Source organism: Paraburkholderia sp. 35.1, from assembly GCF_050436525.1.
GTDB lineage: Bacteria > Pseudomonadota > Gammaproteobacteria > Burkholderiales > Burkholderiaceae > Paraburkholderia > Paraburkholderia tuberum.
In genome coordinates, this window is the sequence record NZ_JBNDMJ010000003.1 from 3,313,603 (window position 1) to 3,371,273 (window position 57,671).

Below are 57,671 nucleotides of genomic sequence, written 5' to 3' on the forward strand. Positions count from 1 at the left end.
CACGATGCCGGAAACTCGTAAACGCCCGGTAGTCGTGCCGTGCGCTGTCCTCCGGGTCGGCGGCGATCACCGCGAGTACATCGTACGGCTCGACATGAGAGGCGATGCCAGGCTGTACGCGGATGCAGTGCTCCCTGTCGTGCCAGCCGACAGGTTCCAACGGCAACGCATCGACCTCAAACAGGTTGATGACAGGCGTGCAGAACAGGCGGAAATTCTCGCGGCTGACGGGATAGTCGCCAGGCATCCGGGCATCGAGTTCAATCTCGAAGGTCATTTGCGCTTCACCCGCCGGCAGCGCCGCAGCATCGAACCCGCACAGGTCGACGAAGTGGAACTTTTGCGGGAACACAAAATACTCCAGCATCGTCTGCTCGCGGTCCAGTTGCCCGTCGCGCTTCGCGTCGGTGACTGGCCATAGCCGCGTCGACGGGCCGAAGCCTGCCGCCTCGAAATGCACCCCGTCCAGCGGCTGCAAGGCGCCGTCCCGTACGGACGGCAGACGCAGCCCGATTGACGCGACCTGCCGCGTCAGCGCCGCGTATAGCGTAGCCGCAGCGGACCGGTCGCCATGCAGGTACAGGCGGATACGCGACAGGTCCATGCGCTCGCGCTGCTCCCCGAGCCAGAGACCAAACGTCAGGCGGATCACCGTACGCCCGTCGGCGCGTTCGGCGACGACCGCATCCTCGACCGAGAGCGGTAACAGCTCGACGGGCTGCGTCGTCCGGTACACGCACTGAACCTTATCGGGACCGACGGGCGTTGAGCGTACGACGGCTCCGGCGGGGATCGGCACCGCAGTTGCGCCCGTTCGGTTCAGCGGCGTGCATTCGATGATCGAAAGCGACGGAATAGCGCGCGCCGCGTGCTCATAGAGGTTATCGAGCAGCGCGTCGGTCACCTCGGGCATCCCGTCGTCGAGCTTCATGCGTAGCCGCGCCGAGAGAAATGCAAAGGCTTCGTTCACCGCGCGCACAGCCCCCTCAGGTTCGCCGTAGAGCATCCCCATGCGACGCGCGGCGTCAGGCTGCGCCTGCGCCAACTCGCGGCCTGCCTCGCGCAGGTAGCGCATCTCTTCGTCGTAGTACCTGAGGAACGGATTCTCGTGCTCAGTCGGGTTTTTCTTCCAGGGTGCGGTCATGGTTGCAATTCCGGTGGCAGGGGAGGAAGCATCGGTGCGGCACCAGCCTTGCCGACAACAAAAATCCTTTCGGGCATCTGGAAGCCGCGCAGCTTCAGCAGTTCGAGCGGACCGGCTCCGACCTGGGTGCGCAGCACGTAGCTCAACGGGTCGCCATTTGCGTCGTTCCACGTGAGCTGGTAGCGGGTACTGTCCAGCTGCTTCACATCGGCTTTTGCGAGCAGGCGCAGGAATGCCCAGTCGCCCGTCGAATCGAACGCCTGCCTCAGGCCCGCGTTGAGTGTCTGCCACGTCAGACCCGCATGCCCGTTCAGCCCGTCGCCGGGCCAGGCCAGCGGCGTCCAGCTTTCCTGCTGGTTAAAGTAGACGATCTGCTTGCCGTCGACCGACAGTTCCGAGCGCGTGACGTTCGGCGTCGGCAAGGCCATCATCTCGAAGCGCTCGTTGGCATCGCCCTTTATGTAGAGTTGCGCGCCGACCGTCGAGAGCTGGCGCAGGCCTGCAAGGAACTTCGGATCGAACTGGAGTGCCTGTGGTGCCAGTTCGTTCGGTGTCCAGTGATCGCCTTCGAGCTTGAGTACGCCCGCGAGTTGCGTCGAGATGAAACGGGCGATCAGGCCGGTGTCGGGACGCACGAAGCGGCCGAGTTCGGCGAAAGACGCATCAGCCTGTGTGTCGAAAAACGGATAGCGTCCGCTCATCGTCGCGTTGAATGGTGCGGCCACGCTCGCGCGCCACGCCTCGTTCAGGCTGGCCGCCGCCGGTTGCAGGATCGTCTGCCACGCGGCTTCGAGCGGCTGTGCGAACACCGCATTGCCAAAGCCCGCCCATGCGGAGCCGAGACTTGCGGCTGTCAGCGCCGCATCGTCACGCGCCTGAGACAGCTCCGAGAGCTTGCCCTGGAAGACCGCCTGCGCGAGCGAGCGCGCCATCGCCTGTGTGTCGGGACTGCCTGCGATCTGCTGCAGCTTCAGTCGCATCGTGGTGACCGCCGTCAGATAGCGCGACAGGCTGACGCCACTGAGCGCGACGTTCGTCGATGCACCGGCCTTGCCGTTTCCGCTGTTCGTCGCTGCAACGCCGCTCTCTCCCATCAATGCAAGCAGCGGGCCGAATGACTTGTCCAGCGGATTGACGGTCGGGGCATTCGCGTCGTCGTTGTTGCCGATCAGGCTTTGTGCCTTGCGGACCAGCGTATCGGTCAGCGCCTGCGAGGGTCGTCCCGCCTGCGCCTGATACTGCACCGACTTCATCAGCGCGATCAGCGGCGAGGTCTGCGCGTCGGCGAGACGGGTGAGTTGATCGATCGCGCCGTTCAGGTTCGATGCCGGTTGCCACTGGAGACTGTTGAGCATGGTCTGCCAGGCCGCTGTGTATTCCGCGAAATAGCGCGCGGTGAGGCGCTGCTTCAGTTGCTCCGCCGCGCGCTTTTCGTCGATCGCGGCATCGGTGTGGACCGCACCCTGTGCGAGCGTATTGCCGATGGTCTGCGATGGCTGCGCGCCGGTCAGCACCCAGTCGCCGCTGACGCGTCGCTCGCGTGCCGCCCTGTCGATCGCGTCCGCAATCATGCCGTCCCATGCGGCCCGCGTGTAGATGCCTGGCACCGTCTGGGACGTATTGAAAAGGCCCTGCGCGTCCGCACCGTTGAGCAACGTCTGGAGTGATGCGTCCGCGTACTTGCCTCTGACCTCGTCGAGGATGCTCCGGTACACCGTGTCGTCGGCCGATGCGAGGCCCATCTGCGTCACCAGCACGTTGCGCGTCGCGCTCACGAGGCTCGGGTCGGGTGCGATGCGCCATTCGGGGTGGGCCTTCAGGTGATCGGCGTAAAACGCAGCGAGTCGGCGGCCCGTGTCGTCGCGCTCGCCCTCGGCCATGTCCACCGGGCGTCGCCACAACGCGACAAGCGAGCGGCGCAGAAATGCGGCGTCGGCGCGGGCAGGGTCCCCAAGCATCAGGTAGGTTTTGAGCGCGTTGTAGGTGCTGCCGCGCGTGTCCTGCGATTGCAGTGCATCGGCCGGCGCTTCGCCCGCAGCCTTCAGCAGATCGGTGATGGTTTGCACGACCGGCGCCTGCAGATTGCGGGTCGCGGCGATACGGTATGGCGGCCACACCGCAGCGAGAAGGGCGTCGTTCGAAGAAACGCCCGCGCGTAGATACCAGGGCGCGCCATGCTGCTGACGGTACTCAAGCTTTTCCATCAGCTGCTGGAGCGCGAGCTGGGCTCGCCAGGCCTCGGCGGTTTGCGGTTTTGCATCGACAGCGGCCTGCGCTGTCTGACTGGCCTCACGCATCAACTGCCGGTTGCCGATGAAGGACACCGTCATCCATACGCACCACAGGATCGCCGCAGCCGTGACGAGCGTGGCGAGCGCGTTGGGCCAGTAGAAGCCGACGCGCCGGCCCCGGTAGTTGGGCGCCCCCGCCGCGATCTCGCGCCATACCGGCAGCAACGCGGCGGGCTGCACGCGCCTGACGGTTACTGCCGATGGCGCGTCGGCGGGCTCGCCGGGCGTCCCGTCGCCGTTGGTAACCGGTACCGGTACGACGGTCGCCCCCGGAAAAACCGGCGCGAACATGACGCCCGCGAGCGACGCGCGCAGCCAGTGCGACGCAGCCAGCCCCCGCAGGCCATCGACGATGCGCTCACCATGGTCGCCGACGTACTTCGAGATCTCCATCAGCCAGGTCATCCGGAGGTTATTCCGGCTGCAAAGGTGTACGCCCGCGTCCGCAGACCGCTGCTCGACCTCGTTCAGCAGTTCCGGCGCAAGGGCGGCGGCCTCCTGCGCCTGCCTGCGCCACTCGTTCGGCATGAAGGTGCCGACGGCATCGAAGCGCTCCGACGGGCTACCGTGCGCCTCGACCGGATGCAGGAACGTAACGGGCGCGGCCCAGCCGAGCGCGGTAGCGATGCCCGAGAGTTGGCGGGGCAGTTCGGTATCCGTATCGTCCGCGCATGCGACATGAACGACGCCATCAACCGGGTAGCGGCGGCGCAGTTGCCGGATCTGTGTGAGCCACTTCGCCGCCTCGATCCCGTCCGGCGACACATGCACGAGGATGGTTTCGTCCACATGCATGACGCCCGCCTGCTTGAGACCGGGCACCACCTGATCGATGCGTTCGTCCGGGCCGTTCACCAGCAGCCAGCGCAGGCGGCGTTGCCAGCGCCAGCCGTGCGAGATGCGTAGCTCCTCATACACGCGCTGCAGCCGCACATCGCGCTTGAGCGGTTTTGCTGCCTTTGCGTGATCGCCGGTTTCAGAGCGGAACAGTCTGGCGGCCCCGCCGTATGCGCCTGTCGATACCGCGAACAGATGGGCGATCACGATGATGACCAGCACGATCGGGATGCCAATCAATAGCCGCGTGCGAGGCGCGCCATCCGCGATGCCAAGGCGGTCACTCCCGAACCAGACCAGCAGGAGTGCGGCGATGGCGAGGACGAGCGCTGCGAGGGGCATGCCCCAGATCGCCGCACGGCTCGGCGCCGGTTTGCTGGCGGCGGCTTCAGGCTCCGTGTACTGCAGGTTATTTTTGTGAGTCGTCATGCGTGGAAGCGTTGGTTTGTTCTGCGGGTATGACGTGGAGGATGGCCGACTGCAGACCGTCGACAACCAGTTGCGGGCCGTCTGCTGCGCCAGCCTCGATGGCCGCAGCAATCGCCAGCAGGCCGTTGGCTGCGCCGGCGTCGCCAACAATACGATCCAGGCGGCACTGCGCGGCATCCTTCGAAGCGGCCTGAAAACCGGCAGCAGCCAGAGCCCGGTCGCAGTGCTCAACCGGGCGCGTAATCCACGCGCGCGTCACTGCTGCTGCCCTGGCCTTGCCCCATATGGCGGCATTCGCGAAGCCGTATTCAACCTCACCGTCGATCCCCTGGACGGGCCGGTGCAGCGCCGCTTTCGGGCTGACCTCCGGGGGGAGCCTGAAGTAGCCGGGGCCGAAGAGCACTGCAGCGCATCCTTCGGCACAGCCTTCGTCGATGGCATCGTCGTACCACGCTGCCGCGACGGCGAGAAGCGGACGGCACTCGCGCGCATCGAGCCAGGCATCGGCCACCAGCAGCCCGTCAGATGCCGGGACAATCTGTACCTCAAGCGGCGGCAGCGCCGCCAGCCGCAACGCGTCGCGGACCTGAGCCACGCGCAGGCCCGCAATCTTCGGCCCGGCCAGCACGCGCACCTGCGGCCAGTACGCCTTTTCGTATCGGGTTAGTGCCTGGATACTTCCGGCCAGCGGCTCAAGCACAGCACGGATCATCTGGACAGCGGGAGCGGTCTTCGTCAGTACGCCTGCGCCGCCCTCGCTTTCCTCTTCACCCGCTATGGGCAGCCCGGCCAGCAGCGGATCATGATCCTCGAAGCGGTTGCACAAGACCTTGCCCGATCCATGGCGGGCGCTCTGCATCTTCAGGAGCGATTGCTTGCCAGCGAGAACTTCGGCCAGGGATTTGCGCGCGAGCGGCAGGCAGTAGCCTGCCTCGAGTACGTGCAGCGGGCGCTGCGCGAATCGGATTTTCTCCGCCAGCCAGCGATCACGATGATGGTTGCGCCAGTACGCGCGATATCACAACGCCTCGTAGCCCGCGCGAGCAAACCCAAGCAGGACCAGGAACAACCCGTTCGGCGCCCCCACCACCCAGCTCCAGAACTTGAGGCCGTTTGCAGACTCGCCCTTCGGCCACACAAGCAGCACGATCACGGGGCCGAACACGTTACAGACGAACCACGTCGCCGCCCATGGCCAGAAACGCATCCTGGGCGGATACGCGCTGGGGCGTCCGGCGGGAGAAAGATCGACCGGCATTACGCGATGTTGACGTTCTGCAGCGACGAGATCAGGCGGCAACCGCACGCGCAGCGGTAATGATGGAAGGCAACCTTCTTGCCGTCGCGGTCGGGAAACTTCGCGTAACCTTCGTCGATGAGAGTCGGGCCGTGCTGCGCGCCGATCGCCTCGTCGCCCTTGCGGGCAAGCGGCCTGCCCATGAAGTTCATCCATGGCGAGCCGCCCGTCACTTCGCCGCCGTGTTCGAGTTCGTCGCCTTTGCGGACGGGAGATTGCATATATTAATCGAGACCCTTCATGAATTTCAGTTACGCAACGGCACATTACGAGAAAAATAGGCGCCGCACCATTTCATAAATTCAGCAAACTCAGATAAGGGAATTCACCACATCACCAAATGCATTCCGAGCCATTTTTCCCCAGCGCCTCGGGATTAAAGAGAAACGCAATTTGCTTACGAGTTCCGTAATTCTTATAAGTCATAGAATATATATTTGCACCTTGACTCATCATTTCGTACTCTCCCGCAATTTTCCCTCCGTACACTTCATACCATGTCGTTGTCACTTGATCCGGACGCCCTGGACTTATCTCTTCCGTCTCTTCATTTTTCGATACCAACGTTATTGCCGACTTAGCATCGCGATACTTTACAAATGCACCGGACCACTTTGCAGCGTCATCGTACAAAACATGAAGGCCAAAATTCTTTGATCCCGGGCCGCTGGAATTGAAGCAATATACCTCTTCCGAAATTTCGCAGTGTGCGACTGCTGGCAGCAACACGATAGCGACAGCACATAGTTGCCTAAGACTTTTTTTCATTAGGGAATCTGCCGTTCAATAGATGCAGTGATGGTATGAATCGTTTTATAAAATTTCTTTTTCGGGTGCTGATGCGGCGGATGGCCTTCCATGACTGGAGCACTTTGCGCGTCCAAGACAGGTTCTCTTTGGGAGTTTCGCCGCCATTCAAAAGTTATGATCACCTGCTCACTTTTGAAAATCTCATCCGTAAGAATATTTCGCAAATATACGACCGATTGAAGGCGAACATCTAATCCATTAAGGTTTTCAATGGCGACATAGCCGTTCACATCCTTACTCGCCCTGATCACATCGTCTTGCGTAACACCTGCATCCACATGCGATAGCATTCCGTTGCGCTTCGCAACATAAAAGCAGGCGCTATCAACGCAATTATCAGTATTTTGCCCCCCATTATTGTCTTTAGCGATCAAGGCATCAGGATCCCATCCAAGCGCATGAAATTTATCGGGAACGGCTCCGGACTGGAACTTCCGAAAATTCCCATAAGGCTTATAGTTTTCGAGGTGTGTTAGCTGTATAAGCCCACGCCCATAATATGGATTATAATGTTGGCGCTCGCCACCAATTTCCTTGACCAAGCTCAGCCTGCCAGTCTCAGGAATAACGTGAGACAAAAAATGCAATAGCCGAATCGAGTTAATCCCATATTTTCTCGTTCCGACATTAAACGATTTATTCCATTTTTCCGCGTGAGAAAGCGCACTATTCCAAGGCAGCTTTGACGGTCGAAATTGAGTCAACTCTAACTGGAGCAAGCTACGCGGGAAGCACTCTGCCATTTCCCGAGCATCAAGCCAAGAGCACTTCCTAAAATGTCGGATAAACGCCAGAGGATGGAAAAACCACAGCTCCTTCCCAGCGAGCGGCGTCTTGTCCAGAAACTGGAACTTGCTCAGGAAATCGGTGAACTTGGCGTACCCATCGGGGTTGGTATCCTTCTGCTTGCCAAAAAAGCCATACGGGTCGTTCAGGTCCTTGTACCGTTCGTCGTTGTTGGACGGATCCCACTCGCTGCGCGCCTTGAACACCATCCCCCGGAGCTTTTCATCCACGCCGTCCGTGTTCTGCACATAGCTGGCAAGCTGCAGGTTGACCTCATTGTTGTTGTTTGGATCGGCTTCAAGCGGCTGTGCCGATGGCAGCGAATCCTGAATGCCGGTCAACCCGCAAAGCGTGGCGTAATCACATCGCCCGGCGTCGTTAAACGGCGTGTTGTCGCCATCCACCTTTTGCCAACCCGTAAAGAACGGGAAATCCGCATCGGACAGCTTCTTGATGGCGTCCGGCGCGATGTTGACATAGCCCAGCGTGCCATTCCCGTCTAACGGCACCGCGATCCAGGTAGCAGGAGGTGTTACGGTCGAGCCCGGCCGCGAAAGAATGCGCCCAAACCGCAGCATTTCGTAGCCATCGCTCGGGCACGTCGGATAGAGCGCCATCGCGCGCTCATAGAGATCGTATTCGTACCGCTTTGGGTTGTGGTGGCTGTCGGTACCGCTGTCATAGGGGTCCGCAACGGGGGCGGGCGTAAGCTGCATCACGTTGCCGCCGCTGCCGTTATCGATCCACGCCCGCGTAAAGCGCTGCCCCTTGTTGAACCACGCCTCGACATAGAGCGTGTCGCCTGCGCCAAGCGAGCCGCCCTGCACCTTGGGAAACCACTTCTCATCCATGCCCGCCGGCTGGGGATAGAACTCCTGCGGGCCGGAAATGACGAAATAGCTGTGCCCCCAATAGTCGCCCGTGGTCGGCTGGGTTGGCTTTTTCACGCCGATCTGTACCTTGTCGAACCAGGTCGTGAAATCGCCGTCCGCCATGAAGACTTCGAAGTGCAGATGTGCCACGCCCTGATGCTGGCCGACATAGCCAAGCATGTCCTTGCGATACACCTTCTTCGTGCCGCCCGCCTGGACCACCCCATCCTTGCCCCGTGCCGTATCGAGCAGCCATCGGGGCAGCGCATTCGCCGAGCCGGTCTCTGGCGGATCGTTAGGCTGGGGGACGATGTGCTCCTGGTTGATCATGTCCAGCAGGTGCATGTAGAGCGAGTAATACGTGATCGTGCGTCCGTCGCCCGTGTCGGTCTTGTGCCGGAGCAGGACGAAACCGGCATTCGAATTCAGCTCCGGTTGCCCGGTCGTCGAATTGGTGGTGCCGTCCGAAATGCCGTTCTTGCAGACCCGGTACGCGACCACTTCCCCATCGGCGATCGCGCGGACAGGTTCCGTCTGCTCACCCGGGTTCAGATGGATGCCGCAATGAGAACGCCGGTCGAAGGTGACCGGCCAGACCCCGTGATGGCCGATCTCGAACGGGTCGACGAGGTCCATCATGGGGTCCGGTTTCGACGCGTCGCTGGCCGTCGGGCCCGACGCGGGAAGGAAGGGAGGGCTGATGATCATGGCTTCAGTGGGATGACGAATACGGGTCGGAAATCTTCAGGCTGCTTTTCGGCAGGGACGGTAACTGGGTCGGCACGTTGTCGGGGCCGACAAACGTAAACGAGGCGGCCTTGATGGTGTATGCGCCGGGGCAGTGGAACGTGATGTTGCCGCCCTCCATGACAACCGAGGCCCCGCCGCAGTTGAGCGTGATCTTCGACTTCGCCGACACCTGCACATCCGCACTTTCGCTGGCGACGCGCAACTGCTTCTGCGCGAACAGGTCCATCCCGTCGGTAAGCGCCGAGGCCGTGAACTTGCCCTTTGCTGCAGTCAGGTTGATGCCGAGCCTGTGCGCGCACAGCGAGATCATGCCGCCCACCGCCATGCGCAGGCGCTGGACGACGCTCACGTCCATGTCCTGCCCCGCCGTCACGATCGCGTTCTGCCCCGCCGAGTGCTGCATCGATTTGGGCGTCACGAACGCCATGCCACCGGGGGCGCTCGCGAGCAGCCCCGCGTCGCGCAACTGGTTCAGCCCGTCGAGCAGCGCCGCCTGCGTGGCCCTGTCGGCAGGGTCGGCCCCAGCCTGCGCCGTCGCCGCCGCAAGGTCCGTCACGCGCTGCAATGCCGCCTTGAGCTGCGCGACGGCGGTGGGCATGTCGAGGTGCGGCGTATCGGCTGCGGCCGCCGCATCCGCCGAGAGGAACAGTCCCTTCGCCGCACGCATCGTGCCCCAGCCCTGGGTCGTCACTTCGGACCCTTCACCCCGCAGGAGCTTCTTGCTGTTGAGCAGATAGCCCTGATTGAACGCCGTCTGGCTGTAGACCGTCGCTATGCGGGCGCTTTCCTTTCCTTGCAGATCGTTGAACACCACCTCCGCACCGAGCAGCGGGGAACGCCAGATGGCATAGCTAAACAGCGACTGGTCTCCACGCACCACGTCCGGGTGGGCGTAGTCGTGCATGGCCCCCGCTATGTAGATGCGGTCCACGTCGCGATTTTCGGCGTCGAGCAGGACCTCGGTCCCCGGCAGCAGGGGCGAGTGGAAGCCGCCCTGGTAGGACGATGACGGACGCAGCAGGCGCAGCTTCAGCAGCTTGTTGTCGGTGTTGCCCGAGCCCTGCAGGAACTTCGGCAGAACGGCGTAACGCCCGTGGTCGTCCATGTCGCCGTATGGCGCGGAGTCCGATGTTGTGACCACGCCCACAGCGGGACCAGGCAGAAAACGCCAGTCCCGCTCAAAGTCAAACCTCGGCCGGTAGGTCAGGTTCGCCGGCATCGCCTTGAAGCGCGTATAGGCCGGCTGGGTGCGGCTGCCCTTCATCTTGAACGAAGTGATCACGAAGCCGTATTCGGCGCTCGGCATCTTCGCATTGGTGAGCTTCATTACCACGCCCGCCGCGATGCCCTTGGCGTCGGTCCTGCCCGCCAGCGTCGCCTGACGCGCGATCTGCTCATCGCGCCGCGTCTGCGCGAATGCTTCGCCCTGCGCTGGCGTCAGATGGCCTTCGACGCTGCGACTGATCTGCCCGAACGACGAGCGGTCATCCGTCTCGCTGGAGACATTCGCCGTGGCGCGAAGGGGATCGTCCGGCGTGCAGTAGTTGCGCTCCCACAGTTCGATGGTGGCCGGCACCAGCGCGCGCTGCTCATGCACGGCCTGGGCCGCTTCGTGCCAGCTCGCGTGCAGGCCCGAGGCATCCAGCAGCGGCACGTCGACCGAGCGGATATAGGCGCGCGGATTGTTGGCGAACACGATGGTGTCGAGCTTGCCATCCTTGCCGCGTCCCTGCTTGTAGAACCAGAATACGCCGAGGCGACGGCAATGGCGGGCGATGAAATTCCAGAGCGACTCCTCCAGCATCACCACCTGCTCCATCTTCTCCTGCAGCCCTTCGATCTGGAATTCGACATCGAAGGCATCGAAATTCTTGCGGTCCACCAGCGCCTGGGTGATCAGCTCCTGCAACGTCACATCTTTAAATGTGTCGCTTTTGATGATGCGTTTGCAGAGGGCCACAAAGCGCGGCTCGATGCGTATCTGGTAAGCCGACTCGTCGCGGCTCGTGCGGATGCGCTTCCAGCTCGTCACCACGCCGTTGAAGGTGGCGGCGTCGTGACTGACGGGCTGCACGTAGCTCACCGAGGGCACCGCCGCCTGCTCGTCGATCTGCAGGCCCGCGCGACGGCCCACATACTGCTTGCCGTCGATCTCCAGCCGTGGCGACGTAACCGTGACGTCGACGCGGTAGTCCTTGCAGAAGCCACCGCTGGCCTTGAAATCGAGCACGTCGAGGTCATGGGGCTGGGAGCCGATCCAGATCCTGAGGTGCTGGGTCAGGCGCGCGCTCGGATGGCTGAGCGCGGCGGTAAAATTCTTCGTGACAGCATTCATCCACACATCCCTGTATGGTTAAAGAAACGAGGCACAACTGTTGCATCAGCAACCTTCAACCGAAAAAATCTAGGGCGGTACCCGCTGCCCGTCAATCACTCCACTCACCCTGTGCGAAATTGCCAACGATTTTGTGAATGATCGTTAAATCGGAATCCTTTGCTTTTTCGAGATGGAAATGCGTGATAAACGGGTGCAGCAACACCTAATGGCGAACGACGCATGCGAGTCGATCGCGCGCGGGAAACGGTCAGCCCTGCTGCTCGTGATAGCGCAGTGTGGTAGAGAGAAGCGTGGCGTCGCCGCGAGCGCGCGCCTCCAGAAGATCGGCGATGCGCTCAATCATGGCCAGCATCTCCTCGCGCGTTTCGTTCGGGTCGGGTCGGGTCGGGAGGCACATGATTTATCTGATGGACGCGCGTGACAACATATGCAGACACAATATGCAAAACGAATAAACGTCTGCTTCTCGCCGTGCAATTGAAAAAGGCGGCATCAAGCCGCCTTCATTGGATTGCGGTCCGGAATACCCTTGGCGTCGAGCGCCAGAACCGTGAACAGTTCATGATCGCAATTGTTCATGCGCCTGTAGTCCTCGCCGATATGGATCATGACCTCAAGCAGATTCCGCTGGTCGTGTCTTTCCTCAGGCGTTAAAGGATTCCGGAACAATGAAGTCGCAAGCGTAATCAGGTGTTGAAGTTGCTGTCCCTGCCTTTCGCAAAGATGGAAGGCAGCCAGCGCGAGACGTTCATACTGAAGCGCATCTACGGGGGGGCGGGCGGGAAGAAGGCTGTTGCCTGGTAGCTTTGGTCATACGCGGTCCGGGTTATGGTTAAGGATGGCCCGGTCACACCTATGAGCGTGGGTGAGCGGGCACATGACAGGGCTGGAAAACCGGTGCAACACCAAACCGGCAGGCCCGAGTCTGCATGTGCTCTTCAGCGGGGCTGCAACGCGATGTCGCGTGGGTACTCGAGCCGATTGCCTCGTCGGCGTAGGGCGGCACGATGCGCCAATCGCCGTCGGTTAGCTCGCGCGATCGGCTGAATGTCCCAGCACCGGTTCACGGTCGTCACTGCGCTCTGCAGCCGAGAGATCCCTCAGAAAACTCGAACTCCACCAGTGCACATCGAACTGGCGGATCCGCCCCATCAATGCTGCGTGACGACTGATCCGTTCTTCGATTGACATCGTCAGCGCACGCTGAATGACCTGCGCTGTCCCGTGCGTATCGTACGGATTCACAAGAAGAGCTTCTTTCAATTGTTCCGCTGCGCCGGCAAATCGGGAGAGAACCAGCACGCCGGGATCGCCTGGGTCCTGCGCGGCGATAAACTCCTTGGCGACCAGGTTCATCCCGTCGCGCAGTGGCGTGACAAGCGCGACGCGGCTTGCGCGATATAGTCCCGGTAGCCGCTTACGGGCGACGTTGCGATGAATATAACGAACCGGCATCCAGTCAAGTTCGCCGAAGTCACCGTTTATCGCGCCGCAGAGGCTGTCCATCTCGCGGCGCAGATCGTCATAGGCACCCACGTCTTCCCGGCTCGGGGACGCGATCTGGATGAGTGTTGCACTGTTGCGGTTCTCGGGGTAGTTCGCGAGAAGCTCACGAAACGCGTGCACGCGCTGCGGTAGACCCTTTGAGTAATCCAGCCTGTCGACGCCGAGAAGCAGGCGGCGTCGGGAGTACTCCTGTCGCATACGATCGAACATTTCGACACCCTCCCGGTCCTGCGCGAGAGCGGCGAACTCATCGACGTCGATTCCTATCGGATACGCCCCGACCCGCAACGTGCGATTGAAGGCCCGAAGCTGTGCGCCGGGTAGCGCGTCAGCACCGGCTTCGGACTCTACGTAGTGCGTAAAATGCGTTACATCCGCTTCGCTCTGGAAGCCGGCCAGATCGTAGGCGAATAGTGAACGCATGAGCCATTCGTGCTCTGGAATGGCCGCCATGATGAGAGGCGGTGGCATCGGGACATGCAGAAAGAATCCGATCCGGTTGCCGCACCCCATCGCTCTGAGTTCGGCAGCAAGGGGGATCAGGTGATAGTCATGGACCCAGATGATGTCGTCGGGCCTGAGCAACGGTAGCAGCTCTCGCGCGAACAGCTGGTTGACCCGCCGGTACCCTGCTGCGAATCGTACATCAAAATTCGCAAGGTCCAGCCGGTAGTGGAATACCGGCCATAAGACATCGTTCGCGTATCCCAGATAGTAGCTATCGTAATCCTGCTGGTTCAGGTCAAGCGTCGCCAGTTGTATGTTCCCGATTGTTTGCAGTTTGACGCTGGTCTCGCTGTCAGATTCGGGTGCCGCGTCGCGAATCTTGCCGCTCCAGCCAAACCACATCCCACCTGTCTGTTGCAGACTCTCTTTTACCGCTACAGCGAGACCTCCCGCTGCGGCCTTCCGGAGGTCAGCAGTGCGATTCGAAACAACAACAAGACGGCTCACTCAATCCCCCGGTTGGATACCGCAGCGCAAGGCAAGGGCGTGAGCGTGTTATCAGCAGGTCCGATTTGCCCAGCGCTACCGCTTGTCGCGAGGACAAAACCGCCTTTACCAAGCGTCCGTTCATTACTACAGTGTGTAAGCAATCGTAACACAGTAGTGTCAGCGCTATTCAAAGCCGCAAAGTTCACTTCACGCTTGGCAAACGGCGAATTACTCGAATCAACCTTCGCAATATCGCCCTGATTGCAGAGCGGGACATCGAGAGAAATTTTGCACTGTATCAATTGTCGTTGCAAACGCTTATCGAGCGGCTGCGGCAACCTCGCATCATGACTTTGCCGCTGGCGGTACGGTGGCAGGTTCTTTTCGATCGCATGGCAACCCGGGGGATCGCTTGGAACCGTTCTGGTCGTCGATCGCTCGGGTCGCGTTTTGCTCGACTCGGATGATGCGACGCCTGAACAGGTAAGTGTGGCGAGTCAAAAATATTTCATCGTTCAACGAGACGATCCGCACGCGGGCTTTTATATCAGTGATCCCTATTCTTCCCCATTGCGTTTGGGCACGCCCAGCATAGCCCTGAGCAAGCGGATATCCGAGTCAGACAAATCGTTCGGTGGAATCGTCGTCCTGGTCGTCAGTCTCGACTACTTTCGCGCCTTGCTGCTTCGCTAATCGGGAAGGATGGCGTCACGATCATGCGTCAACCTCTCGGTAATGGGATCCTTGGGAAGGACATCAGCCAGTCCCATACATTTCGGCGATTCATCTCGGCAGAGCGTCGTTCGCCAAGTCACGTAGCCCGCGCGAGTGATCGCTGGATATTTCGGTCTTCATGGAGAGTTACTCCCTTCGCGTTCAGTTTTGCGCTCGCCGACGAAGCCAGCATGACAGCCACTCCGGCGATCTCATCGACGTCGCCGAAGGCCCAGAAGCGCGCCTGGCGCGCCCCGGACTGCGGAGTACTCCATGCGCCCTCAGCTTTTCAGCATCCGTATTACCCAGCTTCTCGACATATGTTTTGGGGCTAGCCGATAGTCACTGCCGAAAAGACCCGTTAATTCCAGGCTCATGCGTGAAAGACACAACCGAATCTCCCTCATCGCGCGCTGACCATGTTTATTTCAGCGTGCGCGAACAGCGCGTTCGCGGTGGCCGCGAGATGGTGGCACTCGACGAAGCCTTTCACGAGGCGTTGGTCGTCGCCGCCGGCAACGCCGAGTTGAGCGCCGAATGCGTGGCTTCCGAGCCCCAGAGAAATTGATTAGGCATCGGATCGAAGCAACGCATTCAGATCCCGTCGACGTCGACCGAGCTTTCGTCGTGCGCGAGCAACTGGCTGTCCGGCAGGCGCAAGGGCACGAGGCTGTCAGCGAGTTCAGGCTGATCTGCGTGTTGACCGCCAGCTCGAGTTCGCCATCATGCCTCACACGCGCGCGAATGGACGAACGGGACGAACGGCCCAGCTGAGCCGCTTACGAGTCAATTGCCCGATCTTCGCGTGCAACACCTTCACATCGACCGGGGGCTTGGCCGATGTCTGGCCCGTCTCGAACACTTCGGCAACACGCTCTTGCAGTTGCTTCTTCCAGTCCGTGATCCGGTTCGGATGCACATCAAACTGCTGGGCCAGCTCGGCCAGCGTCTTGTCGCCCTTGAGCGCCGCGAGTGCCACCTTTGCCTTGAACGCCGGTGAGTGTGTCCGTCGGTTGCGTTTCGTCATCTTCTGGTTCCTTGTTGCCGGCCATGATGACCGACTCACGTCCCGGCTTTTCCACTTACCGACCTGTCCGAATTCTCTCGGCGCCACTTCTGGCGCCGCCATGCGATCAGCAGCAGTAGCTGTGAAGTTCGAAAAGAACTCCATATCCTCGTCCCAACAGGGGTGGATAGGTGTCGTAGTGCTACATGAGCAATCAATCATCGTCATGCACCCGCCAGTGCCAAAGTGACATCTTTTGACACACCTTTCCAACAGATTTGAGGTCGCGATCTCTGTACATTCTCTTCTCTCGGCGCGCGATCCACTTCGTGCGCCCTCTATGTAAAGGAGGATGCTCATGAAAATTCGAACGTTTGCCATGCTGGTGGGTGGGGCTTTGCTCACATCCATGACTGCTTCCGCATTCGCCGGCGTGGTCGTCGGTGTCGCCGTGCCGGCCCCCGTCGCTGTCGTTCCGGCGACACCTGTCTATGCGCCGCCGACCGTGGTCGTGCAAAACGGTTACGCAGCCGCCGCCGTGCCGGCGGCAGTCGCACCGGTTGTGACGGTTGCGCCAGCGCCCCCACCTCCCATGGCGGTCGTCGTCATGCCGCGTCGCGTCTGGATGCCTGGTCACTGGGTAGGTGGGGTTTGGGTGGCCGGTCACTGGTCGTGAAATCCCTGCGCCGAACCCGTCTCGTGCAATACATCACCCCGGTCCATCAAAGCAGCAAAGCCATGTTGCACATCGCTTCGGCGCCAACGCTGCTCGCCGCGGTCTAATGGTTGCCGACTTTGTGCTGCTGGGCGTCCTCGGTGCACTTACGGTTGGAGGGTGCATGAGGCTGAATGGACGTGCACCCAAACGATTGTCCCCCGCAGCGATAATTCACCATCGTTTAACAGCTTGGCATAGCAGTGCACAGTGCCGTATGCGGCGCTAATGAACCTGGCGGAGCTCGCGCGACGCTATGGCAATTCGTCCGCCATCCTTTGGGACGCGCTGTACGGCATGACCGCGCAAGTGGATGAGTGCCTTTCCCGGGCAAGGATGCAGAGGACCCACACTGCGATCCCGGGACCGGTCAATCGAATGCAAAAGGCATCTGACTGTTTTACGTATACCTGCGTAGCAGGTCATCGAGAGAGCGAGATGAAAGGAAGCGGTATGTCGGTATGGCCGGGTTCCCTTTTCGCGCGCAACGTATTGCTGTTGATTGTACTGATGCTGACAAGTCAGATCCTGGTCTTTGCCGTCTATCTGAACTTTATCCAGAAGCCAAGAGTTGACGATGGCGCAGCGCTCGTGGCATCGCAGATCCGGATCCTGGACCGGCTGTTGTCAGTCCTGCCGGACGACGAGCGAAACCGGCAACTGCTCGAAATGAACGGAGCGCCCCAAGGTGAACTGCCGCCGCCACAGGCTCGCGACGGGTTGCCTCCCGACTACATGGCGCACCGCTTTTTCGGTCGACTGGCATCGGAACTCGCCCCGGACGAACAGCTTCGCTGGGAGCGCGACGGGCACCGGATCTGGGTGCGTCTCCATGTGCAGGACGTGCGGTACTGGGTGGCGCTGCGTGGAACGTCGGCCATGAGCAGTACGCTGCCTTGGGCGCTGATCGGCCTGTTGTTAAGTGCGGCCACCCTTCCTGCTCTTGGGGCCTATCTGATCCACCGGCCGGTCGAACAGGCGCTGCGCCGGCTGGCGCGCGCTGCCGGCACCATCGAGCGTGGCGTTTGGCCCGAAGCGGTTCCCGTGAGCGGCCCGCGCGAGCTGGCAACAGTAGCGGAGGCGTTCAACCGGATGGCGTCGACGCTCGAAGATCTCGAAGCGACGCGCACCGAAATGCTTGCGGGCATATCGCATGACATCCGCACGCCGCTGACCAAGCTGCGCATGGCCATCTTCGCGCCGGAGTCATTCGAGGCCCCGGCCGCCAGTGCGGAACGCTTTGTCGAGGAGATCGACACGATCGTCCAGCAGTTTATCGATTTCGCCCGTGGGTGGGATAGCGAACCGGCGACGCACGGCGATCTGAACGCGCTGATCGAACAGCTCGCCGCCGACTATGCAGGTCTCGGTCGCACGTTCGAACTGTCGCTCGCGGAATTGCCACCTATTGTGTTCCGACCGGTCGGCATGCAGCGCCTATTGATGAACCTGATGCAGAACGCGGTCGTGTACGGTCAGGTCGGGCTCGCAGTCCGGACTACCGTGGACGCGCGAAGTGTCACGATTGCGGTTGAGGATCGGGGGCCGGGCCTGCCTCAAGAGCTTCTGTCGTTGATCAAGCAACCATTCCGGCGCGGCTCAGAGGCGGATCGAAAGGGCGGGAGCGGCCTCGGCCTCGCGATAGCGGAGCACGTCGCACAGCAGCATGGCGGCACGCTCGATCTCTTCCAGAATGCGCCGTCCGGACTCAAGGCCGTGGTGCAAATTCCCATTCCTTAACGGGCGCTTGTCGGCGCGATGACTGCGCCGTCGTCGCGGTGTCGCACGGCCTTCGACTTAATGTGATGCTCGAGCACCGCCCAAAGGGTCTGGCAGGGCAGCGTGAGCATTTGATGAGATGGCCATTTTTCATGGTTGTGTGATGAAAAACCTCACAAGATACTTTGCGATACTTAGTATATTCATGGCCGGCGTCGTGGCCGTTGGGTGGTTCCACCAGGCTCACGGTCACCGTCAGACGGCTGTCGCACCAGATCCGATCCCCGTGAGCGCGGTTGCGGCTTCGGTTACCGATGTTCCTGTCTATATCGACTCGCTCGGCACCGTGACACCGACACGGACCGTCACGGTCATCACGCAGGTCAACGGGATACTGCGTTCCGTCGATTTCAGCGAGGGGCAGACGATCAGGAAAGGACAGGTGATTGCACGCATCGATTCGCGGGCGCTCGAAGCGCAGTTGCTGCAGGCACAGGGTACGCTGCGTCATGACCAGGCTGTACTCGCAAACGCGAAACTGGACCTGCAACGTTATCAGCAGCTGATCAAAGCGGGCTCGATTACGCAGCAGACGCTCGATACGCAAGTTGCTACCGTCCAGGAGGACGAAGGCACCGTGCTGGCGGACACGGGCAACGTGAACAATCTGCAGGTTCAGGTCGGCTATTGCACCATCGCATCTCCCGTGGATGGCGTGGTGGGCCTGCGCCTCGTCGACCCCGGCAACTACGTGAGCAGCACCAGCACGACCGGTATCGCGGTCGTTACGCAACTGCAGCCGGCGACCGTGACCTACTCGGTGCCGGAAGACGACCTGGGACGGATCCGGCGGGCGATGTCGCACGGGGAGGTTCAGGTGCTGGCCTATGACCGCGACGGCAAATCGTTGCTCGCGAAGGGCTCGCTGCTTGCGGTCGACAACCTCGTCAATACGAGCGCCGGCACGATCAACGTCAAGGCAGTCTTCCCCGATTCCGGCAGCGCGCTGTTTCCGAACGAATTCGTGAATGTCAGGATGCAGGTCGACACGCTGCAGCGGATTCCGGTCGTGCCGACTACGGCAATCCAGCATGGCGCGAACGGCGATTTCGTTTTCGTGATCGGCGGCGCAGGCGCAGTGGTATTGCGCAACGTGAAGACCGGACCGGTAAAAGGCGACGACACGGCGATTCTCGATGGCGGGGTGAAGGAAGGAGAGCGGGTCGCGACCGACGGTGCAGACAGGCTTGATACAGGCTCGCTCGTGAAAGTCGTGGCGCACTGAGCGGAGCCGACGATGAACGCTTCACGAATCTTTATCGAGCGACCCATTGCGACCGCGCTGTTGATGATCGCGTTGTTTCTGGCCGGGGTGCTGGGATACATCCTGCTGCCTGTTTCGGCGCTACCGGAAATCGACTATCCGACGATCCAGGTCTACACGCAGTATCCCGGCGCAAGCCCGGATGTGGTCAGTTCGTCCATCACCTCGCCGCTCGAAAGACAGCTCGGCCAGATGTCGGGGCTGAAGGCGATGAACTCGACGAGTTCGAACGGCACATCGGTGATCACGTTGCAGTTCGATCTGTCGTTCTCGCTCGACGTCGCCGAGCAGGAAGTGCAGGCCGCGATCAATGCGTCGTCGAGCTTTCTGCCGGCTAATCTGCCGTATCCGCCTGTCTACAGCAAGGTCAACCCTGCCGACCCCCCGGTGCTCACGCTGTCGCTGACATCCGACGTGCTGCCGCTGACGAAGATCGAGGACCTGGCCGATACCCGGCTTGCGCAGAAGATCTCGCAGATTTCAGGCGTGGGCCTCGTCACGATCAGCGGCGGTCAGCGGCCGGCCGTGCGGGTGCAGACCGATACCGGCGCGCTCAACGCACTCGGCATGTCGATCGACGACGTGCGCTCCGCGCTCGGCAGTGCCAACGTTGACCAGGCGAAGGGCAGTCTCGACGGAAAATACCAGTCGTATTCGATCGGTGCGAACGACCAGCTGCAATCGGCGGCGGACTATCGCGACCTGATCATCGCGTACCGGCAAGGCGCACCGGTTCGGCTGGCGCAGATCGCCAGGTCGATCGACAGCGCCGAGAATTTGCAACAGGCGGCGTGGACCAACAGCACGCCGTCTATCGTGCTGAACATCCAGCGGCAGCCGGGCGCCAACGTGATCGATGTGGTCGATAGCGTGCAGAAGCTGTTGCCGCAACTGCGGGCGAGCTTGCCCGCATCGGTGAAGGTCGCCGTGCTGACGGATCGCACGAAGACGATCCGCGCGTCGGTTGCCGACGTCGAAACGGAGCTGGCAATCGCCGTGGCGCTCGTCGTGATGGTGATCTTCGTATTCCTGCGCAATGTGCCGGCTACCGTGATTCCCGCAGTCACCGTGCCGCTTTCGCTCGTTGGCACGCTCGCGGTCGCGTACGGGCTCGGCTTTTCGCTGAATAACCTCACGTTGGTGTCGCTGACTGTCGCGACAGGCTTTGTAGTCGACGACGCGATCGTAATGATCGAGAACATTACGCGCTACATCGAGGCTGGGGAAACGCCCCTGAGGGCCGCGATCAAGGGTGCGAAGGAGATCGGCTTTACGATCGTCTCGTTGTCCGTGTCGCTGATTGCGGTGATGATCCCGTTGCTGTTCATGGGCGACGTGGTCGGGCGCCTGTTCCGCGAGTTCGCGCTGACGCTGTCGGTCGCGATCGTCCTGTCGGCGTTGGTGTCGCTGACGCTTACGCCGATGATGTGCTCGCGCATGTTAAAAGCGCAGCCACACCCGCATCGGGTCGATTTTTTCGACCGGCTCAACAGCAGGTACATACGCGGTCTCGACTGGGTGTTGTCGCATCGGCGCCTGACGATCGCATCGGTGGTGTTGACGGCCACGCTGACGTTCGTCGTGCTGATGCTGATGCCGAAGGGCTTCTTTCCCGAGCAGGACACAGGTCTGATCGAAGGTGTCGTGCAGGCCGCGCCGACCATTTCGTTCCAGCGCATGATCGGCCAACAGCAGCAGGTCGTCGACCGGATCGCACGCGATCCGGCAGTCGCAAGTCTCTCGTCGTTCGTCGGCATCGACCAGACGAGACCGACGATCAATCAGGGCACCCTGTTGATCAATCTGAAGGACAAGGGCGAGCGAGCGCGCATCGACGAGGTGATCCGCCGCCTGACCGATGACACCGCAGGCCTCGCGGGCGTGCGCCTGTTTCTGCATCCGGTGCAGGATCTGACGCTCGACGACACCGTCTCGACGACGAGCTACCGGCTCGGCGTGCAGTCGACCGATCCGGCGCTGCTCACTCGCTGGACTGGCGAGCTGGTTGGCGCGTTGCGCGGCGATCCGGCGTTTGCCGACGTGCAGAGCGAGGCGATGCAGTCAGGCAATCAGGTGCAACTCACGTTCGACCGCGATACCGCGTCGCGCCTTGGCATCACCCCGCAGGCGATCGACGATGTGCTGTACGACGCGTTTGGTCAGCGCCAGGTGTCGACGATCTACACGCAGCTGAACCAGTACCACGTGGTGCTGGTCGCGAGAAACAACGCCGACGACCTTGCGCATCTGCTTTCAGGACTCTATGTCGATACGTCGTCGGGCAGCCTCGCGCCGCTCGCGTCGATGGCGACGATGAAGGTGATGCCCGCGCCGTTGCGGATTGATCGCAAGGGCCAGTTCCCGTATGCGGACGTGTCGTTCAATCTCGCTCCCGGATACAGCCTCGGCACGGCGATCGCCCGTCTTGAGCGGGTCAAGGAACAGATAGGGTTGCCGCAGTCCGTCCAGGTGTCGCTGGAAGGATCGGCCGCGACCTTTCAGTCGTCGCTGGCGAGCGAAGGGTACCTGGTCGCCGCTGCCGTGATCGTGGTCTATCTGATGCTCGGCATCCTGTATGAGAGCTTCATTCATCCGGTCACGATCCTGTCCACGCTCCCTTCGGCGGCGCTTGGCGCACTGCTGGCGCTGCTGATGACCGGAACCCAGTTCGACATCATGGGCCTGATCGGCATCGTGCTGCTGATCGGCATCGTGATGAAAAACGCGATCATGATGATCGACTTCGCGCTGGACGGGCAGCGCAACCACGGCCTGTCCGCACACGCTGCGATCCGGCGTGCGGCTGAACAGCGCTTCCGTCCCATCCTGATGACGACGATGGCGTCGCTGTTCGGCGCACTGCCGCTCGCGTTCGGCTCCGGCATGGGCTCCGAGTTGAGGCATCCACTTGGCATCGCGATTATCGGCGGCCTGTGCGTCAGCCAGTTGCTGACCTTGTTCTCGACGCCGGTGATCTATCTGGCGATGCATCGTCTGGAAAGACGCTTTGCCGCGGACGAGCCGATCGTAACGGAGTATGTGCAATGAACCTGTCTGGCCCATTCGTCAGGCGGCCCATCGCGACGACGTTGCTGGCGGTCGCCCTTGCGTTGTTCGGTATCCTGGCATTCAGGCTGCTGCCGGTTGCGCCGCTGCCCGAAATCGACTTTCCTACGATCCTGGTGCAGGGGCAACTGCCCGGCGCCGATCCGACGACGGTGGCCACCTCGGTCACGACGCCGCTCGAGCGGCAGTTCGGCCATATTGCGGGCCTGGCCCAGATGACGTCGGTCAGCTCGCGCGGGCAAACGCAGATCACGTTGCAGTTCGACCTGAGCCGGAATATCGACGGCGCGGCACGCGACGTGCAGGCCGCGATCAACGCGGCGAAAACCAACCTGTCGCCCAACATGGACGGCAGCCCGACGTATCGCAAGGTCAATCCCGCGGATTCGCCCATCCTCGTCATCAGTCTGACCTCCGACACGGCCACGCCAGCCCAGCTTTACGACGCCGCGTCGACGGTGCTGCAACAGAAGCTGATGCAGACAACCGGCGTGGGCAACGTGGTGGTGGGCGGCGCCGCGCTGCCGGCGGTGCGGGTTGAACTGAATCCAGATCGGGTGAGCCACTACGGCATCAGTCTGGAGCAAATCCGCAGCACGATCGGGAATGCGAATGTCGATTTGCCCAAGGGATCGATGTCGGCGAGCGGGCAGAACTATTCGATCGGCGCGAACGACATGCTGTATTCGCCCGCCGACTACGGACGGCTAATCGTCAGGCAGAACAACGGCAACATCGTGCGTGTGTCGGACCTCGGCTATGTACGTCAGGATGTCGAGCAGCTTGAGAACTACGGCCTGTCGAACGGCAAGCCGGCCGTGTTGCTGGTCCTCTATAAGGAACCGGGCGCGAACGTGATCGACGCCGTCGACAACGTGAAGGCCGAACTCCCGGCGCTCGAAGCGGCGATCCCGTCGTCCATCAAGCTGGCGATTTCGGTGGACCGCACGAAGACGATCCGTGGCTCGCTGCTCGACGTCGAAATGACGCTGCTTGTATCCATCGTGCTCGTGACGGCCGTCACGTTCGCGTTCTTCCGCAGCTGGCGCGCGACGCTCATTCCGGCGATCGTCGTACCGCTGTCGCTGCTGGGTACGTTCGGGGTCATGTACGTCCTTGGCTACAGCTTGAACAACCTCTCGCTGATGGCCTTGACCATTTCGACCGGTTTCGTGGTCGACGATGCAATCGTCGTCGTCGAAAACATCATGCGGCATCTGGCGCGCGGCAAGAGGCCCATCGAGGCGGCACTCGCAGGGGCGCAGGAAGTGGGCTTCACGGTGTTTTCGATCAGCGTTTCGCTGATCGCGGTATTCGTCCCGCTGCTGTTCATGGGTGGCCTGATGGGCCGGCTGCTGCGTGAATTCTCGGTGTCGCTTTCCGTTGCGATCGTGATGTCGATGCTGATTTCGCTCACGGTCACGCCGATGCTGACGAGCATTTTCCTGCGCGCAGGACAGCAAGCCGGGAACGGCGACGAGCATCACGAGAGCGGATTTTCTCGCCTGTACGGCACGTCGTTGCGCTGGGTCATCCGGCATCCGCTATTGATGGGGGGCGTGACGGTGCTGGTGTTCGTGCTGAACCTCTGGCTGTTCACCGTGGTTCCGAAAGGCTTCTTCCCGGAGGAAGACACGGGGCTGCTGCTTGGCACGCTGCAGGCGTCGCAAAGCATCTCCTGGCACGAGATGCAGCATCAGTTCCAGATGGTCAACAAGGCGGTGCAGGAGAATCCGAACGTCGCGTTCGTGGGTGGCTTCGTGGGGGGAGCGAACGCGCTCAACAACGCACTGCTGTTCGTCACGCTCAAGCCCCTGGGTGAGCGTCGCGCGACGGCCGATCAGGTGATCGCTCAGGTGCGCCGACGGCTTGCCGATATGCCGGGGACACAGCTCTATCTGCAGTCGTTGCAGGACCTCGCGGCCGGTGGCCGACAGAGCGCCGCGCAGTACCAGTACACCCTTACTGCGGACGACCAGGCGACACTCGATCAATGGGTGCCGAAGTTAGTCGCGCAGATGCATAAGATGCCGGCGCTGGCCGACATCAACACCGACCAGCAGGACAAGAGCATGCAGGTCGGCATCGACGTCGACCGCGACTGCGCCGCGCGAATGGGCGTGAGCTTCAAAGATATCGACGAGGCGCTTTATGACGCGTTCGGCGAACGGCAGGTCTCGGCCATCTACGGGAGCGCGAATCAATATCACGTCGTGATGGAGGTGGCACCCGAGTACTGGACAAGTCCTTCGGTACTGAAGGACATCCATGTTCCGGCGAGCCCGACGCTCGCCACGAGCGGCGCGTCGACGACCGCCGCCGGGGGGCAACCGGCGCAAGCGCCGCTACGCCGTCGGCCGCGGCCCAGGCGAACGGTTCAGCGCTGGTGTCGCTCGCCGCGATGGCCCGGTTCTCGACCGACCCCAGCGCCATTTCGATCAATCACCAGGCTACGTTCCCCGCCATTACCGTATCGTTCAATCTGCGCCCCGGTGCATCGATCGGACCCGTGACGCAGCAGATCAGTCAGGCCGTCGCTGCGCTCAGAATGCCGGCGAGTATCTCCGGCGCGTTCGCGGGCACGGCAGCAGCGTTTCGTGAGTCGATGGCGAGCGAGCCGCTGCTGATCCTCGCCGCGCTGTTGTCGGTGTACGTCGTGCTCGGCATGCTGTACGAGAATCTGGTTCATCCTTTGACGATTCTCTCGACGCTGCCTTCTGCGGGCGTCGGCGCTTTGATCGCGCTGCTGCTCACTCACACGGAGCTGTCGATCATCGCGTTGATCGGCGTGCTGATGCTGATCGGCATCGTGAAGAAGAACGCGATCATGATGATCGACTTCGCGATTGCCGAAGGGCGTCAGCATGCACTGCCGCCGGAGGAGGCGATCGTGCGCGCGGGCCTGATCCGTTTCCGTCCGATCATGATGACGACGGTCGCCGCAATTTTCGGCGCGCTGCCGCTCGTGCTGGGGTCAGGCTACGGATCCGAATTCCGCAAGCCGCTCGGTATCTCGATCATCGGCGGTCTGGTGTTCAGCCAGGCCATCACGCTCTATACCACCCCTGTCATCTATCTCTGGCTCGATCGGGCGTCGCAGCGGTTGCGGCGCCGAAGGAAACACGCATGACATCGCCCATCGGATACCTGTCGGCCGTGTCGGTCGGCATGCGCTGCTGCGTCTGTGCACTCGGCGCCACGCTTTGGCTTTCGGGCTGCGCGGTCGGCCCGGACTATCACCAGCCGGCCGTAGCGATTCCAACGCAGTTCAAGGAAGCGGGCACACAGTGGCGACTTGCGGCGCCCAACCCGCAGGCATCGCTCTCAACCCGGTGGTGGGACGCGTACGACGATCCCGAGCTGTCCCGGCTCGTCGACGCAGCGCTGCAGTCGAATCAGTCGATTGCAGGCGCGGCGGCCGCCTATCGGCTCGCGCAGGCCACCGTCGCTGCAGACCGGGCGAGCTTGTTTCCGACGCTCGGTGTCGACGCGTCGGCCTCGCACAGCTCGAGCACGACGGCGGAATACGCGAAGGCCTACGCGAGTTGGGAAGTCGATCTGTGGGGCGGCGTGCGCCGGCAGATCGAGTCGGGCAAGGCGAACGCGCAGAGCGCGGATGCGACGCTTGCCGGCGAGCGCTTGTCGATTGCCGCGACGCTGGCGACCGACTATTTCGACATCCGCCAGCTCGATATCGACATCGACCTGTTGCGGCAGCAGGAGGCGGTCAACGGGCGGATTCTCGCGATCACGCGCGCAGCGCTGGCACAGGGGACCGCGTCGCAAGTCGATCTGCTGTATGCGCAGGACACGCAGGAGGCGGTTGTCGCGAACCTGCAAATTTCACAGACCTCGCGCGAGCAGGACGAGCACGCAATCGCGGCGCTCACGGGTGTGCCGCCGGCTTCGTTGTCGATTGCACCGCGGCTCGATTATGTGTTTCGCGAGCCCGAGGTGCCATCCGTGCTGCCGTCTGCGTTGCTGGAAAGACGGCCTGACGTGGTCAGCGCGGAACGCACCGCTGCTGCTGCGAACGCGCTCATCGGGGTAGAGAAGGCCGCATTCTTTCCGGACCTCGATCTACGGGCACAGGGTCTCGTGCAACACAACACCTTCGCGACGCTGTTCTCATTGCCGACCCGGATGTGGTCGCTCGGTCCCTCACTTGCCGCCACGCTGTTTGACGGTGGTGCCCGCGTGGCCGCCGTGCACAAGGCGCAGGCGACCTATGACGAAGACGTCGCATCTTACCGCGAAGCCGTGCTCACGGCGTTCCAGAACGTGGAAGACAGCCTTTCTTCGCTGAACCATCTGCGCCAGCAGGAGCACGCGTTTGCCGACATTTACCAGCGCAACCGGCAGTTGCTGGAGAGCGTCGCCGCGCAACTGACGGCCGGAACCGCGAGCGAGCAGTCCGATTTGACTCAGCAAGTGACGCTACTGACGGCCAGACAGAACCTGAACGACACGCAGGGGGCACTGGTGAAAAGCGGCGTTGGGCTGGTGAAGAAACTCGGCGGCGGCTGGATGTCGTCGAAGAGTTAGGCTCGATCCCATGATGGCGGGCGCGCCGTTGTGACGTCGTCCGCCGATCTGCGCGGTCCAGAGTCCGGTAGCGCCCACGACCGTTTTTCAAAGTCCGTGTCTCGAACTGCGTGCAAGGCCCTGTTATGTCCACTCGTGCGGTATCGCTTCCCCGCGACGTGGCTTGACATGACATGCAACACATTTCCAACAACATGTAGCGCAGAGGTTCTCTACATTGGCGGCTGTGTCATGCGGGGTTCGCCAGTGGGGCGAATCCATCACATGGAGAGTGTGCAGTGAAATTTAAAATCGTTCTCGTGTCTGCTGCCAGTGCGGCAATTTCTATGGCTGTTGGCAAGGCGCCTGCGGGGTCCCTGGCGATTGATATCAGCGTGGGCGTTGCGGTTCTCCGGGCAACCATCGATAGATGGGCTTGAACATGCATGACTATCGCTTTGTCGCCGCGGTTCTCAAGCGAGGCCGCGCACGACGGTGGCTGGGCGCGCTCGCCGTCATCGCCACTGAGTGCCTGCCTTACTCACCAGCGTTGGCGCAGTCGTCGCCGGGCAATAGCGTGGGCATCAACCTGACCACGTTGCCCAACTATGAAGGCAGCAAGTCCCATCGTGTGCTGCCGTTGCCCATGCTGTCGCTGTTGAACGGGGCAATCTTCGTGCAGGGGCTCACGGGCGGCGTCGCCTACCCGTTGGGGCCGAGTGTTGCGGTGGGCCCGCTGATCGGCGTTCAGCTGGGCCGCAACCAGGACTATGCGGCGGTGCTCAACGGCATCGGAGATATCGCAACGTCCTTCGACTTCGGTGCGTTCGCGCGCTGGCACTATTTGGATCGGTGGGCGCTGCTTACCACTTCTGAGCGCTTACTTCGCGCCGCATCATCTTGAGAGCACTATCAATGAACCAGAATCTGACATCGACTCGTATCGCGCCACTGCTTGTCAGCCTCGCTGTTGGGTTGGGCATGGCGGGGTGTGCGGTTACGCCGCCGAGTGCGCCTACCGTCATGGCGGTCCCAGCGAACGGCAAGACCCTCAACCAGTTCCAGCAGGACGACTATAGCTGCCGCACCTACGCGACGCAGGTCGTGAATCCGGCGGCGGTCTCGCATCAGGCGGCAACCTCCGGACTTGCTGCTACCGCCGTCGGCACAGCTGGAGGCGCTGCGGCCGGGGCTCTGATCGGCGCCGGGGCAGGCAACGCCGGTGCCGGCGCCGCAATCGGTGCGGGTGCCGGACTGCTGCTCGGCAGCATGACGGGCTCGGCGCAGCACAATCAGACCGAAGCGTCGTTGCAGCAGCAATACGACAACGCGTACGCGCAATGCATCACGGCAAAGGGAGATACGATCGAAACACCTCGTCCGGCAGCGATCGTCGTGCCTGTACGCCCCGTGCCGCCCCGCGCCGTAATCTATGGCGCCCCCCCACCTTACTACTACGCACCGTACTGATTTCGCTCATATGGTCGTGGCATGGCTTGACCTGGAATTCTGCCGGCTGGAAATCTTCGGTGGAGCTTTGTCCCCTGGCTATTCCGTGCACGCCATTCATTTCTTAACGGAGTCTTTGATGAAACGTTTATTCATTATTCTGGCTGCAACGTTCGCCGTGTCGTCTGCGTTCGCGCAGAGCAGCATGCAGCAGATGTTGGAAGCGCGCTTTACTGCCGCGAATGCAACTCATGACGGCAAGCTCACGAAAGAACAGGCGGAGGCAGGTATGCCGCGCGTCGCAGCCCATTTCGATGAGATCGATACTACGCATCAAGGGTACGTGACGCTTGAGCAGATCGAGCAGTTCGCTGCGCAGCATCGGCAGTAAGCGCTTGTAAGGCAAGCTTCAATACCCCCGGCTGGTTTAACCGTGTATTGAATATGTCCCATCGGGTCGCCTCATCACGTCGAATGATGGGGCTGCTGCGCGCTCCGGAGCGGCTGTGTAGTCGTTCCGGTGGGTCGTCCAATAATGGCCCGGCCACTGGTTGTAGTCCCTCGACCGCCACTGATCGTCGCTCCCGCGTACTATTGACCTGAGTCTATTCGAGTCCGCCCCGTGGGCGGGCGGGATGCATAGCGGCCGCTTTGTATCCTGTCCGAAGCTCGCCGCAGGGACGATGCGCAACTGCGTCCAGTTCACGGATAGCGACCAGGATATAACGGCCGCTCAAAAATCGTGTATATCTGAGTGAGTCAGTGAGCCGGCGCTCGACTTATCTTCGATTACCCTTGCCATGGCGTTCGCGGTGGTCACCACTTGGCCGCTGCTACCGTATAGTAGTTTGGCGACTGGTCGCGCTCGAAGCAATAAGCGCATATTCCGCGAAAGGCGCAACAGCAGCATGAGGGCAACCAGAGACCTCAGTTATGCGAATGGTGAGTCGATGTGCCGGCAGCATGCTCTTCGAGGTCCGGCACGAAGATGTATCCGCACCCGCGAACGGTCTGGATGAATCGTGGTGTCGACGGGTCAGTTTCCACGATGCGGCGCAGACGATAGACCTGAACGTCGATGCCGCGATCGGCGGACTCGGATTCCGCGCCATGAAGTGACTTGAGCAGACGCCGGCGGGTGAGTGTGCACATGGGAGAATTAACGAAAATCTGCAGCAGCGCAAACTCACTGGCAGATAAGGTAAGAGACGTCTCTCCGCTATTCAGAGTGCGCGACTGAAAGTCCAGCGTGAACGCGCCGAATGTGTAAGGTTGCCGTCGTTGGGGAATGCCCGCATCGGGGACGGCGCGCTGGCGCCGCAGCACTGACTGAATCCGTGCTACCAGCTCACGCGGGTTAAACGGTTTGCGGAGATAGTCATCGGCACCCAATTCAAGGCCAGCGATGCGGTCCTCTTCGTTGGCGCGGGCGGTGAGCATCAAGACTGGAATGTCGTCGCCTGATGCGCGCAACCTACGTAGTGCCGTCAAGCCGTCGACGCCCGGCATCATAAGATCGAGCACTATCAGGTCCGGGCGTTCGTGTTTGAGCCGGTGTTCGAGCGAACGCGCGTCATGTAGCACTGACACGTCGAAACCCCACCTTACCAGGTAGCGGCGAGTCGCATCACACAATTCGGCGTCGTCGTCGATTAGAAGAATCTGAGCTGACATAGGAAGAGAATAACGCTTACAAACGAGTGATGACCGGGGCCGCGACTAACCGCAATGCGAGCGCATCGCAGAAGCTGCAGCACACGATCGATCGAAGAAATGTAGGCGAATTTCATAACACCAGGTGTTAGCAAATCATGTCAGGAAATGTCATCGACGGGGCCTGTTTTTCTGTCCGCAAACGCCCGGGTGCACTCGCTTTCTCGCTGACCACGAGCGACAGCTGTAATATGAGCAGTCAGGATGGCATGCCCGTTACATACGGGTGGCGCCGGGCGGTCGTGGGCTTTCGCCAGTCAGTGTTGTGGCCAGCACAATCGATGACATCTTTTGACATATCTTTCCAACACATCCAGTGCGGAAATCCTTGTATATTCCGCTCGTCGAACCATACGGAACTTCTTGTGGCATGCAGATGCGCGCGAAGGCGTTAGGCGTGAGCGAGTTGCAAGTCGGTTTTTTTGCTAAAGAAGGTATTGACCATCGCTACGGAACTGCATGCCGCACTGGCACTGTCTGAGGTGCAACGTATCGCCGCAGACATCAAGCGGATTGGTAAGCAGTGCAGGCGCAACTGCAGGCCGGCAGGCCGCCCGGCGCAGCCCGCTTCGACGAGATTGTCGCCGCCCACCGAGGCACGTGACGGCTGTAGCAAAGCCAAGCGGTTCGCCGCGTAGCATCGGAAACAGGAACTAAAAGACAGGCGTTATTAGAGGTGTCTGCTTAATCACATGTCAGATGATCTGCCAACCGGTCGCATCATCGTGCTTGACGATGATGTTGAAATCCGCAATATGCTGCAACGCTTTCTGACGGCACAAGGTTTCTCGGTGCGCGCGGTGAAGACAGGCATTGAGTTGGACGTTTTGATCGAGCGCTACCCGTTCGACCTGTTGATTCTCGATATCATGATGCCAGGCGAAGACGGCCTGTCCATCTGCCGTCGGTTGCGTGCTCGGAGAGAGACAATCCCCATCCTCATGCTAACAGCGCGTGGCGATCCCGCGGACAAGGTCGTAGGTTTGGAGATTGGCGCCGACGACTATCTCGCGAAACCGTTTCTGCCGAGCGAGCTGATAGCGCGGGTTCGGGCGATGTTACGTCGGCAGCAGTTTCAGGTGCGCCTGCAAAACGTGCGGGGCGAGATGCTGCTCGCAGGCGAGTCGCAATGCTTGCGGTTCGGCGCCTTCAGGCTGGACGTTCGGCGTAGAGAATTGATGTCGGACGAAGCGGGCATCGTCGAACTCGGCGCAGCTGAAATGCGTCTCCTGTGTGCGCTTGCGGAGACGCCAAACCGTCCCGTAAGCCGCGCAAATCTGATAGAGCGCGCGCGTGGGTCTCAATATGAGGCGAGTGCCCGCAGCGTTGACGTGCAAGTACTTCGCTTACGACAGGTGATTGAGACAGAGGCAAGCTCGCCCCGACATATCCGCACGGTGTGGGGCCTCGGCTACATGCTCGTTGCAACCTCAAACTAAAGCGTCACCTGTTGGACGCTCGAAAGTGACATTCAAGCCGCTTCCTCTGCTTTCCGTGTACACCGCGCGCAACGCCGTGGCTACAGCGTTCATCGGGTCTCTTGCGCTGCAACTCCAGCAACTCGTGTGGCTCCCGACGAAGCGTCGAGCGTGCCGCGGCTGCTCGGCTAAAACAACGAGGCAAGGTAGTTTCCGTCATCGCTTGCGCGACCGTTCAGCTATTTCAGGCCCTGTCCAGCGCCTTGATCGCAAGCGCAGCGCCAGCCGCGCGCGTTTCGACGTGCAGCTTACGGAACAGATGTTCGAGGTGCTTGTTCACCGTGCGCGGCGCCATGCCGAGAATGTCGCCGATATCGCGATTCGTCTTGCCGCGAGAGACCCAGAGCAGCACTTCGGCCTCGCGCGCCGTCAAATTGAAGCGCGCCGCGAGTGCGCTGCTGTGCACAGTGTCATCGGTCTCCTTGAGGGTGAGGATCCACTCTCCAGGATCGGGAGCGGAGGTTGCGCTCGCAGAACGCCGCACGTGTCCCGCGGTGAATTCGAGGACGGCGCCGGCCGGACTCCCGCGCCCGAGCCAGTCCGCAAACCAGTCGCGCAACAGCGGCGGCAACATGGGGTGCGCAACCGCTTGCACGAGGTCATCGGCGTGGCTGGCCCGGTAGGCAGAAATTTGCCGTGCCGCTTGCGGACTCTGCCAGCGGATCGCGCCATCGGCGCCGACGATCAGCGCCGCCCGCGCATCGAGCGACAGTGCCGCGTGCGCATAGAGTTGCGCACGTGAGCGCTGCACGTGTGCGCCAATGCGCGCGCAAACCTCCTCGGGACGCACGGGTTTCGTCACATAGTCGATGCCGCCGACGCGAAACGCGCGCACCACATGCTCGCTTTCCGTCAATGCCGTCATGAAGATCACGGGCAGATGTTCGTGGCGAACGTCCTGCTTCAGGTGGCTGCAGGTCTCGAAGCCATCCATGCCAGGCATCATCGCGTCGAGCAACACGACGTCGGGCGTCACGCGTGCGAGGCGCTTGAGCGCATCTTCGCCCGAGAGCGCGACCAGCACCGCGTAACCATGCGCCTGAAGCGTATCGGAGAGAAATGCGAGGTTGTCCGGCGTGTCGTCGACAATCAATACGACAGGACGCTCGCGCAGCCACTCGGGCGACGCGTCGGTGGAGTTCATCGCGCGCGCCTCAGACGTCCGCGGCGCGAGACAGTCGGTCGAGTTCATGCTCAAGCTCCCTTAGCTGAAAGCGTTCCGCCAAAGCGCGCAACACGTCGATCTGCTCCTGTAGCGCGGGCCAGGTCGCGCGCGCCGAGTCGAGTTGTTCGATCACGCCTTGCAGGTAGCCGACTTCGAGGTGTGCGCGCAGCCGCTCGAGCACCGCTTTCGGCCACGCGAGGTCCAGTGACGCGTGCCTGACGGGCGGCGTGGCTTGCGCGGACGTGGACGGCTCGGATGCGATCCAGTCGAGCACGAGTAACTGCGCGAGCTTGTCGAGCAACAAATTGATCTGGAGCGGCTTCACGAGATATCCGGCGCATCCGGTCGCGCTCGCGCGTTCCCGATCGTCGGCAAATGCATTAGCCGAAAGCAGCACGATCGGGGCGTTCGACAACTGGTTTTCGCGGATCAGCCGGCTGGCTTCGTAGCCGTCCATCAGCGGCATTGAGATGTCCATGATGATCACGTCGACGCTGTGTGTCGCCAGCCAGCGCAACGCGTCGGGGCCGCTCTCCGCCTCGGCGACGTCGAAGCCGAGCGGCGTCAGCAGTTGCACGACGATGCCGCGCTGATCCGCGAGATCGTCGACGACGAGAATCGCGCGCTTCGGCCCGGTATAGCCGCGGATCGCCGCGAGTTCAGTGCGCGCGTGGGCTGCGCTGTTTACTGCTGGCGCGAACAGTCGCACGATGAAGCGCGTGCCGCGCCCGACCTCGCTGTCCACTTCCAGACTGCCACCGAGTGCCTGCGTGAGAAGCCGGCAGATCGTGAGCCCCAGTCCCGCGCCGTGATCGTGCGCATGCGCCGCTTCGCCTCGCTCGAACGGCAGGAACAGGCGCTCCATCTCGGCCGGAGGAATTCCGGGGCCGGTGTCGACTACTTCGAACTTCAACGTGTCGAGCACGTGACTCACACGCAGCGTCACAGTACCCGTGGACGTGAAGCGAATCGCGTTGCCGATCAGGTTGGTCAAAATCTGACCCATGCATTTCTGGTCGGTACGCACGGTGGCGGGCAGGCGGCCTACGGTCTGCACGTCGAAAGCGAGCGCTTTCTCGAGCGCCTGCGGGCGCAGCATTGAGGTGACGTGCGCGACGAAATCCGCCAGTGACACGCGTGCGATGTTCAGTTCCAGCTTGCCCGCCTCGATACGCGCGACGTCGAGCAGCCCATCGACGAGCGCAAGCAGATGTTCGCCGCTGCGGTGAATCGTTCGCACGGCGCTGTAGCGCGTCGGCGAAAACTCCTCTTTCGCCTGCAAAAGCAACTGTGCATAGCCGAGAATGCTGTTCAGCGGTGTGCGCAACTCGTGGCTCAAACCGGACACGTAGCGGCTTTTCGCCTGATTCGCCGATTCGGCGGCGGCCGTCGCGCGCTTGAGCGCGGCGTCGGTTTTCTGGTGCGCGTCGATTTCCTGCATCAGCAATTCGTTTTGCCGTTGCGATTCTTCCTGCGTGACGCGACGGCTTTCGCGCTCCAGCACGAACCACCACGCCGCTATGCAGCCGACGAGAGAAAGCGCGAAGAATATCTTCAGAAAACTGTGGCCGATCGCGCTGTCGATCGACGATCCGTCGACGGCGAGCGAGGTCACACTCTGTGACCAGATCAGATAGAGCACGCTCGCGAGCACCGCGAGTATCGCGCACATGAGGCTGGCATAGTGCATGAGACGCAGCGCGGCTGGGCCGAGCCGCACGCGGGGAAACACGCGATGTAGCGCGCGATCGGCTTGCGACGCGAAGCGTGCGTGCGGCTTGCAGCGATCGTGGCAGCGCGAATCGAGCGAACAGCACAGCGAGCAGATCGTGCCGCCGTAGGCAGGGCAGAAGGCTGTGTCTTCCGGTTCGAACGCGTTCTCGCAGATCGCGCAGCGAAGCGAAGTGGCGTTGCCCGTGGGTTGGGCGGCGCGCGCGATGTAGTAGCGTCCGCGCGTGACGATCGCGAGCACCGGAGCACAGGCGACTGCCACGCCGAACGCGATGAACGACGACATGGCTTGTGCCAGCAAGCCGAACATGCCGCTTCGCGCGAGCATCGCGGCGGCGGCGGCGATCAGCATCGCGCCTACGCCGACGGGATTCACGTCGTATAGGTGTGCGCGTTTGAATTCGATATGACGCGGGCTAAGCCCAAGCGGCTTGTTGATGACGAGATCGGCGAACAGTGCGCCGATCCACGCGATCGCGATGTTTGCGTAGAGCGACAGCACCCTGGCGATCGCCTCGAATACACCCATTTCCACGAGCAGCAGCGCGATCATCACATTGAACACGAGCCACACCACCCGCCCCGGATGGCTATGCGTCAGACGGGCAAAAAAATTCGACCACGCGAGCGAGCCCGCGTACGCATTCGTCACGTTGATCTTCAACTGCGAAACGATCACGAACAGCGTCATCGCGGGCAGCGCCCAGCTCGCGAGCCCAAACGGATCGAGCAGCAGGTGATAGGCGACGAGGTACATCTGGGTGGGCTGCGTGGCCTGCGCCGGACTGACTTCATACTGGATCGCGACGAAGGCGAGGAATGCGCCGCCGAGCATCTTGAGGGCGCCGGGCACGATCCAGCCTGGTCCCGCCGACAGCAGCGCGAGCCACCAGCGCGTGTGGTTCTTTGCAGTGAGGGGCGGCAGGAAGCGCAAGTAATCCACCTGCTCGCCGACCTGCACGATCAATGCAAACACCACGGTCGAGGCCTGCCCGAACGCGATCACGCTGAACGCGCGGCCTTGTGCAGCGAAGCCGGCAAAGGTCGTCCATTCGTGCACCAGACCCGGATGGTGCCACAGCACAGCCGCATAGGGCAGCGCGAACAGTACCAGCCACAGCGGCTGAGTCCAGCTTTGCAGCCGATTGATCAGCGTGATGCCGAACATCACGATCGGAATCACGACGAGCGAGCTCAGTACATAGGCGATCGCCAGCGAGATATGAAAATAGAGTTGCAACGCGAGCGACATGATGGCCGCTTCGAGCGCGAAGAAAATAAACGTGAAGACGGCATAGAGCAGCGACGTGAGCGTCGAGCCGATATAGCCGAAGCCCGCGCCGCGCGTAAGCAGATCCATGTCGACACCATGGTGCGCGGCGTAAAAGCTGATCGGCAGACTGGTGAGCCAGATGAGCACCGATACGACCGCGATCGCCCAGACCGCGTTCGTAAAGCCATAGTTGACGACGAGACTGCCGCCGATCGCTTCGAGCACCAGAAAAGACACGGCGCCGATTGCCGTGTTGGCGACGCGCAGTTCCGACCAGCGTCGAAACGAACGCGGCGTGAAGCGCAACGCGTAATCCTCAAGCGTTTCGTCGCCGACCCACGCATTGTAGTCGCGCCGCACCTTGACGATGCGTTGGGTACTGGGCGTGCCCACTGACGGGTGACTCTCGGGCATGGAGATGATCTGGATTGGTGCGGAAACGATCGGATCGGTGTCTGATGCAAATTACATTCCAGTGCGACCGCGGGGAATACGTCAATCGACGTATTCCGGTTGCCAATTTGGCTTTCTACATTGCGTCCAACCTCGAACCAGCTCTCGCAAGAAGCGCAGGGCGACCGATAAGGAGAATGTGATGTCCGCAGACGATCGAATCGATAATGATGCTCGCACACCGTCGCCGTTGCGCCGGAAACTGATCGGCGGCCTCGCCGCCGCGCCGTTGATGGCGCTGGGGCTGCCACGTACTTCATTTGCTCAAACGCCGCCCACTGCCAAGGTGAACACCACCGGACTAGCGGTGACCGATACCACGGTGACAGTCGGCCAGTTGCATTCGGCGACCGGCACGATGGCGATCTCCGAAACCGGTTCGATCCAGGCCGAACGCCTTGCGATCGAGCAGATCAACGCAATGGGCGGCGTGCTCGGGCGCAAGATCCAGATCATTCAGGAAGATGGTGCCTCCGACTGGCCGACCTTCGCGGAGAAGTCGAAGAAGCTGCTCGAGAACGACCACGTCGCCGCCGTGTTCGGCTGCTGGACCTCGGCCTCGCGCAAGGCAGTGCTGCCGGTGTTCGAGAAAGACAACGGGCTGCTCTATTACCCGACCTTCTACGAAGGCCTCGAACAATCGAAGAACGTGTTCTACACGGGCCAGGAAGCGACCCAGCAGATTCTCTGGGCGCTCGACTGGGCATCGAACACGAAGAAGGCCAAGACGTTTTTCCTGATTGGTTCCGACTATATCTGGCCGCGTACGTCGAACAAGATCGCGCGCCGTCATATCGAGCAGCATCTGCACGCGAAGGTCGTCGGCGAGGAGTATTACCCGCTCGGCACGACCGAGTTTGCGTCGCTGATGAACAAGATCAAGCTCGCGCGGCCGGACTGCATTTTCGCGAGCGTGGTGGGCGGCTCGAACGTTGCGTTCTACAAGCAGCTCAAGGCGGCCGGTATCACTCCGCAGAAGCAGTTCCTGCTGACGCTGTCGGTAACCGAGGACGAAGTGCTCGGCATCGGCGGCGACAACTTCGCGGGCTTCTATTCGTCGATGAAATACTTCGAGGCACTCGATAACGAGAACAACAAGAAGTTCGTCGCTGCGTTCAAGGCGCGCTACGGCCAGAAGTCCGTGATCGGCGACGTGACCCAGGCCGCGTATCTCGGCCCATGGATCTGGAAGGCCGCCTGCGAGCGCGCGGGCAGCTTCGACGTGGACAAGGTGGTGGCGTCGTCGGCGGGCATCGACGTGGCCAATGCGCCGCAGGGCTATGCGAAGGTCGATGCGAATCACCACCTGTGGAGCCGCTCGCTGATCGGCCAGGGCCAGGCGGACGGCCAATTCAAGGTCGTCGCGCAGTCCGACCAGCCGATCCAGCCGAATCCGTTCCCGAAGGGCTACATGTAATCCGTCAACCGCAGCTGCGCGGCGACGCAACGCGCCGCCGCGCGAGGAGCGCTCGATGTCCGCCACCGACATTTTCAACATCACGCTGATGCAGGGCTTCGCCGGTCTGAGCCTGTTCAGCGTTCTGCTCCTGATGGGGCTTGGGCTCGCCGTGATCTTCGGCCAGATGGGCGTGATCAACATGGCGCACGGTGAATTCATGACGATCGGCGCTTATACCGTCTACATGTTTTCGTGGTTCTCGCAGAACGTCTGGCACGCGTTCACGCCGGTGTACTTTTTCTTCGCGATCGTCGCGGCGTTCGGCCTCGCGTTCGCGGCGGGCTGGCTCGCCGAATGGGCATTGATCCGCCATCTATACCGCCGTCCGCTCGACACGCTGCTCGCTACCTGGGGTCTGAGTCTCGGCATGCAGCAAGTGTTTCGCTCGACGTTCGGGCCGAAGGAAGTGAGTCCTGCGCTGCCCGACTGGCTGATGGGCTCCTGGGAGCCAGCGCCAGGCCTGGATATTCCAGTCAGCGGCATGTTCGTGATGGGACTCGCGCTGGTCATGACAGGTGGACTGCTGCTCGCGCTCTACCGCTCGCGCTGGGGCCTGCGCGTGCGTGCCACGGTTGCCAACCGGCCCATGGCCAACGCTGCCGGCATCAACACGCGGCGCACTGACCGGATGACCTTCGCGATCGGCTGCGGTATTGCGGGGGTGGCGGGCGCGGCGTTCACGGCGATCGGCTCGACCGGACCCACCAGCGGTTCTCTTTATATCGTCGATTCGTTTCTTGTCGTCACCTTTGGCGGCGCGGCGAGCCTGCTCGGCACCGTGGCCTCGGCGTTCGGCATCGCGCAGATGCAGTCGATCAGCGAGTTTTTCCTGTCGGGTTCGATTGCACGTGTTCTTACGCTGCTGACGGTCGTCGTGATCCTGATGCTGCGTCCGCAGGGACTCTTTGCGTCGAAGGTGCGGCGCGTGTGAGTGCGGGGCGCCGTGCACGGCTCATTCACTGATTAATTCGTATGGAGATGGACATGGAACCCATCCAAGCCGTGGCGGGGAGCGTTTCCCCGCGATCCGGTCCCAGCGCGCCGGGAGGCTGGCGCGCGCTCGCGATGCGGCTCGACGCGTCGAGTTACGTGGGCATCGCGATACTCGCGGTGCTGATCGTTGTCGTGTTTCCGCTTGTGCTGGATACGTTTCGCTTGAACCTGATGGGCAAGTACCTCACCTACGCTTTCGTGGCGATTGGCCTCGTGATCGCGTGGGGCTACGGCGGCGTGCTCAGCCTCGGACAAGGCGTGTTCTTCGGCCTCGGCGGTTACGCGATGGCGATGTTCCTCAAGCTTGAGGCGTCCGACCCGGCCGCTACCCACACGCAGACCACGCCCGGCATTCCCGACTTCATGGACTGGAATCAGCTCACCGCGCTGCCTACGTGGTGGAGGCCGTTTCATTCTCTACCGTTCTCGATCCTCGCCGTGCTCGTGGTGCCTACGGCTCTCGCGTTCGTCGTCGGTTATGCGATGTTCAAGCGACGGGTGGGCGGCGTGTACTTCGCGATCATCACGCAGGCGGTCGCCTTGATTCTTTCGGTGCTGATCATCGGCCAGCAAGGATATACGGGCGGCGTGAACGGGATCACCGATCTGCGCACGCTGCTCGGCTGGGACATCCGCACCGACCACGCGAAGCTGGTTCTTTATTTCGTCAATGCGGTGCTGCTGATCGGCGCGCTGCTCGCCTGTCGCTGGGTCCAGCGCAGCAAGCTCGGCACGCTGCTGCTCGCGATGCGCGACAAGGAGGACCGCGTGCGCTTCTCCGGTTACGACGTCGCGATGTTCAAGGTCTTCGCGTTCTGCCTCGCGGCGCTGCTCGCGGCTGTCGGTGGCGCAATGTTCACGTTGCAGGTGGGTTTCATGTCACCGTCGTTCGTCGGCATCGTGCCGTCGATCGAGATGGTGATCTATGCCGCAGTCGGCGGGCGCATGTCACTGGTGGGCGCGGTGTATGGCGCGATTCTCGTCAACCTCGGCAAAAGCTGGTTCTCGGAGAGCCTGCCTAATCTCTGGCTCTATCTGATGGCGGCGATGTTCATCGGCGTGGTGATGGCCTTTCCGAACGGGCTCGCGGGTCTCTACGAAGAGCATGCCCGGCCGCGTATCCGCCGGTGGCTCGGCGCAGCGAACAAGGAGATCTGACACATGAGCAACACTGACTTTCTGCTTGCGATCGAAGATCTGAGCGTGTCGTTCGACGGTTTCAAGGCGATCGATTCGTTGAACCTCTATCTCGAGCGCGGCGAATTGCGCGTCGTGATCGGCCCGAACGGTGCGGGCAAAACGACGCTGCTCGATCTGATTTGCGGCAAGACCAGGGAAACCGCCGGCAGCATCAAGTTCCGCAACGAGGAAATCACGAATCTCGCCGAGTTCCGGCGGGTGCGCAAGGGCATCGGCCGCAAGTTCCAGACGCCGTCGATCTACGAAAACCTGAGCGTCGCGCAAAACCTCGAAGTGTCGTTTCCGCGCGGACGCAGCGTGTTCGGCGCGCTCGCCTATCGCGAGGATGCCGAAGTGGCCGACCGGGTGCGTGCGGTAGCCGATGAGATCGGTCTTGCCGCTTCGCTCGATCTCGAAGCTGGGCTGCTGTCGCACGGCCAGAAGCAGTGGCTGGAAATCGGCATGTTACTGATGCAGGACCCCGAACTCCTGATGCTGGACGAACCGATCGCAGGCATGAGCGCGCGCGAACGGGAAGTCACAGCGGAACTGCTCGATCACATTTGCCGCAATCGCTCGATGATCGTGATCGAGCACGACATGGCCTTCGTCGAGCGGATCGCGCACAAGGTCACGGTCATGCATCAAGGCAAGATCCTCGCGGAAGGGCCGATGGCGCAGGTGCAATCCGATCCTCGCGTGATCGATGTCTATCTCGGCCACTGAATTTACACGGAGAACACATCATGCTGGAAGTCGACGATCTCGTGGTCAGCTACGGCCAGAGCGAGGTGCTGCACGGCATCGGATTTTCCGTGGCGAACGGCGAAAGCGTCGCGGTGATGGGCCGCAACGGCATGGGCAAGACGACGCTTTTCAAGGCGCTCATCGGCATGCTGCCCGCCAATCGCGGCACGGTGCGGGTGGGCGGCGCCGACGTGTCCAAAGACGAGAGCTACCGGCGCGTGGCGAAAGGGATCGGCTACGTGCCGCAAGGCCGGCAGATCTTCGCGTCGCTGAGCGTCGAGGAAAACATCCAGACGGGCCTCGAAAAGGCGCGCAGCCAGCTCGTGCCCGACGATCTCTACGCGCTCTTTCCCGTGCTGTTCGACATGCGACGGCGCAAGGGCGGCAACCTCTCGGGCGGCCAGCAACAGCAGCTCGCGATTGCGCGCGCGCTTGCGACCGATCCGAAGGTGTTGCTGCTCGACGAGCCTACCGAGGGCATTCAGCCGTCCGTCATCAAGGACATCGCGAAGGCACTCAATCAGATTCGCACGAGCCGCAACATCGCCATCGTGGTGTCCGAGCAGGTGTTGAGCTTCGCGCTCGACGTCGCCGACCGGCTCTTCGTGATCGAAGGCGGCCGCTTCGTACATCAAAGCACCCGCGATGCAGGCGACACCGACCGCATCCGCGAATACCTCTCGGTATGAGTGCGGCGCACCGAACCGCATTTACCGACTCTCGAACCATGGAGCGAACGCAATGCCCGAAACTCTCATCAAGGTGGATCTGAACCAGCCGGCCTACGAAAACACGCAGGTGCACAACCGCTGGCACCCGGATATTCCGATGGCTTGCTGGGTCAAGCCCGGCGACGACTTCATCCTCGAAACCTACGACTGGACCGGCGGCTTCATCAAGAACGATGACAGCGCCGACGACGTGCGCGACATCGATCTGTCGATCGTCCATTTTCTGTCCGGCCCGGTCGGCGTGCATGGCGCGGAACCCGGCGATCTGCTGGTCGTGGACCTGCTCGACATCGGTGCGAAGTCCGAGAGCCAGTGGGGCTTCAACGGATTTTTCTCGAAGACCAATGGCGGCGGTTTTCTCACCGACCATTTTCCTGCCGCGCAGAAGTCGATCTGGGATTTTCACGGCGTCTACACGAACTCGCGCCACATTCCAGGCGTGAATTTCGCGGGTCTGATTCACCCCGGCCTGATCGGATGTCTGCCTGATCCGAAACTGCTGGAAACCTGGAACGCACGCGAAACCGGCCTGATCGCGACCGCGCCGGAGCGCGTGCCGCCGCTGGCGAATCCCCCGTTCGCCGCGACCGCGCATATGGGGCAACTCACGGGCGACGCGCGTGACAAGGCGGCGGCGCAAGGGGCGCGCACCGTGCCGCCGCGTGAGCACGGCGGTAATTGCGACATCAAGGATCTGTCGCGCGGCTCGAAGGTGTTCTTCCCCGTCTACGTGGATGGCGCAGGACTTTCCGTCGGCGATCTGCACTTCAGCCAGGGCGACGGCGAGATCACGTTTTGCGGCGCGATCGAAATGGCGGGCTGGGTACACATGCGCGTGAATCTGATCAAGGGTGGCATGGCGAAATACGGAATTCGCAATCCGGTATTCCAGCCGAGTCCTATCACGCCGAATTACAACGACTACCTCATTTTCGAAGGCATTTCGGTCGACGAGCAGGGCGCTCAGCATTATCTCGACGTGACGGTCGCGTATCGGCAGGCTTGTCTGAACGCGATCGAGTATCTGAAGAAGTTCGGCTATTCGGGCGCGCAGGCGTATTCGTTGCTCGGTTGTGCGCCGGTGCAAGGGCATATCAGCGGCGTGGTCGATGTTCCCAATGCGTGCGCGACCTTGTGGCTGCCGACGCAGATCTTCGACTTCGACATTCGCCCGAATGCCGATGGGCCCATCCAGCACATCAAGGGCGGTGTGGATTTGCCATGCTCGCCGGATCTGGCGAACGTCTGAGCCAACGCTACCAGGAGAGCTTGTCATGCCGATCTACGACTTCGAATGCGTGAGTTGCGGTCCCTTTTCCGTCATGCGGCGCATGGCGGACCGCGAAAAGCCTTGCCGCTGTCCCGAGTGCGGAGCGGAGAGTGGCCGGGTGATCAGCGCGCCGTCGCTAGCCTTGATGGCGAATACACGGCGCTCCGCGCACGCAACGAACGAGCGCGCGCAGCACGCGCCGCGCCAGTCCGGTGACGGGGCGCCGTTGCGTCATCGGGCGGGATGCAGTTGCTGCTCGGGTGGCAGCGCGAAGCTCGCGGGATCGGCTTCGGACGGACTCAAACGGCCGGCAGGACGACCATGGATGATCAGCCACTAGTGAGCGTGTGCTGAAGCGGAGCGGGCGGCCCGAAGTCCGCCTGCGATCTGAGGGACTTAAGGAGGATATGTCATGCGACATGGCGATATTTCGAGCAGCAACGATTGCGTGGGCGTCGCGGTGGTCAACTACAAGATGCCGCGTCTGCATACGAAGGCGGAGGTGCTCGACAACGCGCGCCGCATCGCCGGCATGGTGATCGGCATGAAACAGGGATTGCCTGGCATGGATCTCGTCGTGTTTCCCGAGTATTCGACGCACGGCATCATGTACGACCGGCAGGAGATGTTCGATACGGCGTCGACGGTGCCGGGCGAGGAGACGGAAATATTTGCGGCGGCGTGCCGCCAGGCCAACGTCTGGGGGGTGTTCTCGATCACGGGAGAGCGTCACGAAGAACATCCGCGTAAGGTGCCGTACAACACGCTTGTGCTGATCGACAATCGCGGCGAGATCGTGCAGAAGTATCGCAAGATCATGCCTTGGACGCCGATCGAAGGCTGGTATCCGGGCGATCGTACCTACGTGACGGATGGGCCGAAGGGTCTGAAGATCAGCCTGATCATCTGCGATGACGGCAACTATCCCGAGATCTGGCGCGACTGCGCGATGAACGGCGCGGAATTGATCGTGCGCTGCCAGGGCTACATGTATCCGGCCAAGGAGCAGCAGGTGATGGTGGCTAAGGCAATGGCGTGGATGAATAACACTTACGTCGCCGTGGCGAATGCCACGGGCTGGGACGGCGTGTATTCGTACTTCGGTCACTCGGCGATCGTGGGTTTCGACGGGCGCACACTCGGCGAGTGCGGCGAGGAGGAGATGGGCGTGCAGTACGCGGAGCTCTCGCTGAGCATGATCCGCGACGCGCGGCGCACGATGCAGTCGCAGAACCATCTATACAAACTTCTGCACCGCGGGTACACGGGCACGATCAATTCGGGCGACGGCGCGAACGGCGTGGCGGCCTGTCCGTTTGGGTTCTATCGCGACTGGATCGAAGACCCCGACGGCACGCGCCGCCGCGTCGAAGCACTGACGCGCCCGACGCCAGGGACGCCGGAGTGTCCGATTGAAGGGATTCCGAACGGGGCGTGAGGATTGGTTCGCCGGGCGTTGTCACGTTCGCGCGCTGGTCAGCTACGATGACGTGATGAAGAAGACGAAATCGCTCCTGCCATGGCCATCGATTCCCGGCGTCAGTCATCAGCCACGCGGTTCGCAGCTACCCGGCCGCGAAAACAGAGCTCCCTGAGCTGGCGAATGTGAAGCACGTGTTCGTCAAGGCCTGCGCGCGGGTGAACAACCGCGCTGAAAACAGCCATCAACCCACGCGTGAACGCGAGCGCCGGATGCGAGGGTTTCGCTTGCCCGAACGCACGCAGTCATCTACTGAGCGCCTCGCTCTATCGCAAACAGCTCGCCACGCGATTTGAAGCGTGGCGTCTCTTCACCGGCATTGCCCACGCTCCGTCCACCGTGTTCTGAGACACGACTGTCCTTGCCGATATCTCGTCATGGAGTCAGCAACGTGACAGCGCATTAAGCAGCGCTCGGGTGAAATCTTAAGAAACTGCCGCCTCGCGCAAAAGACGTCACGCGAGAACTGCTGCTCGCCTATTGGTTGCGTTTTTTTACATCGCAGCTCTGCGCATTTATTTTGTCACTGTTTTCTCATTAACGGGATGGCGGGCGGAGAGACGCGCGCGCTGGTTTCGGGTGATCTTCGCACACAGTGTTTTTTTGCAGCTGCAATTGGTGCGGAAGCGCACATACCGGTTGCCGCGCCTCCATGAATCATGCTCCGCATATCGAGCCGCGTAAATGCTTTCAATTTAAAAATCAAAGAATATAAAAATGAAAGGAAGCGCAATGAAGCGATATTTCCATGTAAGAAAAAGGAAAACAAAATGAAGGCGATGCTCCCGGGGCTGGACATCCTGCGGTTCCTGCTGGCCTGCTATCTGGTCGTCTTCCACACGCTCGTCATTTACCCCGAGGCGAGGGCGATGCCAATGGCTGACTTCTTCAAATTCGGTGGCTGCGCGACGAGTATCTTCTTTATTCTGTCAGGATTCATTCTATCGCACGTTTCGGTGGAAAAGAAAACTGGCGAAGCGATGAAGGTTTCGGCATCGAAGTTTTTTATCAACCGTTTTAGCAATATTTATCCCATTCACATCGTTACGCTAGCGCTGAGCGTTGCATTAATGGCTGTGAATTCCCATCCCTTCGACACCGAACTGAGCAACCTCGATTCAGCACCGCCGATTGTGCACACCATGAGCGGTGTGGAAGTGGCGGTCAATGCGGTTTTACAGATCTTGTTATTGCAGGCCTGGAATCCCTTTTATCTGTCATTCAACATTCCGTCGTGGTCGTTGTCGACGCTGTTTTTTTTCTATTTATTGTTTCCGGCGCTCGCGCCACGCCTGCTGTCGATGCGCTGGAAGTCCACGATGCTGATGGCGATGTGGGGCGCCAGCCTGTTGCCGGCCGTGATCGTCGTTGCAGGCGGCTGGTATCAGGTGTGGCCGATCGGTGTGTTGCATACCAATCCGCTGGTGCGGCTTCCGGAGTTTCTGGCGGGCATTCTCGCTTACGGGATATTCGAGGCGAACGTCGAAAGCATTACCGGCATGATCGCGAGTTGCCGGTGGATCATATTCGCCGCTACAGGGGCACTTTTCATCGGCGCCACTTTTCTGTTTACGGCAGGAATGCGTTCGTGGGAGGTACTTCTTCACAACGGCGCACTCTTGCCCGCGCAAGTCGCGGTGATTTTTGTTTGCGCGAGCACACTGCAAAACGCGTCGCCGCGCGTGGCCGCCTGGACGAGACGGCTCGGCAACGCTTCGTTGTCGATCTTCGCGCTGCAATACCCGCTATTTATCGGCTTTCTCAAAGTGCAGAAGCTGCTTGGCATTCCGTATTCGCTGTTGTCATGCGTGCATCGACCGCATGTTTGCCGGGTGGCGGCAAGCCAGGTGCCCGCGCATTTTTCCGCCTATCCGGTCTATCTGATCCTGGTGCTGGTGGCGTCGGTGCTGTTTCAGGAGCGGGTCGTGTTGCCGCTCAGGACCAGGCTGCGCCGCGTGCTGAAGAGTCGCTGGGACGCAGCGCGGCCCGCGCCGCTGCCTGCGACGTCGGTGCCGAAGACACAGTGAGACGCGCTGCCGGCCAGGTGCAGGCGTTTGCGCATCCCGGTCCCGCACTCGTCGATGTGATCGCATCGACGCATGAGCTTGCCATGCCTCCGAAGGTGGAACTTGCCCATGCGAAGGGATTCAGCCTTTATATGCTGCGGGCGATATTGAACGGACGCGGCGACGAGATCGTCGAGCTGGCTCGCACCGAACTCAGATGAAAACAGGCGCGAGCCCGATTGCCGACGGCTCGGGCCCGCGTCCGCGATCCTCCAACGTGTGCGCCTCAGCGCGCCAGCAACGAAACCGTCGCGATGCCGAGAATCGTCATGATCAGCGAAGTGCTCAGGTGAATCGCCACTTCGCCCGCCGCCCAGCCGAACCGGCCGTCCTGCAGACGTTGCACGACCTCCGCGGAGAACGTCGAGAACGTCGACAGCCCGCCCATCAGACCGGTGATGACGAACAGCCGCCATTCCGGCGTGAGCTGGGGCACGCGCGCGAAGCCCGCGACCGCCACGCCGATGAGGTAGCCGGCGATCACGTTGGCGGCGAGCGTGCCGAGCGGCAGATCGCTAAAGACCGGGTTAAGTCGAAAGCCGAGGAACCAGCGAAACAGCGAGCCGAGTGCGCCGCCAATCGCGACAGCGAGAAAAGACCAATACATGGAAGAGGATCGAAACCGGAATGTCGACAGACCGGTTGATGCGGGCGAGTTGATGCCGCGTCCGCATAACCGGGCGTAGCAGGCATCATCAGCCCCAAGGGCGGTTAAAGGAGAATGCCATCTCCAGCCGCGAAGTCTAACATCGGCGCGCGCATTTGGGGAAAGGCGCGTGATTCGCGCCTCTCTCCCGTTTCCCGCGAGCGCCGCCTTCGTTCACTCCGGCGTTGCCGAAATCTTGTGAATCGACAGATCGGCGCCGTTGTATTCCTCTTCCTGGTCGAGGCGCAGACCGACCGTCATGCGGATCACGCCGTACACGACCGTGCCGCCGAGCCCCGACACGACGATTCCGCCGAGCGTGCCGATGACCTGCGAGGCGAACGACACGCCGCCCAGCCCGCCAAGCGAATGGATGCCGAAGATCCCGGCCGCGATGCCGCCCCATGCGCCGCACAGCCCGTGCAGCGGCCACACGCCGAGCACGTCGTCGATGCGCCAGCGGTTCTGCACGCAGGTGAACATGTAGACGAACAGCACGCCAGCGATACCGCCCGTGACCAGCGCGCCGAGCGGATGCATGATGTCCGAGCCCGCGCACACCGCGACGAGCCCGGCGAGCGGGCCGTTGTACGTGAAGCCCGGGTCGTTGCGGCCCGCGAACCACGCGCTCAGCGTGCCGCCGACCATCGCCATCAGCGAATTGACCGCGACGAGGCCGCTGATCTTGTCGAGCGTCTGCGAGCTCATCACGTTGAAGCCGAACCAGCCGACCGTCAGCACCCATGCGCCGAGCGCGAGAAACGGAATGTTCGACGGCGGATGCGCGGCGATACCGCCGTCGCGGTGATAGCGACCGTGGCGCGCGCCGAGCAGCAGCACGGCCGGCAGCGCGACCCAGCCGCCGAACGCGTGCACCACCACCGAGCCCGCGAAGTCATGGAACGGCGCGCCGAAAGCCTGCGTGAGCCAGTCCTGGATGCCGAAGCGGTCGTTCCACGCGATGCCTTCGAAGAACGGATAGATGAAACCGACCAGCACGAACGTCGCGAACAGCTGCGGATTGAACTTGGAGCGCTCGGCGATGCCACCCGACACGATCGCGGGGATCGCGGCGGCGAACGTCAGCAGGAAGAAAAAGCGCACGAGCGCATAGCCGTTGTGCTGGGCGAGCGTCGCCGCGCTGTCGAAAAACTGCACGCCGTATGCGATCGTGTAGCCGATGAAGAAGTACGCGATCGTCGAGACCGCGAAGTCCACCAGAATTTTGACCAGCGCATTCACCTGATTCTTCTTGCGCACGGTGCCAAGCTCCAGGAAGGCGAATCCCGCGTGCATCGCCAGCACCATGGCGGCGCCGATCAAAAGAAACTCGGTATCGGCGCCGTATTTCAGACTTTCCATCGATATGTCCCGCTTATGCCAAAAAAGTGCGCTATGTGAGCAAGAAGCGGGCCAAAGCTGTGCTGGTCGCGTCGACACGGTGCAATCGGGCACCGGGATGGGTATCTGGTGGGTTCTGAGCCATGCGCCGCCCGAGCGCGTCATGCACCTGAACAGAGAGGAGTGGCACCATACAAGTGCATAAATCGACGCCCTTGCGCAGATTGACCCGGACGAGGGCGAAATATTCGATTTAAATTACATTTTCATTCGGCATCCTGACGCAGCGAGATGCTGGCTGGGCGCGTCGATGCCCATTTCTGGCGCAATGTGCGCGAACGGCAGAAGCTGCCGTCGACGCGTTCGTGTCCCTCTTTCTTTTCCCGCGCAAACGCCGACATAATGTGCCGACCCCGCGCACGATCCGCGGGCCAACCCCTCCCATGGGCACGCATGAGACTGACCACAAAAGGCCTGCTTCTGATCGCGATCCCGGCCGTTTTCGAACTCGCGCTGCTCACCGGTGTCGTGAAGGCCCAGGTCGATGCGATGATGGCGGAGCGCTGGACGATGCATAGCGAGGAGGTGTTGCGCCAGACCACGGAGATTCTCGATCCGGTGCTGGCCGAATCGGTCGCGCTGCGGGGCGCGGTGCTCGCCAACGACGCGCATTTCACCACCCCGATCGCGGTATGGATGGACGTCGACCGGCGCATCGACGAGCTCGCAGAACTCGTCGCGGACGATCCGGCGCAGGTCGAGCGCGTGGCCGAGGTGCGCCAGGCGGTGCAGGCGTACCGCCAGTGGTCCGACCGGATCCAGGACATGCTGCACGCCGGGCGGACCGGCGAGATTCTCGCGCGCTTTCACGATCTCACCCGGGCCGACGTGCTCGATCATTTCCGTGTGGAGGTGAGCGCGTTCCAGGCAGAGGAGCGCCGTCTCGATAGCTCGCGCTCGAATGCCGTCGCCGCCGTGCGCGAACGGGAACAGACGCTGATCGTCGCGGCCGCGTTGGGCTCGCTGCTGTTCGTCGCGCTCGCCGTCTGGATGTTCACGCGCGGCGTGCGCGGCCGGCTCGCGCTGCTGTCCGACAACGCGGGCCGGCTCGCCGGCAACGAGCCGCTCGCGCCGCTCGGCGCGGGTAGCGATGAAATCGCGCGGCTCGATCTGACCTTGCACGAGACGAGCCGCCGACTGCTCGAAGCCGAGCGCATCGAAGCTCGCTTTCACGCGGACCTCGAGCGGCGCGCCGCCGAGCTCGCGCGCAGCAACGAGACGCTGCGCCAGCAGACCCAGGAAAACGAAATGTTCATCTACAGCGTGTCGCACGACCTGCGCGCGCCGCTCGTGAACCTGCAGGGATTTTCCCGGGAGCTGATTCGCGCAAGCGACGAGTTGCGCGACGCGGTGCGCAACTCGTCGCTCGCGATCAGCACGCGCGAGCGGATCGAGCGCATCGTCGACGAGGACATCGGCGAGGCGCTGCATTATCTGCAGACCGCGGTGCTGCGCGCGTCGCACATCATCGACGCGCTGCTGCGGCTGTCGCGGGTCGGGCGGGTCGAGTACCGGCGCCAGAATGTCGATGTGCGCGACATCGTGCAACGTGTCGTCGATGCGATGCAGGGCTCGATCCGTGCGCGGCGCGCGCGCGTGACCCTCGGCGAACTGCCCGCGGTATGGGGCGATCCGACCGCGCTCGAACAGATCTTCGCAAACCTGATTGGCAACGCGGTCAACTATCTGGACCCGGCGCGCGAGGGCAGCGTCGAAATCGGCACGACGCCTGCGCCGCCGGGCGTGCATTCGCTGCGGATCTTCTACGTGCGCGACAACGGCCTCGGTATCCCGGCGATCGCGCTGCCGCGCCTGTTCACCGCGTTCCAGCGGCTGCACGGCAATGCCGCGGCCGGCGAGGGCATCGGCCTCGCGCTCGTGCGGCGGATGGTCGAGCGACATGGCGGCCGCGTGTGGGCGGAATCGAAGGAGGGGGTAGGCACGACGTTCTATCTGTCGCTGCCAGAGGCCGGTGCCGCGGGCGCGAAACCGGCCGCGGCTGGCGCGGCTGCGCTCGCCGCGGCGGGTCCGGCTCCGGCGGCGCGCGGTGCGCGTCAGAGTGTGCCGGGCGCTGCGGGACCAGGCTTGGGCGCAGGCAGCGGGTCGTCCGCGCGTTCGATCGACGCGGTGCGAGGAATCAGCACGCGGTAGGGGGCGCTCGATCGTGCGGCGCGGATGGCGCTCGCCCGCGCATCAACCGGCGAAAATCCGCCGCGGCTTCAGCAGTCTTCTGCCGCGCACCGACCAGTAGCAACCGCATGCCAGCAGCACGGCGATGCCGGCGAACGTTTCGGCCGGTGTTGGCCGAATGCCGGCAAGACCCTCGACGGCAAACAGGCCGTGCGTGACACCCAGCAGCGCCGCCCACAGTGCACACGCAGCCTGCATCAGCAAACGGGTCCCTTTCATATGCCGAGCGCGGGTGTCGTGCGACCAGGTGGGCAGCCGGCGCGCGCAGAAAAAAACGATCGCCATCAGCATGATGACGAGGGTGACGATCCAGTCGATCAGTTTCATCGAAACAGCACTCCCCAAAAGCAGCCGCGACACTATAGGGAGGTGTTTCGCCTGCAACAGTCGGAAGATTCTGAATTGTGGGGCGCTGTTGAGCGATGTTGAGGCGAGCGCCGCTGCAAGTCGACGCTCGTTGCTGCACGTGGTCTCGGGACTCGGTGCGCGATCCGCGTGCCGACTGTCGCGTGAATGCCCAGCGGTCTCAACTCGGCATGCAACGCTTCCGTGATGCCTTCGACGGCGAACTTCGTCGACGAATACACGCCAAAGCCCGCCGCGGCACGATAGCCGCCAATCGATGGAACATTGATCACGTGGCCCGAGCGGTTCGCGCGCATGGTCGGCGATACAGCGCGCGTGGGCTTCGCAATACTGCCGCGGCAAGAAGCGCGCGCCGAAGACGATCGTTGAGGGAAGGGTCGCCTTTTGAATCGCGCGGACGTCAGCTCCATCAGGTTCGACAGAACCGCGACCAACTCGCCGGGGCGATCCGAAGCGGGCGCGCCGCGCAACGGCGGTATCATGGGCACGTCTTCGCATGTGCGAGCCGCCCGACGCGGCTCCTTCCAGATCATGATTTCATCTGTTTCCTCATCGTTATTGCACCGCGCGGCGGTCGTGGTCCTCGTGTTCGGCGCGCTGGCCGCGTGCCAGAAGAACGACGCGTCGGCCGGCCAGGTCGCGGGCAAGCTGAACGACGCCGCGCAGCTTGCCGGTCAGAAGCTCGATCAGGCCGCGAGCTACGTCGGCCAACAGGTCGATGCGACCAAGGACGCCGCGCAACAGAACCTCGACTCGGCCTCCGCGCCGTCGCTCAAGATCGACCCCGCCGCGCTCGCGTCGAGCGCGCAGGCCAACCTGCAGAACGCGGCGAGCACGGCCAACGCGCAGCTCGGCAAGGCCGCGTCGATCACGGGCCAGGGCCTCGAAACGGCGGGGCGCAAGCTGCAGGCGTGGTCGGCGCAGAATGCGGGCGCGTCGGCTTCGTCGACTGCATCGACCGACTCCGCCGACGCGCAGAAGCAGATGGATAAATGACTCGCGCCGTTCGATCCGGTTTCGCCGTTTGACATTAGCATTATATGTAATTACGATGGTTACACATTGTCGTTTCGGGACGGATCTGCCGTGAACACGAGTAGCCGGTTTGCCTTTGCCGTGCATGTGCTCGCGCTGTTGTCGCTACAGGGCGGCGTGCCGTTGTCGTCGGAGATGATTGCGGGCAGCGTGAACACCAATCCCGCGCTCATTCGCCGGCTTCTGACCATGCTCTCCGACGCCGGCCTCACCACCTCGCAGATGGGCGCCGGTGGCGGCGCGTTGCTTGCGCGGCGGCCGGAACGGATCACGTTGCTCGAGGTCTACCGCGCGGTGGAAGACGCGCAGTTGTTCGCGTTGCATCGCGAGGAGCCAAATCCAGCGTGCATGGTGGGGCGCAATATCCAGAGCGTGTTGAGCGGGATCATCGACGAAGCGCAGCAGGCAATGGAAGCGGCGCTGGCCGCGCGCACGCTCGCCGACGCGACCGCCGACGTGGTCCGCTCGGAGAAGCAGCGCGAGCGCAAGCGCCGTGCTTGAGCGTGTCTTCGCGCGCAAGACGCGGCGGCGGTGAACGATAGAAGCGCAGTGTCGTAGGGCGCGGGTCGAACTATTCCAGCACGCGTGCCAAACAAAGGAACGGGGTGAGCGCCCCGCTTTTTTTCTCGTTATATGTAACTATAAAAGTTACATATAAGACAACCTGAGGAGTACGCTGATATGAGCAAGCAACTGAAGATCGCCCTGTTTGGCGCGACTGGCATGATCGGTTCGCGGATTGCCGCGGAAGCCGCGCGTCGCGGGCATCAGGTGACGGCGCTGGTGCGCGATCCGGCGCGCGTGCCGACCGGCGTCGCGAATCTGCATGCGGCGCAGGCCGATCTGCTCGACGCCGCGAGCGTCGGCGCGGCGGTGCGCGGTCAGGACGTGGTCGCAAGCGCGTATGCGCCGCCGCAGGGCGATCTCGCCGCCCTGACGCAAGCGACACGCGCGCTGGTCGAGGGGGTGCGCGCGGCGGGGCTGAAGCGCGTCGTCGTGGTAGGCGGTGCGGGCTCGCTCGAAGTCGCACCGGGCAAACAACTGGTCGATACCGACGGCTTTCCGGACGCGTACAAGGGTATTGCACTCGCGCACCGCGACGCCTTCGAGTACTACCGCGGCGTGACCGATCTCGACTGGACGTTCTTCGCGCCGGCCGCGCTGATCGCGCCGGGCGAGCGCACCGGCAAGTTCCGCACGGGCGCGAACACGCTGATTGTGGACGCGGACGGCAACAGCCGCATTTCGGCCGAAGACTACGCGATCGCGTTCGTCGACGAACTGGAGCAGGGCCGCTTCATCCGCCAGATCGCGACGGTCGCGTACTGACGAGCGGTGGTTCGAATTCGCCGGCCGCGCAAGCGTACTAACATTCGGTTACGCATGTTCGGCCGCGCCGGGCGAAACTGCGGCTACACTGGCGTCTGCCGTTTTCTCACGGATTGCCATGCAGTCATGCCCATCGCGGCGTAAGTCCGAGGCTGCGCCGTCTGGCGGCGGGCAGCAGCCGGCGATTCTCAGCGCCCCCCATCTCTCCTCCGCTCACACCGCTCGCGACACTGCCAGCGGCGACGCCCGCCCGCGCGCGAGCACAGATGCCGTCGGTTGGTTTGCCGCGCTGCTGTGCGCCGCGCTGATTCTGTGCCTCGGCGCGCTGCCGCGCATGGCGCAAGCCGCGGGCCCCGCGGTCGGCGGCGGCACGCCGGTGATCCCGGCATTGCAGAGCCTGATCAACAGCGCGACGGTGAACGCGACGCCTGCGTCCGCGGCATCGGGGGCGTCGCCGCCCGAGGCGGCGTCGGCGCCGTCGCCCGCGAGCCAGGCGGAGCTGGCGCGCTCGCTCGACAGCGTGATCGCCACGCTCGACAACGACCGCCAGCGCAGCGCGCTCGTTGCCCAGCTGAAAAAGCTGCGCGACGTATCGCAAAGCGCCGCGCAAACCGTCGGGCCACCTGCGCCCGCGTCCGCGCAACCTAGCCCGGGCCTGCTCGGCGCGATCGCCTCGGGTATCGCGTCGTTCGAATCCGACGTGCATCAGGGCCGCACGCCGGTGCGCTACTGGAGCGGGCGCGTGACCGCGGCCGGCAACGAGCTGTACACGATCGTCTCGGGCCAGGGACACGAGGGTGTCGGCACGATCCTGTTGGCGATGCTGGGGATGCTGGCCGGCTGGGGCGCCTGTGCCGGCGCGCTGATCTATCTGCAGAAACGGCTGCACCGGCGCTTCGGTGTCGAGCTGGTGCTGCGGCCCAATCCCACCACGCGCGAGCTGCTGATCTTCGCGTTGCGCCGCGTCGGTCCGTGGATCATCGCGTTCATCGCGGCGCTGCTGTTCATGCGCGCGATGCCCGATTCGCTCGGCCGCACGCTCGGCATGGTGGTCGCGTATGCGATCGTCGCGGGCGCGGTGTTTTCCGCGATCTGTCTGATCATGTTTTCGCTGTTCGGCTCGGGCCACCGCCGCGTCGCGGTGCGTCTGCTGATCGATCACGCGCGCCGCGTGCTGTTCGTGATCGGCGTGTGCGGCGCGCTCGGCGACGCAGCCGTCAATTACGACGTCGAGCATCAGCTCGGCACCAACCTCGCCGCGCTGATTTCGACCGCGGCCAACATGACGGCCGCCGTGCTGACCGGCTATTTCGCGCTCGCGTTTCGCCGGCCGGTCGCGCATCTGATCCGCAACCGGCCGTACGAACAGCGCAACGACCACAAGGCCGCGACCGAAGCGTTCGAGGTGCTCGCCGCGCTGTGGCACGTGCCGGTGCTGGTGCTCGCGACCGCGTCGGTGGTCGCGACGCTCGGCGGCTCCGGCTCCAGCGAAAACGTGCTGCAGATCTCGATCGTCACCGCGCTGCTGCTGGTGCTGGCGTTCTTCCTGTCGGCGATCGTGCTGCGCATGACGCGGCCGCGCAGCGCCCGCGCGCGGCGCCGCTCGCCGTATCTGACGCGGCTGCTGCGCTTTTGCGGCACCTTGCTGACATTGTTCATCTGGCTGTTTTTCTTCGAATCCGCGGCGCGTCTGTGGGGCGTGTCGCTGGCCGCGGTGATCGAGAGGAACGTGGCGGCGCGCGGCGTCGCGCATGCGATGACGGCGATCGTCGCCACCGTGTTCATCGCGTGGCTGCTGTGGATTCTGGTCGACACCGCGATCACCGAGACGCTCAATCCGGGCAGCCCGCGCAACAAGGCGCGCAGCCCGAGCATGCGCGCCCGCACAATGTTGCCGCTGGTGCGCAACGTGTTGCTCGTCACGATCATGACGATCGGTGGGATCGTCACCGCCGCGAACCTCGGCATCAACGTGACGCCGCTGCTCGCGGGCGCGGGCGTGATCGGTCTGGCGATCGGTTTCGGCGCGCAGTCGCTGGTGACCGACCTGATCACCGGGCTCTTCATCATCATCGAGGACACGATCTCGGTCGGCGACTGGATCGACGTCGATGGCGGGCATGCGGGCACGGTCGAGCATCTGTCGATCCGCACCGTGCGGCTGCGCGACGGGCAGGGCGCGATCCACGCGATTCCGTTCTCGCAGATCAAGATCGTGAAGAACCTGTCGCGCGATTTCGCGTACGCGGTGTTCGAGGTGCGCATGTCGTTCTCGACCGATGTCGACGAGATCACGCAGCTGATCCGCGAAGTCGGCGCGGAGCTGATGGCCGACTTCCGCTACCGGCGCGAGATGCTCGGGCCGATCGAGGTGTGGGGCCTCGACCGCTTCGATCCGAACTGGATGGTCGTCAAAGGGCAGATCAAGACGCGGCCGCTGCAGCAATGGAGCGTCGCGCGCGCGTTCAATTTGCGGCTCAAGCGCAAGATGGACGAGGCCGGCATCGAGATTCCGGTCGCGCAGATGCGGGTGTACACATCGTCGAAAGATAGCGAGGGCGAGCCGCTGCGCGACGATGAGATGACCGGGTTCGTCGCGCCTGTGAATGCCGGTGCCGATGACAGCCGGCATGCGCATGGCGAGGCGCAGCAGCGGGCGCGGGACGGCGCGCGCGGCAAAACCCATCAAAGGGCGCATGAACCCACTCGCGAAAGAGACCGCGAAGGGCCGCACGAGTATCCGCGCGAAGCTGAGTATGAGGTGGGCGTCGTTGGCCCGTCGGCGCGCGCGTCGACACAGGTGCCGCTTGCGCCCGCCCGTGACGTGTCGCACGAACCGCGTCCGGCGCCGCCGACGACCGGACAGACCGCGCCGATTCCGCCGCAGATTCCGACGGCGGGTGATGTGGGTGGGAAGAATTGAGGCGGGGGGTGTTGGGGGGCCGTGCAACCGTCAAACCATCTCCGCCGCGTCGGCCATGCGCACGATGTCGTTCACGTGCGTGCCGATCCGCGCGCCTTCGACGCCATAGATATGCAGCGACACCGCCGGCGCATCACTGCTGTTGCCAAGCCGATGAATCGCAGCACGGCCGCCGCGCACGAACGACACCGCGCCGCGTTTGCGCGTCTGAGCGCGCAGCGCGCTCGCGCATTGATGCGCGTCGTCCCATTCGAAGACCGTTTCGCTCAGCTTGCCCTCGACCACCGCGTAACCGCACCAGGTGTGATGCGCGTGCACGGGGCTCGCCTGGCCGGGCTGCCAGACCAGCGCGGCGATCGCATAGCGGCCTTGCGGATCGGCGATGAGCAGATGGCGCCGATAGGTGTCGGCGGAACCTTCGCGTTGCATCGGTGCGAGCAGCGCCGGGTCGGCGGCCGCCTCGGCGAGCGCGAGCCGCATGATGCGCGCGAAGAACGTCGAATGCGACGGCTCCGGAAATTTCGCGCAGGCTTCGAACATCGCGTCGAGCGTCTCGCACAGGCGCTCGAGCGGTGTGCGCCCGATCTCGCCCAGCGTTTGTGTCGGTAACGCGGCCGCTTCAAGTCGGGCCGGGTCTGGCAGCGACTTCAGGTAGTCGGGAAGGTGCTCGAAAGCGGTGGCGCGAAGGTCGTCGCTCATGGTTTTATTGCAGCGCGGGCGCTGCAGTTCGGCAATTTTCGGTATCGATATTTATACCGGTTTGCCCGGAGAAAGAGTTTCCATATAATTCCCTCGACCGTCAGAAAAGTAGAATAATTTCCTATGAGGGGTGGTGGTATGAGTATGGATATCATCGATCGGAAGCTGCTCGAATTGCTGCAGGCAGACGCGACGATGCCGATCGCCGAACTCGCGCAGCGCGTGAACCTGTCACAGACGCCTTGCTGGAAGCGGCTGCAGCGCCTGAAGGAGGCGGGCGTGATTCGCGCGCAGGTGGCGCTGTGCGACGCGCGCAAGCTCGGGGTCGGAACCACGGTGTTCGTGGCGGTGCGGACGAATCAGCACACGGAGACATGGGCCGCCGCATTTACGCAGGCGGTGCGCGATATTCCCGAAGTGGTCGAGGTCTACAGGATGAGCGGCGAGACCGACTATCTGCTGCGCGTGGTGGTCTCCGATATCGACGACTACGACCGGATCTACAAACAGTTGATCACGGCCGTGCCGCTGTACGACGTGAGTTCGAGCTTTGCGATGGAGCAGATCAAGTATTCGACGGCATTGCCGGTGCGGCCGGCTGTGACTGTCACAAATAACGGCTGACGCGCGACATGCAATGGGGCGGTGACGAACGAACGGAACACGGGTTCGCTACGATGGCGACGTGGTCGATGCATTTAAGGCGACGGGAGAGCACAGACCAAAATCACCAGCAGCGACACGAGGCAGACCGGGTGCCGTCAGGAGCGCCGCTTGCTGCCTCGACAGTAAACGCGCCACAGCGCATCCATACTGGTCCCCCGGCTGCAA

The 57,671-nt window shown here is 62.4% G+C and carries 41 protein-coding genes, 5 pseudogenes and 1 riboswitch (1 of these 47 running past the window's edge); of the genes and pseudogenes, 28 read left to right on the plus strand and 18 right to left on the minus strand.

What is annotated here, in order from left to right; genetic code table 11:
- The 9 genes from tssF to otsA all read right to left on the minus strand — a co-directional run.
- Positions 1 to 1,144: the 5' portion of a type VI secretion system baseplate subunit TssF gene (gene tssF / locus OKW27_RS35550; protein ID WP_429336208.1), read on the minus strand. Its footprint begins 716 nt before the window's first position; 1,144 of the gene's 1,860 nt are visible here — the first part of the coding sequence; it begins with the start codon at positions 1,142 to 1,144; the stop codon falls past the left edge of the window.
- Positions 1,141 to 4,701 (minus strand): ImcF-related family protein, encoded by a 3,561-nt coding sequence (locus OKW27_RS35555; RefSeq protein WP_429336209.1) that lies wholly within the window; start codon positions 4,699 to 4,701, stop codon positions 1,141 to 1,143. Before OKW27_RS35555 ends, tssF begins: the two co-directional genes overlap by 4 nt.
- Entirely contained in the window at positions 4,682 to 5,560 is an 879-nt protein-coding gene (locus OKW27_RS35560) for a hypothetical protein (RefSeq protein ID WP_429336210.1), read from the minus strand. The genes OKW27_RS35555 and OKW27_RS35560 overlap by 20 nt, the downstream gene beginning before the upstream one ends.
- Positions 5,561 to 5,719: 159 nt before the next feature.
- Positions 5,720 to 5,908 (minus strand): hypothetical protein, encoded by a 189-nt coding sequence (locus OKW27_RS35565; RefSeq protein WP_429336211.1) that lies wholly within the window; start codon positions 5,906 to 5,908, stop codon positions 5,720 to 5,722.
- A gap of 50 nt (positions 5,909 to 5,958) precedes the next feature.
- Positions 5,959 to 6,219, minus strand: a complete 261-nt coding sequence (locus OKW27_RS35570; protein ID WP_429336212.1) for a PAAR domain-containing protein — start codon at positions 6,217 to 6,219, stop codon at positions 5,959 to 5,961.
- 112 nt (positions 6,220 to 6,331) lie between these two features.
- Positions 6,332 to 6,766, minus strand: a complete 435-nt coding sequence (locus tag OKW27_RS35575) for a hypothetical protein (RefSeq protein ID WP_429336213.1) — start codon at positions 6,764 to 6,766, stop codon at positions 6,332 to 6,334.
- Positions 6,766 to 9,105 (minus strand): hypothetical protein, encoded by a 2,340-nt coding sequence (locus tag OKW27_RS35580; RefSeq protein ID WP_429336214.1) that lies wholly within the window; start codon positions 9,103 to 9,105, stop codon positions 6,766 to 6,768. Before OKW27_RS35580 ends, OKW27_RS35575 begins: the two co-directional genes overlap by 1 nt.
- Before the next feature lie 73 nt (positions 9,106 to 9,178).
- Complete coding sequence (locus OKW27_RS35585) at positions 9,179 to 11,551, minus strand: DUF2345 domain-containing protein (RefSeq protein ID WP_429336215.1); 2,373 nt, start codon at positions 11,549 to 11,551, stop codon at positions 9,179 to 9,181.
- A 1,029-nt stretch (positions 11,552 to 12,580) separates the two neighbouring features.
- A complete protein-coding gene (gene otsA, locus OKW27_RS35590; RefSeq protein WP_429336216.1) occupies positions 12,581 to 14,014 on the minus strand; it encodes an alpha,alpha-trehalose-phosphate synthase (UDP-forming) in 1,434 nt (477 codons plus the stop codon).
- Positions 14,015 to 15,089: 1,075 nt separating this feature from the next.
- Between otsA and OKW27_RS35595 the strand changes: the two genes are divergently transcribed.
- On the plus strand, positions 15,090 to 15,278 hold the full coding sequence (locus OKW27_RS35595) for a hypothetical protein (protein WP_429336217.1): 189 nt from the start codon (positions 15,090 to 15,092) through the stop codon (positions 15,276 to 15,278).
- Between the two features lie 216 nt (positions 15,279 to 15,494).
- Here the strand turns inward: OKW27_RS35595 and OKW27_RS35600 are convergent.
- Positions 15,495 to 15,737 (minus strand): annotated as a pseudogene (locus tag OKW27_RS35600) (transposase); the annotation flags it as partial.
- A gap of 337 nt (positions 15,738 to 16,074) precedes the next feature.
- Here OKW27_RS35600 and OKW27_RS35605 point away from each other — a divergent pair.
- The 9 genes and pseudogenes from OKW27_RS35605 (at position 16,075) to OKW27_RS35645 (ending at position 28,904) form a co-directional block, all read left to right on the plus strand.
- On the plus strand, positions 16,075 to 16,392 hold the full coding sequence (locus tag OKW27_RS35605; protein ID WP_429336218.1) for a hypothetical protein: 318 nt from the start codon (positions 16,075 to 16,077) through the stop codon (positions 16,390 to 16,392).
- A 267-nt stretch (positions 16,393 to 16,659) separates the two neighbouring features.
- Complete coding sequence (locus OKW27_RS35610) at positions 16,660 to 18,171, plus strand: ATP-binding protein (RefSeq protein WP_429336219.1); 1,512 nt, start codon at positions 16,660 to 16,662, stop codon at positions 18,169 to 18,171.
- 265 nt (positions 18,172 to 18,436) lie between these two features.
- Positions 18,437 to 19,435: an efflux RND transporter periplasmic adaptor subunit gene (locus OKW27_RS35615; RefSeq protein ID WP_429336220.1), complete on the plus strand. Its 999-nt coding sequence runs from the start codon at positions 18,437 to 18,439 to the stop codon at positions 19,433 to 19,435.
- Positions 19,436 to 19,447: 12 nt separating this feature from the next.
- Positions 19,448 to 22,522 (plus strand): efflux RND transporter permease subunit, encoded by a 3,075-nt coding sequence (locus OKW27_RS35620; RefSeq protein ID WP_429336221.1) that lies wholly within the window; start codon positions 19,448 to 19,450, stop codon positions 22,520 to 22,522.
- Positions 22,519 to 25,670 (plus strand): annotated as a pseudogene (locus OKW27_RS35625) (efflux RND transporter permease subunit). Before OKW27_RS35620 ends, OKW27_RS35625 begins: the two are co-directional and overlap by 4 nt.
- Positions 25,667 to 27,085, plus strand: a complete 1,419-nt coding sequence (locus OKW27_RS35630) for an efflux transporter outer membrane subunit (protein WP_429336222.1) — start codon at positions 25,667 to 25,669, stop codon at positions 27,083 to 27,085. The pseudogene OKW27_RS35625 and the gene OKW27_RS35630 overlap by 4 nt, the downstream one beginning before the upstream one ends.
- Before the next feature lie 421 nt (positions 27,086 to 27,506).
- Positions 27,507 to 27,968 carry a MipA/OmpV family protein gene (locus OKW27_RS35635; protein ID WP_429336630.1) on the plus strand — a complete coding sequence of 154 codons (462 nt, stop codon included), beginning with the start codon at positions 27,507 to 27,509 and terminating at the stop codon, positions 27,966 to 27,968.
- 119 nt (positions 27,969 to 28,087) lie between these two features.
- The gene (locus OKW27_RS35640; RefSeq protein WP_090804059.1) at positions 28,088 to 28,534 is read left to right on the plus strand and encodes a glycine zipper domain-containing protein; all 447 of its coding nucleotides are present in this window, start codon (positions 28,088 to 28,090) and stop codon (positions 28,532 to 28,534) included.
- A 118-nt stretch (positions 28,535 to 28,652) separates the two neighbouring features.
- Positions 28,653 to 28,904, plus strand: coding sequence for an EF-hand domain-containing protein (locus OKW27_RS35645; protein WP_184062163.1), 252 nt, complete (start codon positions 28,653 to 28,655; stop codon positions 28,902 to 28,904).
- 536 nt (positions 28,905 to 29,440) lie between these two features.
- Here the strand turns inward: OKW27_RS35645 and OKW27_RS35650 are convergent.
- Positions 29,441 to 30,187 carry a response regulator gene (locus tag OKW27_RS35650; protein WP_429336223.1) on the minus strand — a complete coding sequence of 249 codons (747 nt, stop codon included), beginning with the start codon at positions 30,185 to 30,187 and terminating at the stop codon, positions 29,441 to 29,443.
- Positions 30,188 to 30,918: 731 nt separating this feature from the next.
- Between OKW27_RS35650 and OKW27_RS35655 the strand changes: the two genes are divergently transcribed.
- Entirely contained in the window at positions 30,919 to 31,665 is a 747-nt protein-coding gene (locus tag OKW27_RS35655; RefSeq protein WP_429336224.1) for a response regulator, read from the plus strand.
- A gap of 223 nt (positions 31,666 to 31,888) precedes the next feature.
- Here the strand turns inward: OKW27_RS35655 and OKW27_RS35660 are convergent, their stop codons facing one another.
- Positions 31,889 to 32,848 (minus strand): response regulator, encoded by a 960-nt coding sequence (locus tag OKW27_RS35660; protein WP_429336631.1) that lies wholly within the window; start codon positions 32,846 to 32,848, stop codon positions 31,889 to 31,891.
- Between the two features lie 10 nt (positions 32,849 to 32,858).
- Positions 32,859 to 36,287, minus strand: coding sequence for a hybrid sensor histidine kinase/response regulator (locus OKW27_RS35665; protein WP_429336225.1), 3,429 nt, complete (start codon positions 36,285 to 36,287; stop codon positions 32,859 to 32,861).
- 181 nt (positions 36,288 to 36,468) lie between these two features.
- On the opposite strand from OKW27_RS35665, the gene urtA reads away from it, so the two are divergent.
- From urtA to OKW27_RS35720, 11 genes and pseudogenes are all read left to right on the plus strand, one after another.
- On the plus strand, positions 36,469 to 37,743 hold the full coding sequence (gene urtA, locus OKW27_RS35670) for an urea ABC transporter substrate-binding protein (protein WP_429336226.1): 1,275 nt from the start codon (positions 36,469 to 36,471) through the stop codon (positions 37,741 to 37,743).
- Between the two features lie 55 nt (positions 37,744 to 37,798).
- Positions 37,799 to 38,716, plus strand: a complete 918-nt coding sequence (urtB, locus tag OKW27_RS35675) for an urea ABC transporter permease subunit UrtB (RefSeq protein ID WP_090804070.1) — start codon at positions 37,799 to 37,801, stop codon at positions 38,714 to 38,716.
- Positions 38,717 to 38,769: 53 nt separating this feature from the next.
- Positions 38,770 to 39,936, plus strand: a complete 1,167-nt coding sequence (gene urtC, locus OKW27_RS35680; RefSeq protein WP_429336227.1) for an urea ABC transporter permease subunit UrtC — start codon at positions 38,770 to 38,772, stop codon at positions 39,934 to 39,936.
- A gap of 3 nt (positions 39,937 to 39,939) precedes the next feature.
- Entirely contained in the window at positions 39,940 to 40,683 is a 744-nt protein-coding gene (gene urtD / locus OKW27_RS35685) for an urea ABC transporter ATP-binding protein UrtD (protein ID WP_090804072.1), read from the plus strand.
- A gap of 20 nt (positions 40,684 to 40,703) precedes the next feature.
- Positions 40,704 to 41,393, plus strand: a complete 690-nt coding sequence (gene urtE / locus OKW27_RS35690) for an urea ABC transporter ATP-binding subunit UrtE (RefSeq protein WP_187619074.1) — start codon at positions 40,704 to 40,706, stop codon at positions 41,391 to 41,393.
- Positions 41,394 to 41,445: 52 nt separating this feature from the next.
- Positions 41,446 to 42,684 (plus strand): formamidase, encoded by a 1,239-nt coding sequence (gene fmdA, locus OKW27_RS35695; protein WP_429336228.1) that lies wholly within the window; start codon positions 41,446 to 41,448, stop codon positions 42,682 to 42,684.
- 25 nt (positions 42,685 to 42,709) lie between these two features.
- Positions 42,710 to 43,045 carry an FmdB family zinc ribbon protein gene (locus OKW27_RS35700; RefSeq protein WP_429336229.1) on the plus strand — a complete coding sequence of 112 codons (336 nt, stop codon included), beginning with the start codon at positions 42,710 to 42,712 and terminating at the stop codon, positions 43,043 to 43,045.
- A 72-nt stretch (positions 43,046 to 43,117) separates the two neighbouring features.
- Positions 43,118 to 44,143, plus strand: coding sequence for an aliphatic amidase (locus OKW27_RS35705; RefSeq protein ID WP_184039871.1), 1,026 nt, complete (start codon positions 43,118 to 43,120; stop codon positions 44,141 to 44,143).
- A gap of 95 nt (positions 44,144 to 44,238) precedes the next feature.
- Positions 44,239 to 44,533, plus strand: a pseudogene (locus OKW27_RS35710) (IS6 family transposase); the annotation flags it as partial.
- A 422-nt stretch (positions 44,534 to 44,955) separates the two neighbouring features.
- A complete protein-coding gene (locus OKW27_RS35715; protein ID WP_429336230.1) occupies positions 44,956 to 46,212 on the plus strand; it encodes an acyltransferase family protein in 1,257 nt (418 codons plus the stop codon).
- A 23-nt stretch (positions 46,213 to 46,235) separates the two neighbouring features.
- A pseudogene (locus OKW27_RS35720) lies at positions 46,236 to 46,412 on the plus strand (ubiquinone-dependent pyruvate dehydrogenase); the annotation flags it as partial.
- A gap of 65 nt (positions 46,413 to 46,477) precedes the next feature.
- Here OKW27_RS35720 and crcB read toward each other — a convergent pair.
- On the minus strand, positions 46,478 to 46,858 hold the full coding sequence (crcB, locus tag OKW27_RS35725; RefSeq protein WP_090804083.1) for a fluoride efflux transporter CrcB: 381 nt from the start codon (positions 46,856 to 46,858) through the stop codon (positions 46,478 to 46,480).
- A gap of 72 nt (positions 46,859 to 46,930) precedes the next feature.
- Positions 46,931 to 46,992, minus strand: a riboswitch (Fluoride riboswitch).
- Between the two features lie 79 nt (positions 46,993 to 47,071).
- Positions 47,072 to 48,259, minus strand: coding sequence for an ammonium transporter (locus tag OKW27_RS35730; RefSeq protein WP_090804085.1), 1,188 nt, complete (start codon positions 48,257 to 48,259; stop codon positions 47,072 to 47,074).
- 432 nt (positions 48,260 to 48,691) lie between these two features.
- On the opposite strand from OKW27_RS35730, the gene OKW27_RS35735 reads away from it, so the two are divergent.
- Positions 48,692 to 50,449, plus strand: a complete 1,758-nt coding sequence (locus OKW27_RS35735; RefSeq protein WP_429336231.1) for a sensor histidine kinase — start codon at positions 48,692 to 48,694, stop codon at positions 50,447 to 50,449.
- Between the two features lie 42 nt (positions 50,450 to 50,491).
- Here OKW27_RS35735 and OKW27_RS35740 read toward each other — a convergent pair whose 3' ends face one another.
- Together OKW27_RS35740 and OKW27_RS35745 are read right to left on the minus strand one after the other, a co-directional pair.
- On the minus strand, positions 50,492 to 50,815 hold the full coding sequence (locus OKW27_RS35740) for a hypothetical protein (protein ID WP_090804088.1): 324 nt from the start codon (positions 50,813 to 50,815) through the stop codon (positions 50,492 to 50,494).
- Between the two features lie 173 nt (positions 50,816 to 50,988).
- Positions 50,989 to 51,387, minus strand: a pseudogene (locus OKW27_RS35745) (SDR family NAD(P)-dependent oxidoreductase); the annotation flags it as partial.
- Here OKW27_RS35745 and OKW27_RS35750 point away from each other — a divergent pair.
- From OKW27_RS35750 to OKW27_RS35765, 4 genes are all read left to right on the plus strand, one after another.
- The gene (locus OKW27_RS35750; RefSeq protein ID WP_429336232.1) at positions 51,386 to 51,850 is read left to right on the plus strand and encodes a hypothetical protein; all 465 of its coding nucleotides are present in this window, start codon (positions 51,386 to 51,388) and stop codon (positions 51,848 to 51,850) included. The pseudogene OKW27_RS35745 and the gene OKW27_RS35750 overlap by 2 nt on opposite strands.
- Before the next feature lie 90 nt (positions 51,851 to 51,940).
- Positions 51,941 to 52,390, plus strand: a complete 450-nt coding sequence (locus OKW27_RS35755) for an Rrf2 family transcriptional regulator (protein ID WP_090804091.1) — start codon at positions 51,941 to 51,943, stop codon at positions 52,388 to 52,390.
- Positions 52,391 to 52,570: 180 nt separating this feature from the next.
- Positions 52,571 to 53,218: an NAD(P)-dependent oxidoreductase gene (locus OKW27_RS35760; protein WP_429336233.1), complete on the plus strand. Its 648-nt coding sequence runs from the start codon at positions 52,571 to 52,573 to the stop codon at positions 53,216 to 53,218.
- Positions 53,219 to 53,336: 118 nt separating this feature from the next.
- Positions 53,337 to 56,141 carry a mechanosensitive ion channel domain-containing protein gene (locus OKW27_RS35765; RefSeq protein WP_429336234.1) on the plus strand — a complete coding sequence of 935 codons (2,805 nt, stop codon included), beginning with the start codon at positions 53,337 to 53,339 and terminating at the stop codon, positions 56,139 to 56,141.
- Between the two features lie 30 nt (positions 56,142 to 56,171).
- On the opposite strand, the gene OKW27_RS35770 is transcribed toward OKW27_RS35765, so the two are convergent.
- Positions 56,172 to 56,840: a cysteine dioxygenase gene (locus OKW27_RS35770; protein WP_429336235.1), complete on the minus strand. Its 669-nt coding sequence runs from the start codon at positions 56,838 to 56,840 to the stop codon at positions 56,172 to 56,174.
- Between the two features lie 138 nt (positions 56,841 to 56,978).
- Here OKW27_RS35770 and OKW27_RS35775 point away from each other — a divergent pair, with 138 nt between their 5' ends.
- Positions 56,979 to 57,464: an Lrp/AsnC family transcriptional regulator gene (locus OKW27_RS35775; RefSeq protein ID WP_090804098.1), complete on the plus strand. Its 486-nt coding sequence runs from the start codon at positions 56,979 to 56,981 to the stop codon at positions 57,462 to 57,464.
- Positions 57,465 to 57,671: the final 207 nt, after the last annotated feature.

Coding starts and splice junctions, on each gene's coding strand:
- OKW27_RS35620 (WP_429336221.1), top strand. CDS start 19,448: ATGAACGCTTCACGAATCTTTATCGAGCGACCCATTGCGACCGCGCTG.
- OKW27_RS35735 (WP_429336231.1), top strand. CDS start 48,692: ATGAGACTGACCACAAAAGGCCTGCTTCTGATCGCGATCCCGGCCGTT.
- OKW27_RS35765 (WP_429336234.1), top strand. CDS start 53,337: ATGCAGTCATGCCCATCGCGGCGTAAGTCCGAGGCTGCGCCGTCTGGC.
- urtE (WP_187619074.1), top strand. CDS start 40,704: ATGCTGGAAGTCGACGATCTCGTGGTCAGCTACGGCCAGAGCGAGGTG.
- OKW27_RS35560 (WP_429336210.1), bottom strand. CDS start 5,560: ATGCAGAGCGCCCGCCATGGATCGGGCAAGGTCTTGTGCAACCGCTTC.
- OKW27_RS35645 (WP_184062163.1), top strand. CDS start 28,653: ATGAAACGTTTATTCATTATTCTGGCTGCAACGTTCGCCGTGTCGTCT.
- crcB (WP_090804083.1), bottom strand. CDS start 46,858: ATGTATTGGTCTTTTCTCGCTGTCGCGATTGGCGGCGCACTCGGCTCG.
- urtC (WP_429336227.1), top strand. CDS start 38,770: ATGGAACCCATCCAAGCCGTGGCGGGGAGCGTTTCCCCGCGATCCGGT.
- OKW27_RS35630 (WP_429336222.1), top strand. CDS start 25,667: ATGACATCGCCCATCGGATACCTGTCGGCCGTGTCGGTCGGCATGCGC.
- OKW27_RS35640 (WP_090804059.1), top strand. CDS start 28,088: ATGGCGGTCCCAGCGAACGGCAAGACCCTCAACCAGTTCCAGCAGGAC.
- OKW27_RS35760 (WP_429336233.1), top strand. CDS start 52,571: ATGAGCAAGCAACTGAAGATCGCCCTGTTTGGCGCGACTGGCATGATC.
- OKW27_RS35730 (WP_090804085.1), bottom strand. CDS start 48,259: ATGGAAAGTCTGAAATACGGCGCCGATACCGAGTTTCTTTTGATCGGC.
- OKW27_RS35555 (WP_429336209.1), bottom strand. CDS start 4,701: ATGACGACTCACAAAAATAACCTGCAGTACACGGAGCCTGAAGCCGCC.
- OKW27_RS35655 (WP_429336224.1), top strand. CDS start 30,919: ATGTCAGATGATCTGCCAACCGGTCGCATCATCGTGCTTGACGATGAT.
- OKW27_RS35770 (WP_429336235.1), bottom strand. CDS start 56,840: ATGAGCGACGACCTTCGCGCCACCGCTTTCGAGCACCTTCCCGACTAC.
- OKW27_RS35705 (WP_184039871.1), top strand. CDS start 43,118: ATGCGACATGGCGATATTTCGAGCAGCAACGATTGCGTGGGCGTCGCG.
- OKW27_RS35775 (WP_090804098.1), top strand. CDS start 56,979: ATGAGTATGGATATCATCGATCGGAAGCTGCTCGAATTGCTGCAGGCA.
- OKW27_RS35750 (WP_429336232.1), top strand. CDS start 51,386: ATGATTTCATCTGTTTCCTCATCGTTATTGCACCGCGCGGCGGTCGTG.
- urtA (WP_429336226.1), top strand. CDS start 36,469: ATGTCCGCAGACGATCGAATCGATAATGATGCTCGCACACCGTCGCCG.
- OKW27_RS35740 (WP_090804088.1), bottom strand. CDS start 50,815: ATGAAACTGATCGACTGGATCGTCACCCTCGTCATCATGCTGATGGCG.
- OKW27_RS35650 (WP_429336223.1), bottom strand. CDS start 30,187: ATGTCAGCTCAGATTCTTCTAATCGACGACGACGCCGAATTGTGTGAT.
- urtD (WP_090804072.1), top strand. CDS start 39,940: ATGAGCAACACTGACTTTCTGCTTGCGATCGAAGATCTGAGCGTGTCG.
- OKW27_RS35660 (WP_429336631.1), bottom strand. CDS start 32,848: ATGAACTCCACCGACGCGTCGCCCGAGTGGCTGCGCGAGCGTCCTGTC.
- fmdA (WP_429336228.1), top strand. CDS start 41,446: ATGCCCGAAACTCTCATCAAGGTGGATCTGAACCAGCCGGCCTACGAA.
- OKW27_RS35570 (WP_429336212.1), bottom strand. CDS start 6,219: ATGCAATCTCCCGTCCGCAAAGGCGACGAACTCGAACACGGCGGCGAA.
- OKW27_RS35635 (WP_429336630.1), top strand. CDS start 27,507: ATGCATGACTATCGCTTTGTCGCCGCGGTTCTCAAGCGAGGCCGCGCA.
- OKW27_RS35715 (WP_429336230.1), top strand. CDS start 44,956: ATGAAGGCGATGCTCCCGGGGCTGGACATCCTGCGGTTCCTGCTGGCC.
- OKW27_RS35585 (WP_429336215.1), bottom strand. CDS start 11,551: ATGAATGCTGTCACGAAGAATTTTACCGCCGCGCTCAGCCATCCGAGC.
- OKW27_RS35700 (WP_429336229.1), top strand. CDS start 42,710: ATGCCGATCTACGACTTCGAATGCGTGAGTTGCGGTCCCTTTTCCGTC.
- OKW27_RS35665 (WP_429336225.1), bottom strand. CDS start 36,287: ATGCCCGAGAGTCACCCGTCAGTGGGCACGCCCAGTACCCAACGCATC.
- OKW27_RS35565 (WP_429336211.1), bottom strand. CDS start 5,908: ATGCGTTTCTGGCCATGGGCGGCGACGTGGTTCGTCTGTAACGTGTTC.
- OKW27_RS35610 (WP_429336219.1), top strand. CDS start 16,660: ATGAACCTGGCGGAGCTCGCGCGACGCTATGGCAATTCGTCCGCCATC.
- OKW27_RS35580 (WP_429336214.1), bottom strand. CDS start 9,105: ATGATGGACCTCGTCGACCCGTTCGAGATCGGCCATCACGGGGTCTGG.
- OKW27_RS35605 (WP_429336218.1), top strand. CDS start 16,075: ATGAAAATTCGAACGTTTGCCATGCTGGTGGGTGGGGCTTTGCTCACA.
- OKW27_RS35575 (WP_429336213.1), bottom strand. CDS start 6,766: ATGAAAAAAAGTCTTAGGCAACTATGTGCTGTCGCTATCGTGTTGCTG.
- urtB (WP_090804070.1), top strand. CDS start 37,799: ATGTCCGCCACCGACATTTTCAACATCACGCTGATGCAGGGCTTCGCC.